The following is a 56,343-nucleotide window of genomic DNA, read 5'->3' as shown; positions in this document are numbered from 1 at the left end:
CAGGTTGTCGAAGAACCACTGGACCGGGCGATCGGTCGACGTGTCGGTGAACACGCCCGCGCGCAGCGGGAACGCCGGCGACAGCGGATACGCGGCGGGTGACGCGAGCCATTGCGGGTCGTACGCGAACGACCAGATGCCTTTGTCGTCGGTCAGCGTGCCCATGCGCACGCCGTTGGCGGACGCGATCAGCGTTCTAGCCGCCATGGCTGCTCCTGCGGCGTTGCGCGGCCTTCAGCGCGGCGGCTTCGGATATCTCGACCGACGACTCGGCGTACAGGTGCACGCCGAGCTCGGCCAGCAGCAGCATGACCTTGCCGATTTGCGCGGTCGGCTTGCCGGCTTCCACCTGACTGATGAATTTCGGCGACAGGCCGGTCGCGTTGGCGAGTTCGTCCCGCGTGAACCCCTGCTGGATCCGCGCGGAGCGAATGAGGTGGGCGAGCGCGCCGATCGTGTCGACGGACCGGGACTCCGACATGACGTTCTCCGTGCTTCGTATCTGAGCGGGAACAGTATCGCATAACTCGGCAGATCCGGCGCTGATTCGTATTCGTACGGGAACGAACAGATGCTTCCGAGGCCGGGGTACGGCATTTCGTACCCAATCGGGAACAGATTGTCTGGAAACGGCCGTTGAGAGCCGTCCGCGTATCTGATCGGATACGGAGCGCGGGGCGCCCAGCGCCTTTGCATGTGCGTCCGCCCAGCCACGCCAGGGGAAAGCGCCCGGCGGATGTTCGCGGGCGGCGGTCGGTTCGTCGCCGTCCGCGGCCGGCGTGGCGACGCACGATCATTCCGCGGACGAGCGCCGAACACCTTCACCACCGTGGCACGGTGCGCGCCGCACGCCCTTTCTACAATTCCGTCCGACGTACTACAGGCGCCGCCGCACCCGAAAAGCAGGCCCGGTCCTTGCGCCGGGCAGGCGTCGGCGGCGGCGTTCGCGCCCCGCCACATGACGATTTGCACGGGAGGCGCGCATGGAACCGATGCCGGTCGTACTGCAGTGGCACGACGTTCTCGTCAGGATCGCGCTGGCGCTCGTCGCGGGCGGGCTGATCGGCCTCGATCGCAGCGAATCCGGCAAGACGGCCGGGCTGCGAACGACGATCCTCGTCTGTCTCGCCGCATGCCTGTCGATGCTGCAGGTCAATGCGCTGCTGCTGCAGGCGGGCAAGCCGGAGGGCGCGTTTTCGGTGCTGGACCTGATGCGGCTGCCGCTCGGCATCCTGACCGGCATGGGCTTCATCGGCGGCGGCGCGATCCTTCATCGCGATGGCCTCGTATCCGGCGTCACCACGGCCGCGACGCTGTGGTTCGTCACCGTCATCGGGCTGTGCGTCGGCGGCGGCCAGTTGTCACTCGGCGCGCTCGGGCTGGTGCTCGCCTTGCTCGTCGTCTGGCCGCTGCGGCTGGTCGAGCAGCGCTTGCGGCGCGTCCGGACCGCGCTGGTCACGATCGAATATCCGCCGGGCTCGGTTGCGCGCGAACAACTGATCGCGAAATTGTGCGGGGCGGGATTCACGTGCCGAACGAAAAGCTTTTGCGAAACGGCTGCACGCACGGTGCGCGATGAAGAACTGTTCGTGCAGTGGCGCGAAGCGGCCAGCGCCGACGTGATGCTGAAGCAGTTGATGCGGATCGTCGAATCCGCTGGCCTGACGTCGGTCCGTTGCTCGACGGAGAACTGACGTGCGCGGCCGCTGGAACGCGCGATGCTCGTGCAGCAGGCCGCCGTGGGCGGCTTACCGAGGAGCGAAACATGACATGTGTATCGGAGGTGATGACACGCGACGCCGCGACCATCGGCCCGACGCAGAGCCTGCGCGAGGCGGCCCGGCTGATGAGCGAGTTGAACGTCGGCGCGCTGCCCGTTTGCGATGGCACGCGGCTGATCGGGATGCTGACGGATCGCGACATCGTCGTGCGCGCGGTGTCGATGGGCGTGCCGCCGAACGAGTCGATCGAGGGCGTCGTCAGCGGACCCGCGAACTGGTGTTATGAGGACGACGACATTTCAGTGGTGCAAAAGAAGATGGAGGATGCGCAGATTCGCCGCGTGCCGGTGGTCGACCGGCAGAAGCGGCTGGTCGGCATCGTCGCGCTGGGCGATCTGGCGACGGCCGCGGACGGCGCGATGTCGTCGACGCTCGGCGCGGTGTCGGCGCCGGCGCGCCCGGATCGGTGAAGTGCCATGACAGACACGGAGAACGACATGAACGAAGACAGGGAAACGCAGGTCCGCGAGCGTGCGTATCGGCTGTGGCAGGCAGACGGCGCGCCGGACGGCCGGGCCGACGAATACTGGCAGCGGGCCGAGCAGCAGCTCGATGCCGAGGGTGGCAGCGCGGACGGGCGCGTCGGGCAGACGGCCGATTCGCCGGTCGATCAGTCCGCGAAGCGCCGCATTCCGGGCGACCCGCTGCAGGACGTCGATGCGGTGCCGACCGGCGAGGTCGCGCATGAAAGGCGGCGTACGCGGTGAAGCGCGGGTAAGGCAGAGCCGGAAGGAGGACGACGATGACGGCGCATGCAGGCGAAAAGGCGGAAAAGACCGGGGACTTTCGATGCGAGAAATGCAATCGGTCGACGCACGTGCAGGCGGGGCACCCGATCCCGAAGTGCCCGCATTGCGGCAACGGCACGTACGGCGAGCGAACGCGCGAACCCGGCAACAAGCGGTAAGGTGATGCGGGCCGCGCACTTCGCTTCGCGCGACGCGCAGACCAGCAACGCGCGCCGCGGCGACGTGCGTGCTAACCGTCCTCGCCCACTTCGGCCGGGTCCGGCAAGTCGGGCAGGTCGTCGTGACGGTCGTCGCGCTCCGGCGGTGGAATGTCCGGCGTGTCGGTCATATCGTCGTCGTTCGGTGTCGCGTTTGTCGCGTGCGTCGGGATCATGATCGTCCTCCTCGGTGTCGACAGGGCACCGGCGCGCAGCCGGCATGTCGCTATCGAGCATCGCGCGTGCCACGCGGATTGCCGCTCCTGCATCGGATGATGCGTCGCTTGTAATTTCTTCAGCGGATTCACCCGCTGGCCGTGCGGCGAGGCGGCCCGATAACGGCATGTCGCTTGCTGGAAGCGTTGCAGGCTGCCGCACCGCCCGCCGTCGCGTGGTGCGGCGCAGTCAGCATCCGGACAGGGAGAACGTCATGACGCAGGACACCCAACGACAGCACACCGCGTCGCCCGACGCGGCACGCGAGACGACCGACGCGCCGGACCGGCGCAAGCCGGCCCCCGATGGCGAATCGACCGCGCGCCGCGGCCATGCGCCCGGTGGCGGCGAACTCGACACGATTCCGGACGACCAGGCGCGCAAAGTCGTGCCCGACGATCCGCGCCAGACCGAGGTGCGCGATCCGGCCGGCAAGCCGTGGCCCGACGAGCACGACGCGCCGGACGATTCGGGCAATCGGCCGCGGCCGCTGTAGCGGCGACGCCGGCCGAATCGTCGCGTCCCGCTCCATTCCGCCATCCACGCACCGGAGTCCACCATGTCATCAGACGAAGTTTCCGAATCCCGTCGCAAATGGGTGCAGGGCACGACGGCCGGACTGGTCGCCAGCGTCGCCCTGCCGACGATCGCGCAGACGGGCGGCGGCCCGGCCGATGCCGGGGATACGGCGCCGCGCGATCCGCGCACCCTCTATCCCCATGCGCCGTTTCCGCAGCAGCACCAGCCGTGGCCGGGCCTCGTGGGCCGCATGACGCCTCGGCCGGATCATGGCGAGCGCAGCTATCGCGGCAGCGGCCGGCTCGACGGCCGCAAGGCGCTGATCACCGGCGGCGATTCGGGCATCGGCCGCGCGGTGGCGATCGCCTGTGCCAGAGAAGGCGCGGACGTCGCGATCGTCTATCTGCCCGACGAAGAGCCCGATGCGCGCGAAGTCGTGGACCTGATCCGCAGCGCGGGGCGCAAGGCGGTGCCACTGCCGGTCGACATCCGCAGCGAAGGCGCGTGCAACGGCCTCGTCGAGCGGGCGGTCGCCGCGCTCGGCGGGCTCGACATCCTCGTGAACAACGCGGCTCGCCAGCAGAGTCACGAATCGATCCTCGACATCAGCACCGAACAGTTCGACTGGACGCTGCGCACCAACCTGTACGCGATGTTCTGGATCACGCGGGCCGCCATTGCGCACATGCCGCCCGGTTCGGCGATCGTCAACACGACGTCGGTCAATGCGTACGACCCGTCCGCGAACCTGCTGGACTATGCGATGACGAAAGCGGCGATCGCGAATTTCACGAAGGGGCTCGCGAAGCAGATGATCCAGCGCGGCATCCGCGTCAACGGTGTCGCGCCGGGGCCGTTCTGGACGCCGTTGCAGGTCAGCGGCGGACAGACGACGCACAACGTCGAGACGTTCGGCGAGCAGGTGCCGATGGGGCGGCCGGGACAACCGGCGGAAATCGCGTCGATCTACGTCGAGTTGCTGTCGTCGCGCTCGAGCTACGTGACCGGGCAGATCTATGGCGCGTCGGGTGGTGCGGGGCAGCCTTAGTCGGCTCGCGGTGCAGGCCGACGCGGGATGAACCCGGGCGGAGTCTGCGGTCATCGGCACCGGTTGCACGATCCCCCGATCGGCGCCGTATGCGCGAGCAGCGATCTTTATCACCGCAGCAGATAAACGTATCCGAATCGCTTCGTTGACGCACGTTGGCGCGGCCTCGTAGATTCGCGTTTTGACCGAATCAAGGGCCGTGCCGTGACGACTACCGCCATCCGCGACGCCGCAACGCTTTCCGCCGGGCATCCCGCCTCGCGGCCGGACGGCGCGGCGCAGCATTTCGACATCGTGCCGTTCGACGCGCCGCTCGGTGCCGAGGTGATCGGCGTCGACCTGTCGCAACCGCTCCACGCCGACGATTTCGCGCGCATCCATCGTGCGCATCTCGATCACCACGTGCTGGTGTTTCGCGACCAGCGCATCACGCCGGACGAGCACATCGCATTCAGCCGCCGCTTCGGGCCGCTGCAGATTCACGTGCTGCACCAGTTCGCGCTGGCCGGCCACCCGGAAGTGCTGATCGTGTCGAACATCGTCGAGAACGGCAAACCGGTCGGGCTCGGCGACGCCGGCCATTTCTGGCACTCCGACCTGTCTTACAAGGAAAAGCCGAGCCTCGGCTCGCTGCTGCACGCGCAGGAATTGCCGGCGGAAGGCGGCGACACGCTGTTCGCGAACATGCACCTCGCGTGGGACACGCTGCCGGCCCACTTGCGCCGCGCGGTCGAAGGGCGGCGCGCCGAGCATACGTATCTCGCGCGCTATGCGGAGCTGCAGGCGCGCAGCCCGTGGCGTCCCAACCTGTCGCCCGAACAGATCGCGCAGGTCGCGGCAGTCGTTCATCCCGTCGTGCGCACGCATCCGGAAACCGGCCGCAAGGCGCTGTTCGTCAGCGAGCATTTCACGACGCGCATCGTCGGGCTGCCCGACGACGAAAGCCGTGCGCTGCTCGACGAACTGTTCGCGCACAGCGTGCGCGCCGAGCACCTGTATCGGCACGCGTGGCGCGACCACGATCTGGTGTTCTGGGACAACCGTTCGCTGATGCATCTGGCCGCCGGCACGCCCGACCACCTGCGCCGCAAGCTGTACCGCACGACGATCGAAGGCGACGCGCCTTTCTGAGCCGCGCGCCGCGTCCTTCATTTCCGCCCGTTCCTGACCGGAGTTCCGATGTCGTTTTCGTTCTTGCCGGCGCGCCGCGCGCTGGCGGCCACGCTCACCGCCGCGCTCGCCTTCGCGGGTGCGGTGATCCCGCAAGCCGCGCACGCGGAGGGCCGCATCCGTATCGCCGAGCAGTTCGGCGTCGTCTACCTGATGTTGAACGTCGCGCGCGACCAGCAACTGATCGAGAAGGAAGGGCGCAAGGCCGGCCTCGACATCAAGGTCGACTGGGTGCGGCTGTCGGGCGGCGCGGCCGTGAACGACGCGCTGCTGTCCGGCGCGGTGGATGTCGCGGGCGCGGGCGTCGGCCCGCTCCTGACCGTGTGGGATCGCACGCGCGGCCGGCAGAACGTGAAGGGTGTCGCGTCGCTCGGCAATTTCCCGTACTACCTCGTGAGCAGCAACCCGAACGTGAAGACGATCGCCGATCTGAGCGCGAAGGATCGCATCGCGGTGCCGGCGGTTGGCGTGTCGGTGCAGTCGCGCGTGCTGCAGTACGCGGCCGCGAAGCAGTGGGGCGACAAGCAGTTCGACAAGCTCGACTCACTCACGCAGGCGATTCCGCATCCCGACGCGACGGCCGCGATTCTGGCGAACAGCAACGTGATCACCGGCCACTTCGGCAATCCGCCGTTCCAGGAGCAGGAGCTCGCCGGCAACCCGAACGCGCACATCGTGCTGAATTCGTATGACGTGCTCGGTGGCCCGAGCTCCGCGACAGTGCTGTACGCGACCGAGAAATTCCGCGACGACAACCCGAAGACGTATCGCGCGTTCGTCGCCGCGCTGGCCGACGCCGCACGGCAGATCGCGGCCGACCCCGAGCGCGCTGCCGATACCTACATTCGCGTGAACGGGTCGAAGATCGATCGCGCGCTGCTGCTGAAGATCCTGCGCAATCCGCAGGTGCAGTTCAAGACCGCGCCGCAGAACACGCTGCCGCTCGCGCAGTTCATGCATCGCACCGGGGCGATCCGCAACGAGCCGAAGTCGTGGCGCGACTACTTCTTCGACGATCCCGCGACGGCCGGCGGCAGTTGAACGGCGCCGATGCAGCGGCGCCGCGATCGACGCTTATGCGTCGGCGCGGTTTCGATATGCGCAATCGATGGTTGGTCCGCACGGTGCCCGGCCGTATGTTGATGCTTTCCCCGCAAGAGATTCGATCGTGAACGCCACTTCTCCCCGAACCTGGTTGCCGCCGTATGCGGCACGTGGCGGCGTGTCGCCGGCCGCGTCCGCCGTGCCCGATACATGTGCGGACGCTCGCCCGGCCGCGAGCGCCGCACCGGCCGGCACGCACAGCGAACGCCTGCTGGCGATCGGCCAGGTCAGCCTCGAATACCGCAGCGGCACGCGGATCGTTCGCGCGACGCATCAGGTGAGCTTCGACGTATACGGCAGCGACCGCTTCGTGCTGCTCGGCCCGTCGGGATGCGGGAAGTCGACGCTGCTGAAGGCGATCGCCGGCTTCATCGAGCCCGTGTCGGGTTCGATCGCGCTCGATGGCCAGCCCGTGCGCGGGCCGGGCCCCGACCGCATCGTCGTGTTCCAGGAATTCGACCAGTTGCCGCCGTGGAAGACGGTCGTCGAGAACGTCGCGTTTCCGTTGCGCGCCGCCGCGAAGCTGTCGCGCGCCGAGGCACGCGAGCGCGCGCTGCACTATCTCGACAAGGTCGGGCTGAGCACGTTTGCCGATGCGTATCCGCACACGCTGTCGGGCGGCATGAAACAGCGCGTCGCGATCGCGCGGGCGCTGGCGATGCAGCCGCGCGTGCTGCTGATGGACGAACCGTTCGCCGCGCTCGACGCGCTCACGCGCCGCAAGATGCAGGAGGAACTGCTGCGGCTGTGGGACGAATTCCGCTTCACGCTGCTGTTCGTCACGCACTCGATCGAGGAGGCGCTCGTGGTGGGCAACCGGATTCTGCTGCTGTCGCCGCATCCGGGCCGCGTGCGCGCGGAGCTCAACAGTCACGAACATTCGCTCGCGAACGTCGACACCGGCGACTTCCGCGACAACGTCGCGCGGATCCACCGCCTGCTGTTCGACACCGACACATCCCGGGCACCCACGACGGAGGACGCCGCATCATGAGTACGATCGATCCGGTCCTGCCGCCGCTGCCGCCCGTGCGCGCCGAATACACGCGCACGCTCGACACGCCGCCCGATGCCGAGCGTGCGACGCCGGCGCCGTTGCTGCGCCGCGTCGCCGGCGCCGCGTGGTTTCGCCGCGGCGTCATCGCGCTCGTGTTGATCGCCGCATGGGAGATCGTCGCGCGCATCGTCGCGAACGATCTGCTCGTCCCCACCTTCGGCGCGACGCTGGCCGCGTTCGTGCAAGGCATCGAGTCGGGCGAACTACTGGTCAAGACCGGCATCTCGATGTCCGTGCTGCTGCGCGGCTATGCGCTGGGCGTCCTGCTCGCGTTCGCGCTGACTTCGCTCGCGGTATCCACGCGCATCGGCCGCGATCTGCTGACGATGCTCACGTCGATGTTCAATCCGCTGCCGTCCATCGCGTTGCTGCCGATCGCGCTGCTGTGGTTCGGGCTCGGCACCGGCAGCCTGCTGTTCGTGCTCGTGCACGCGGTGCTGTGGCCGCTCGCGCTCAGCATGTATACCGGCTTCGCCGGCGTGCCCGCCACGCTGAAAATGGCCGGGCGCAATTACGGGCTCACGGGCCTGCGCCAGATCGCGCTGATCCTCGTGCCGGCCGCGCTGCCGTCGATCCTGTCGGGGCTGCGCGTCGGCTGGGCGTTCGCGTGGCGCACGCTGATCGCCGCCGAGCTCGTGTTCGGTGCGAGCGCGGGGCAGGGCGGGCTCGGCTGGTACATCTTCCAGAACCGCAACGAGCTGTATACGGACCGCGTGTTCGCGGGGCTTGCGGCCGTCATCGTGATCGGGCTGCTGGTCGAGAACCTCGTATTCGATACGCTCGAACGCGCGACCGTGCGGCGTTGGGGCATTCAGCACTGACGCGTCCGTTCGCGATCAATCCCGGCGCGGGCATAACGTAAGCTGAAATCGGTTTTTCACGCGCGGCAGGTGCGTCTCTATACTTTGCGGACGCCGTGTAACGGACGCCGTGTAACGGACGCCGTGTAACGGACGCCGTGTAACGGACGCCGTGTCGCGCGTTGCCGCGACGCTCCCCATCTCCCCAAACAAGGACCTGCCGAATGACTGCCCGTGACGCCGTCGATCCGCGTGAAGCATTGCGCGACGCGCTTGCCGCGCTGCCCGATCTCGCGACCGCGATCGGGCACGATGCCGCACAGCGCGAGGCGCGTCGCGAGTTGCCGTTCGAAGGCTTCGCGATCTTCCGGCGCTCGGCGCTGGGCGCGCTGCGGATTCCGGTCGCGCGCGGCGGCCTGGGCGGCACGCTGGTCGACCTGTTCGATACGATCGCGACGCTGGCGGCCGCCGATTCGAATCTCGCGCACGCGCTGCGCATCCACTACGACCAGACCGAGACGCTGCGGCTGTCGCCTCGCACCGCATTCAACGACGTGCAGCTCGAGCGCGTGCTGGCCGGTGCGATCTTCGGCGGCGCCTCGACCGAGCGCGGCACGTCGCGCCCGGGCGAGAACACGACCGTGCTGCGCCGCGACGGCGATCACCATCGCGTGACGGGCCGCAAATACTATTCGACGGGCACCGCGTTCGCCGATTTCGCGCGCATCAACGTGGAGAACGAGCAGGGCGACGCGCTCGCCGTGATCATTCCCGTGGCGCGCGACGGCCTGCAGGTGCTCGACGATTGGGACGGCATGGGCCAGCGCATGACCGCGAGCGGCAGCCTGCTGCTGAACGACGTGCAGGTGTTCGCGGACGAAGTGGCTCCGCGCGACGGATCGACGCTCGTCGGCCGTCATTGCGGCGCGCTGCGGCAACTTCATCTCGTCGCGACGGGCGCGGGCATCGTGCGCAACGTGGTGGCCGACGCGCGCCGCTACGTGCTCGCGCACGGCCGTCCCGCGCTGCACAGCCCCGCGCCGACCGCGCGCGACGATCATTTCGTCCAGCAGATCGTCGGCGAGCTGTCCGCGCACAGCCACGCGATCGATGCGCTCGTGCGAGAAAACGCGCGCGCGCTCGACCGCTCCGCCGACGCGATCGAAGCGGGCGCAGCCGATGCGGATGCGCTCGTGCTCGACAGCGCGCTTGCCACTGCCCGCACGCAACTGATCGTCAGCAAGCTCGCGCTGCATGCGGCCGAGCGGCTGTTCGAAGTGGGCGGCGCGTCGGCGACGGCGCGCACGCACAACTTCGATCGCCACTGGCGCAACCTGCGCACGATCTTCAGCCACAACCCGCTGCTACACAAGGCGCGTGTGGTCGGCGATTACGAATTGAACGGCGTGACGACGCACCTGACCGAAGGGCGCGTGTTCTGACGACGGCCACCGCTGGCTATGGCGGTGCCGGCGCGCCGCGTTTCAAATCGGGCTTCAACGCCGCAAGCCGGCCTCGCGCAGCAGCGGCAGCACGCGCTCGCCGAAGAAGTCGAGATCGGGCTTGAAGTCGTAGAAACTCAACTGGATACCGTCGATGCCGGCGCGGTGCAGCCGCACGATGGTATCGGCGACTTCGTCGGGCGAGCCGGTGATCGAGATGTTGCCGCCGATCGCGCGTGCGGCGGCCTGCGCACGCAGCTCGAAACCGCCGCGCCACGCGTGCGCGTCGCTGTCGAAGCGGTGGAAGCTGCCATCGTCCGCATGGGCGACGATCGCGTCGCGGTACGCGCGCGCTTCGGCCGCCGTCTCGCGGCAGATCACGAGCGGATTGAGCAGCGTGCGGATCGTGCGGCCGCGCGCGGCGGCGGCCGCCTTCACGCGCGCGGTGTGCGCGGGCAGCGCGTCGATCGCGCGTTCGGCGTCGGGGCCGGCCGGGCTCGTGACGAACACGATGTCCGAATAGCGCGCGGCGAACGCGATGCCCGCGTCGGAGCCAGTCGCGTTGATCAGCAGCGGGCGGCCATAGCGCGGCTTCGGCGTCACGAATGCGCCGCCCAGCCGCCAGCTCGACAGTTCCGGCGTGTAGCTGAAATTATCCGGTTGCGCCCACAACTGCTGGACCGCGTCGAGGAATTCCGCGGCCATCTCGTAGCGCCGGTCGTGTTCGATCCGGTTCCAGCCGAACATCTCGTGCTCGATCGCGCGGTGGCCGGTCACCACGTTGATGCCCCAGCGTCCGCGCGAGATGTGGTCGAGCGTCGCGGTGAACTTCGCGAAATGGAGCGGATGCCACGGCCCGTAGAGCACGTGGCTCGTCGCGACGAGGATGATCCGCTCGGTGCGCGCGGTCAGCGCGGCGAGCGTCATGAACGAGTCGAGCGCCTGACCGTCGAACACGCCGCCGTAGCCGCCTTTCGGCAGCCACTGCGACAGCGCGAACACAAGATCGAAGCCGAGCGCTTCGGCGCGCGCCACGAGATCGGCGTTGTAGTCGAACGTCCAGTCCGTTGTGCGTGGCAGCGTCGATGCGCTCCATCCGCCGGCCTGGATCGGCAGGAACAGCCCGAGCATCAACGGCTGCTCGAGCGTGCGCGACACGGGGCTGTCGGGGAAATCCGCCGGCGAACGCACGTCGACGAACGGCGACGGCGCGAGCGGGGCGGTGACGGAGGAATCGCTCATCACGGGGTCCTTGCTGAAAGGTGGGGCGCGACGCACGCGGGTGCGCGGCTCGATGCGGCGGCAAGCGGTGCGGGACGCGTCATAGCTTGCCCGGCCTCGGATCGGGCACGAAGCCGTCGCGGTTCGGCATCCGCACGCGCGGCAGCGTGCGCGCGTCGAGCCGGGCGTCGCCGGGCACGATGCCGTTCAGGTGGAGAACGTACGCGGTGACCGCATAGACGTCGTCCGCGCTCAGCGATTGCGGCGCGTTGTACGGCATCGCCCGGCGAATGTAGTCGAACAGCGTCGTCGCGTAGGGCCAGTAGCTGCCGACCGTCTTTCTGGGCTTCGCGCTCGCGAGCGAGCCGATGCCGCCGACGAGCGGATCGCCGACGCCGCCTTCGCCGCCGGCGCCGTGACACATCGCGCATTTGTCGGCGAACACATGGCCGCCGCGTACGACCGTGCCCGCGCCGGGCGGCAGGCCGCTGCCGTCCGGCGCGACGTCGATGTCCCACGCGGCGAACGCCGCGCGATCGACCGGCTGCCCGAGGCCGAAGCCGGCGCCGAACGCGCCCGACGTCATCATGCAGGCCGCCAGCAGGCAAGCGAGCGGCTTACGCATTGCGCACCTCGCCGTCCGTGCCGACACGCCAGTTCTGGATGCCGTTGTAGTGGTACTGCGAGTTCAGGCCGCGCGCGGCGATGAGCGCGTCGCGGGTCGGCTGCACGTAGCCGGTCTCGTCGGTCGCGCGGCTTTGCAGGTCGGCCGGCTCGCCGCGCCACACCCAGTCGGCCTCGAAGCGCGTCAGCGCGCGGTCGCGTACGTCGCCGGCGAGCCGCGCGGGGCGCCACGTGCGGCCGCCATCGGTCGACACGTCGACGGCGCGAATCCGGCCGCGGCCCGACCACGCGTAGCCGCCGATCGTGTAATAGCCGTGCGCGGCGAGCCGATGGCCGGCCGACGGCCGCGTGATCACCGACTTCGCGTCCATCTCGAACACGAACTGCCGCGCGCAGCCGTCGGGCAGCAGGTTCGTGTATTTCGACGTTTCCTCGCGGGTCATCTCCGGCGCACGCACCAGCTTCAGCCGTCGCAGCCACTTGATGTTCGTGTTGCCTTCGAATCCCGGCACGATCAGCCGCACCGGGTAGCCGTTCTCCGGGCGCAGCCGTTCGCCGTTCTGCGCATAGACGACCAGCGCGCGCTCGAGGATTCGGTCGAGCGGCAGGCTGCGCGTCATCGCCGCGCCGTCCGCGCCTTCGGCGAGCAGCCAGCGTGCGTCGGGATCGATGCCCGTTTCGTCGAGCAGCGTCGACAGCCGGACGCCGGTCCATTCGCAGCACGACAGCAACCCGTGCGTGAACTGAACGGGCAGCCCGCTCGGGCCGTTCCATTCGCTGCCGGTGTTGCCCGAGCATTCGAGGAAGTGGATCCGCGATTCGGACGGGAAGCGCAGCAGGTCGTCGAGCGTGAAGACGCTCGTAGACGAGCCCGTTCGGCGTGATGTCGCCGAACAGGTCGGCGAGCGGCGTCATCGACGAGCCGGAACCGGGTAGCGCAGGGGGGCGGGCGCTGCGACGGATCACGTCGCGCTCGTGCTGACCCGGCACGCCGTACGGTGGCGACAGCAGCGGTGCGCCGGGAGCGCGCGTCCACGGCGGCACGTCGAGCGGCGGGCTCGCGAGCGCGCCGCCGGCAGGCAGCATCGCGGCCGCCCAGCCGCCGGCGAGCTGACGCAGCGCCGCGCGTCGGCCGGCGCGCGGCGCACGGGGAGGGAAACGGGAATCGGTCATGGTCGAACGCGTGTCGCACGCGGGAGCCGCGCGCAGGGAAACGATCATTTTCGGCAACCGGGCGCGGCGCGGCAAACAACGATTCCCGCTTTGCTTATCGTGACGATTGCGCCGCGCCCGATGCGCATGCCGTCAGAACTTCACGCGCAGCCCGCTGACGAATGCAAGCTGACGATTCGTCGACGATGCGCTGCCGATGTTCGAGATCGCCGCGATCTTGCGATAGCCGCCGGAGGTCGAGGTGCTCGCATCGCCGGCCGCGAGCTGGTAGATGCCCGACACGTAGATATCGGTGCGCTTCGACAGCGCATAGTCGAACCCGAGTGTGAACTGGTGCCAGCGCGGTTTCAGCGTCTGGCCGCTCGTGCCCGGCAGGCCGCTCGCGCGCCCGTCGGTAAACGTATAGACACCGATCAGCGTGGCCGCCGGCGTGAGCTGGTAGCGCGCGTTCACGTCGTAGTTGTTGAACTTGCGCGACGAGCCGTCGAGATAGTCGAGCTGCGTGTGGCTCCACGCGAAGCCGAGCGTCGTGCGGCCAAGCGCGTAGTTCGCGCCCACCGCGCCGATCTGCTGCTTCAGTACGCCGCCGTTCAGCCCGTAGAAGAACGCGCCGCTGTAGTCGTTGCCGGTGGTCGAGGTCGCACCGCCCACCGCGCCGCTCGTATTCGACGCCGCATTCGGATGATTGAACCGCACATAGCCGCCACCGAACGACAGCGGCCCGTTCACGTAGTTCGCCGATGCGCCCCACGCGTTGTTGTTCGAGAACCCGGTGCCTGCCCCGCCATTGGCCTGGTTGCTGAACGCATAGAGCAGGTCGGCCGTGAAGCCGGCGATCGTGTCGCTGCGGAACTTCACCGCGTTGTTCAGCCGGAAGCTCTGGTTCAGGTTGTCGTTGTCGCCCACGTGCGTGGCCGGCGACCAGAAACCCGGCCCCGAGTACGGCGCGACGAGATCGGTGATCGGCTCGTACTGACGGCCGAACGTCAGCGTGCCGAGGCCTTTCTTGCCGAGGCCCACGTACGCTGAGCGGCCGAACAGGCGGCCGCCCTGGCCGAGTCCGCCGTCGCTCGGGCGGAACCCGCTTTCGAGCGTGAACACCGCCTGCACGCCGCCGCCGAGATCTTCCGCGCCTTTCAGGCCCCAGCGGCTGCCGCTCAGCTTGCCGCTCGTCTGCTGGATGTTGCTCGCGCCGCCCTGGTTGTTCGTATACGCGATGCCGGCGTCGACCACGCCGTACAGCGTCACCGAACTCTGCGCATGCGCGCCGACCGAACCGATCGAAACCAAACCCAGTACCACCGTTTTCTTGATCATGACCATCCTCTGTTTTTATCAGTACGTTTGTGAGGATCACGATGCTATTGACGATGGACGCGCCGATGAACGGCCGATCCGTGGTTTGTAATTCGCTGCGCGGCCGATTTGTAATGTGCGCTGCCGTCGGCCCGACAGGTGCGCCGCGATCGCGTCCGGCGCGCCTGCTGCGGCGAACGCATCGCGCCGACCGCGAACGTCGCTCGCCGGAAATGCACGTATGCGGTCATATCGATCGATGAAATCATTCGATGTGCGCAATACCCGTCGTTTGCACGGCGATGCGTTTACGCAACGGCCGCTAGGCGGCGACCGGACGATGCGCTATGCGCGTTCGCATATCGATTTCGCAAAACGTTGGTAGGACCGTGCGGGGCGCAACGGTAGAGTCTGGCATCCGGCCGCGGGCCAGCATGCCTCGTGAGCGGCAACGCGCTCGGCATGCGCGCTTGCCGATTGGGCCGATCAACGACAAAGGAGCCGTTTGACATGAGTCGCGATGTACTGTTTCTGCTGGAACCGGGCTTTGCCGATCCGAAGCATCCGGGCCAGCGCTTCGTCTGTCCGCATGGACTGCCGATCGAGGGGCTGCTGGCGAGCGCGCCCGATCTCGCGGCGCGCGTCGACGTGAAGCGCATCGGCTTCGAGCGGCCGCGGCCTGCGGTGATCGACGCGCTCGACGACGCGCACCAGGGCCTGCCGGTGCTCGTGCTGGGCCGCGACCGGCCCGCGCCGGACGATGCGCAGACGCTCGGCGACGTGCGCTTCGTCACCGACGCGCGCCGCATCCTCGAACTGCTGGCCGAGCGCCACGGCTTTCCGGCGCTGCATTGACGCGGCGGTTTCGCTTTCCATCCTATTCCATCCGATCGACAGGAGCATCCGATGTCGTCAATGTCGGCAGTACGTCGCCGCCTGCTGCTTGCCGGCGCCGCAGTGGCGGCGCATCCATTGGCCGCGTTCGCCGCGCCGGCCGCCGACGCCGATCTGGCCGGCACGACGTTGCGCGTCGCGACCTACAAGGGCGGCTGGCGCGCACTGCTGCAGGCAGCCGGGCTCGGCGACACGCCGTACCGGATCGACTGGCGCGAGCTGAACAACGGCGTGCTGCATATCGAGGCGCTCAACGCGGACGCGCTCGATATCGGTTCGGGTAGCGAAATTCCCGCCGTGTTCGCCGCGCGCCAGAAAGCCAATGTGAGATTCATCTCGCGTGTGCGCGAAGACCTGAACAACCAGGTCACGCTCGCGCGCAAGGACACGCCGATTCGTGGCATCGCCGATCTGAAGGGCAAGCGCGTCGGCTACGTACGCGCGACGACCTCGCACTATTTCCTGTATCGACAACTGGCCGAAGCCGGCCTGACCTTCGACGATATCCAGCCGATCAACCTGTCTCCGACCGACGGGTTGTCCGCGTACGATCGCGGCGACATCGACGCGTGGGCGATCTATGGCTACAACGGCCAGCTCGCGCGCAATCGCTACGGCGCCCGCGTGCTGAAAACGGGGAAGGGCTATCTGTCGGGCAATTTTCCGGTGTACGCGAATCCGCGCACGCTCGACGACGCGCGCCGCCGCGCGGCAACGGGCGATCTGCTGCTGCGGTTCCGGCGTGCGTATGCGTGGGCGAACGGGCATTTCCGCGACTACGCCATCGCGCAGAATCGCGAGACGCGCGTGCCGGTTGCCGACCTCGTCACGATGTTCGACCAGCGCAGCGAGGACTACGCGCTGCTGCCGGTGACGCCCGACGTGGTCGCCCAGCACCAGCAGGTCGCGGACGTGTTTGCCCGCATCGGCGTGCTGGACGGGCCGGCCCATGTCGCGCCGTTGTGGGACACGTCGTTCAATCCGCTGGTCGCGGCGGGGTGATGCGAAACCCGCGGCGCCACCGGCCGCCTGTGCGTACAGGCGGCCGGTTGGCATGTTCCCGTCATTCACTCGAGCGCCGCGTGACGATGACCGAATCGCTTTCCTCCGAAGCAAGGCCCGCCACGCGCCGTCCGGCGATCGGCGCGTTCACCCGCACGCCGTCAGTTCACCCCGACCGCGCTCCACGCGCGCGCGACCGTCGCGCTTTCGGCCGAGTTCACGCCATACAGGTCATTCGCCGCCTGGATCGACGCACGCCGCGCGTTCGGGTAGCTCGAGTTGGCGTTCAGGTACACGGTCAGCGTCCGGTACCAGATCTTGCCGGCCTTGTCGCGGCCCAACCCGCTGAAGGTCGTGTCGCCGTTGCAGACCAGTTGTGTCCTCGACAGGCCGGTGTCGGTGGACGGCACCGTCGGCCCTTCCGACAGCAGGTAGAAGAAGCGGTTGCCGACACCCGACGTGAAATGCGGATCGTGGCGCGGATTCGACCACGAGAAGCCGCCGGACGGATAGCAGCTGTACGACCGGCCGTCGAGATCCTGCTTGTACATTTTCCGCAGGCCGCCGCTCACCACGCGCGCCCCGATCACGTAGTTGCCGGGATCGTTCGGATTGTTCGCATAGAACTTCACGAGCGTGCCGAAGATGTCGGACGTCGCCTCGTTCAGGCCGCCCGCGTCGCCCGAATAGTTCAGGTTGGCGGTGGCCTCGGTCACGCCGTGGCTCATTTCGTGCCCGGCAACGTCGACCGACACCACGGGTTTCGGCAGGCGCGTGCCCGGCTCGCCATCGCCGTATGCCATCACGCGCGACGACAGCCATGCCGCGTTCGCGCCGGTCGTGCCGCTGCCGGTATTGAACACCACGTGGGCGTAGCTTTTCACGCCGCGGCCGTCGTTGAAGATGCCGTTGCGGTTGTGCGTGGTCTTGTAGTAGTCCCAAGTCAACGCGAGCCCGTAGTCGATGTCTGCCGCGACGGTCTGCCGGTCGGTGGTCGTATTGTTGCCCCACACGTTCGTGCTGCTCGTGAAGATCGGCAGGTCGGTCGCCTGTTCGACTTCGTCCGAGCTCAGCCCGCGGCCATCGTAGACGGAACCGCCGCCGCGGCCCGGGTCGAGCATCCGGTACGCGTTCGTGCCGGTCTGGTCCGTCGTGAGCGTCAGGTTGCCGTAGTACAGCGAGCGTCCGGTGCCGGTCGCGGCGGCGGTCTTGATCAGGTCCTGTGCGTCGAGCACGGTGCCGGTGCGCGCATCGACGTAGTACAGCACGGCGTCGCCGTGCGTGTCGGTCGCCTTGCCGTAGACGCGTACCGCATAGGCCAGCGTCGGCGTGACGTCGCGTGCGAACACGACGAGTTCCGGGTCGTCGACGCGGCGCACGTCCGAGTTGAAGCGCGCGGCCGCGATGTGCCTGGCCCGCGTCGCGCCTACGTCGGGTGCGTTGCGCACCACGGCGCGGTTCCCGACCTTGCCGATCGTGCCGGCGAGATTGATCGGTGCGAGCTGGGTCACGCTCGCCTGCTTCAGTTGCCCGTTGCTCGAATGGACGACCACGTCGCCGCCTATCACGGGCAGGCCCGCATGGAAGCGATCGAAGCGCACGTGCTCGGTGCCGTCGGGATCGACGATCACGTCACGTACCTGGAACTGATCGCCATCGGTCGGTGCGGTTGCTTGCGGCCCCGCGAACTTCAACGTGCGTGCCGTGCCGCCGGTAGCGACACTGAAGGCGGCCGGGTTCTGCTGGATCAGTTGCAGGGCCTTGTCGACCGCGGCCGGCGGGTCGCCGGCCTGGGCAAAAGCGCTGAGACTCGCGATGGTAATCGCGGTGATGGGCAGCAGTCGAGACAGTTTCTTCATGTAATTCCCCAGGTTATGAATGGGTTTGTTCGAGGAATGCATCAAGTGATGACTTTTAAACAAGACATGTCGCGAACAGCAGGGGGATGCTAGGAGGTCGTTTTTATAATTACAAGATATTTTCTTTATTATTGATTTTTCATTTCGCTGCCGTTAATCAAGTAGGTATTTGGTGAGGAATTTTAAATGATTATGTCGGGTGCGGCGGGAATATTGGAGGCGGCCCACTGCAGTGGATAACGTCGAAACTTTGTGATATCCGGGCGAGGCAGGGTGTGATCAGATGAAGTACCCGGAACCCCGCGCGTGGCGTTTGCGCGGTTGGCCGTCGGTGCATCAAAAACGACCTATTTAGAGAGAGGCCGGCGGGGAGGGGACTGCGATTTCCGGGCGCGGGGTCGGAGGCTCGTGCAACTGCCCCGGCCCCTAACCCGGCCCGGCCGGCCGACGTCCGCCCCCTGCCGGGCTTGCGGCCTCACAGGAATGCCCGAGACCGCCCCAACGGCCGGCGGCGCCAGCGGCCTGCTATCGCGTCGGGGGGAAGCAGATAGCACATTTTGCTATCATTCACCCGTTTGGTGATATCAATTTCTGATATCACCCACCCATGAAAACGAAACGCGCCCGCAAGCTGACCGCGATCTATACGAAGCCAACCTTCGGCGGCATCGTGTGCGCGGATATCGAAGCTTTGGCTGTCGCGCTGGGCGGCAGCATTCACGCAAGCGCCGGGTCGCGCATCGCCTTCAAGCTGAACGGGGGGCGCCGATACCTGCATCGCCCGCATCCACGTGGCAAAGCGCTATCAGGTGGAGGATGCGCGCGACTGGTTCAACGAATAGCAGATAAAGCCATGACAAACGCAATGACGTATAACGGCTATTACGCTCGCGTCGATTTCGACGGCCGCGACAATATTTTTGTCGGGCATGTGCTCGGCGTCGCCGACAAGATCAGTTTTCACGGTGAGACGGTCGCCGAGCTGACGCAGGATTTTCATGCGGCCGTCGACCACTATCTCGAAGAATGCGCACGCATGGGGCGATCACCGCAAAAGCCTGCGTCTGGAAAGCTGATGCTGCGACTCAATCCTGAGACACACGCGGCCGTAGGCGTCGCGGCGGCCGTTGCAGGGGAGAGCGTGAATCAATGGTCGGAAGAGGTATTAGGGCGCGCCGCGCGCGAAGTGCTCGAACGTGCTGCACACGCCTGATAGAGGTTGTTGGAAATATGACGTATCGGGTCGATGGCTCTCGCGCGATCTGATGGTCGAAATCAGCGTCACGCAATCTCATTATCGACGACAAAATCGCGCGGCAGATCGACGAGCGCGGGTGGACGGATAAAGAGGTTCAGGCGACCGTTGACGATGGCCCTGCAGGGACGACGATGGACAATCGGGGGGCATCGAAGACTCCGGATGGTATTCCCAGAAATGACCCGGCGACTGTGTATGGGTCACCGGATGGTTATGTCATAGTAAATGACATAACCGGAGAAGTTGTCCAGGTGAGCGGGAAGAATGATCCAACATGGATTCACGATGGTCGGATCAAATGGAAATGAACACAATGAATATCGATCATCACCGCGTATACGATTCATCGAATGATTTTTTCTCCCTTGCTGGCAGTATTGTGATGAAACTCACGGCAGAAGCGGCAATCGCTGTTTGCGAGCAAGCAGCCGAACATGGTGTGGTTGTCGCTCGAATCGAAGGTGGAATCTGGCGTAACCCCGGATTCGAAGCGAGAGTCGATTGTATTTGGGATGGCGCTGATCCTCCCATTGACCTGGACACTGCCCAACGAAATAACAAAAGGGCAGTCGAGTTCATTCGGTCGGAGAGTCCTCCCCATGACGTTTTCTTGGTGACGACCCCGCCGATGACAGGCTGGAGACCAAGACGGCACGCCGATCCTTGACAACCCATGTTGTTCCTACTCGACGCTACCCCTAGATAAAACATTGCAGAAAGCTCTGTCAGGACTCGCTCTCTTTGAGTGGACTCGCGTCCGGTCGCAAGATTCGAACGCGAGGACGCTTGATCAGCAGCATGTCGTGCAGTCGGTTTTATTTAATTTTACATAATGCTGTTTATCAATTTAAAAGAGTCGAATCCCAAACCAGCCAGAGACCGCATCACCGCCGAGAAGGTATGCATATTGCACCGCAGCCTCGTCTTTCCCGACCAAAACAGGAGAACCGATGAGCGATCCCACCGCAAACTCCGGGACGGCTGCAAAAGCAATACCGTCCCCACGAGACCCCCATCTTCGCGCGCTGGCGAACTGTATCCGCTTCCTCACCATGGACGCAGTACAGAAAGCCAACAGCGGCCATCCTGGTGCGCCAATGGGGCTGGCCGACGTCGCGACGGTCCTGTTCAAGGAGTTCATGCAATTCGATGCATCGGCGCCCCACTGGATCGATCGCGACCGGTTGATCCTTTCCAACGGACACGCGTCGATGCTGCTCTACAGCCTTCTCTATCTCACCGGCTATGCCGACATGACCATTGACGAGCTGAAGCGGTTCCGGCAAGTCGGCAGCAAGACGCCGGGTCATCCGGAGTACTCGCACGCCGACGGAATCGAACTGACTACCGGTCCCCTCGGACAAGGCATCGCGGAATCCGTCGGCATGGCATTGGCCGAGCGTGTGATGAATGCGCACTTCGGCGACGATCTCGTCGATCACTACACATACGTATTTCTCGGTGACGGTTGCCTGATGGAAGGCATCAGCCACGAGGCCATTTCGTTGGCCGGCCACCTCCGGTTGGGCAGACTGATCGCGTTTTGGGACAACAATTCGATTTCCATCGACGGCGCAACTCAGCTCGCGGTCTCGGACAACGAGATCGAGCGCTTTCACTCGGCGGGATGGCACGTCCTGGAAATCGATGGTCACGACACGGATGCGATCCGGAACGCTATCGCTACCGCCCGCGCAACGCCTGACCGACCGACCCTGATCGCATGCAGGACGATCATCGGGTTCGGCTTTCCGACGAAGGCTGGAACCGAGAAAGCCCATAGCGATGCCCCGGGCGAGGATGAAATCGCGGGCGCACGCCAAGCCCTCGATTGGCATTCACCGCCGTTTGAAATCCCGGATGACTTGCTGAAAGCATGGCGGGAGATCGGCGCGCGCGGCCGCAAGACGAGACTCGCGTGGGACGAGCGTGTCCGCCGGGCGCCGCAGGCGCTACGCACCGAATTCGACCGGCGCAATGCCGGAAACCTTCCGGATAACTGGCAGGCGGCGATCGCGGCGGCCCGGCAGGCATTTATTGCCAGTGGCAGTGCAATGGCCACCCGCAAGGCCAGCGGTGCGGTGCTCGATCATCTCGTCGACGCGATTCCGGAATTGCTGGGCGGCTCCGCGGATCTGACGCAGTCCAACAATACGAGGACGAAGAACCAGATCGCGATCGAGCCCGGCCGGTTCAAAGGTTCATACCTCCACTACGGCGTGCGCGAACACGGCATGGCCGCGGCCATGAACGGCATCGCGCTTCATGGAGGCCTCATTCCGTACGGTGGCACCTTCCTGTGTTTTTCGGACTACTGCCGTCCGGCGATCCGGTTGAGCGCGATGATGCGGGTGCGATCCATCTTCGTGATGACGCACGATTCCATCGGTCTCGGAGAAGATGGCCCCACTCATCAACCCGTCGAACACCTTGCCGCCCTTCGGGCCATTCCCCAACTCGCCGTCTATCGGCCGGCCGATCCGGTCGAAACGGCAGAGTGTTGGGAACTGATTCTCGAACAGCCCCGCCGGGCTGCACTCCTCGCATTGTCGCGCCAGCCGGTGCCGCTTCTGCGCAACGAGCCTGGAAACGAAAACAAGTCGGCGCGGGGCGCCTATGTCTTGCGGGAGGCCGATGGCGGGCCGCGCCAACTCACGCTGCTCGCGACAGGTTCGGAGGTCGACCTCGCCGTCCAGGCGCGCGACATCCTGCAACAGGAAGGAGTGCCGACAGCCGTTGTATCGATGCCGTGCCGCCTGCTCTTCGAGGAACAGCCACGCGACTATCAACGGGCCGTGCTCGGCACTTCTCCCGCGAGAGTCGCGGTCGAGGCGGCGGTCGAACTGGGATGGGAGCGGTACATCGGTCCGCAAGGCCGGTTCGTCGGAATGCACGGCTTTGGCGAATCCGGGAAAATCAAGGACGTGTACGACAAGTTCGACATTACGGTCGACGCGGTTGTTCGCGCGGCGCATCAGGCGTTATCCGAAGCGTGACATTGCCGCGATCCGCCTGAGATGCGATGACTTCGCAGGGCGCGTAGACATGCCTGGAGAAGTGGGCGGCCTCCATTTTCGGTGGATCCTCGCGTAGCGTTAGAATAGCGCCCCTTCTCATGGGAGACGACAATGTCCTGGTTCGTTTATGAAGTGCCCGAGTACCATGAAGACGCCGCGCGCATCGAACCCTTCAGCGACCTGCGTAGCCGCGTGCTGAAAGCCGGTGGCCCGGCCATGGCAGACGACCTGGAAAGCGTTCGCGAAAACGCCGCGGCGACGGCGGACACGCCGGAGCGCCCGCTGCGTACGCCGGAAAATCCGCAAGTCTTTCCGATTCCTTACGCCGACTCGATGATTCTGGTCGGATTCATCTTCGATCTGAAACGCGAATTCCGGCAACTGGTCGTGTCGCCCGTGGAAATGCCCTGGCTGAAAGACGCGTAAAGCGTGGCTCCGGCATGACGTCGTACACGACGCCTCGTTCACGGATCGTCGTGACGAGACTGTCCGGATCGGCAAAGCGCGCAGCTCCGCCAGCATCGCGATCTGACTGCCGCCCCCACGTACGAGCTTTATCTGCACTGGCATCCGCGCTTTCATCACGAGCCGGCCAACCGCTGGATCCGCGACGCGATGAGCGAACTCGTCAAGGGGCCGATGCAGCACGCGCCGTTGCCGAATACGAAGCGGATGCGGACGACGGGGGCGCAATAGCCCGCGCGGTGGCGGCGGGCCGCGGTGATCGCCGTGCGGCTCGCGCCGCGTGGCCGGAAAGGAGCAGGCGCGACCCGACCTCCACGATGGACGCAATCGCCGGCAGCAGTCCCTGGCCCAGCGGCGTCAATTTTCGGCGACAACGAATGGGGCCGTACCGCTCGGGTCGGGATCCGCATGCGCGTGGCCCGCGCCTTGCTCACTGCTAGGTGCGCAACATTCCCCGTTGCGACAAGGAGCGCAAAATGACACGTCAACAGCAACAGCCGGACAAACAGGACGGCGACGCGAAACCTGCCCAGAAACCCGATGACGGGCAGTCGACCTTCGAAACCGATATTTCAGAAACCGGCGAAGACGGTACCACGGTGCGTCAGGCCGAGGTTCGCGAGGACGATCTCTCCGAAGTGAAGCCGCCGTCGGGCCCGGCGCGTTGAGCGCACGAAACCGGCGCGACGGCGTAGCCACGCCGCCGCGTCTATTCGCATGCGTTGCAAATTCCGCCTTCTTCCTCTCCGTGCCCGCTCTCTCCACCAGCCGCCGATGCGCGGCAGCAAGCCGGCTACGCGCCGCGTGACCGACTACCTGCGGATCGCGTGCGCCCCCCTCTTGAAATTCGCTCGACGCATCCTATTTTAGGTATCGCTCAAGGCAGTCGCGGTTTACGCGCTGCGTGTTTCGATTTGTTAGTCAGCGACCCTCATCGCGGATGGACGAACTGGAGCGCGTGGTCCGGTTCATCCCCCCGCAGGGGTACAACAGGAGCGAGTCATGAGCGATATCTTCTTCCCCTCCGATCTGCTGGCGGAATTCGACCGCCTGCAACAGCAGATGGCCGGCATGTTCACGGGTTTTCCGGCCAGCCTGCGCGCCCCGCGGCCCGGTGCGTTTCCACCGGTCAATATCGGCAGCACCGACGATACGGTCGAGATCGTCGCGTTCGCGCCGGGTCTCGACCCCGCGAAGATCGACATCTCGGTCGATCGCCGGCTGCTGACGATCAGCGGCGAGCGCACGCCCCCGGACGGCGCCACGACCGACGACGAGCGGCGCGTCTACGCGAACGAGCGGTTCATGGGCGCGTTCCGCCGCGTGGTCGAACTGCCGCCGCATGCGGACCCCGACAAGATCGAGGCCCACTATACGAACGGCTGCCTGACGATCACCGTCGGCAAGTCGGAAGCATCGAAGCCGCGGGCGATTACCGTCCAGTAAACAACAGCGCAACGTCACGAACGCATGACGGAGGACATCATGAGTGACACCAACACGACTGAATTGACGACCCGTTCGGCCGATACCGGGACGGCCGTGACGAGCCGCGAACCGGCTCGGCGCGACACGCCGCGCACGCGGATTGCGCCAGCCGTCGACATCGTCGAGGATACGCACGGCATCACGTTGTACGCGGACTTGCCGGGCGTGCCGCGCGAAAAGCTCGACGTCCGCGTGCATGACGGCAGCCTTGCGATCGAAGCGGAGGCCGTCGTTCCGACGCCACCGGGGCTGCGCCTGCAGCACGGCGAAGTGCAGCATCCGCACTTCTCGCGCGCCTTTACGCTCAGCCCGGACTTCGACGTGTCGCGCATCGACGCGCAACTGCGCGACGGCGTGCTGAAACTGAGCATCCCGCGGCGCGAAGAAGCGAAGCCGAGGCGCATCCAGGTGACGGCGGCATAAGCGGACGCGCCGGCCGCGTTTCATCGACCGGCGCGACCCGCGACGCTTGCCGGCATCCCGCGCTTGCGCTTGCGGCATGAAGTGCTGGCGCCCCGCTTTCGCGGCGGCGCCAGCGCGTCGTCACACCTGTCGAATTTTCCTGCAGGAGGCACCCGATGCATACCAACAGGACGCTCGAACATGGCGGATATGAGGTCCGGGCCGTGGTGACCGACACGGAGACGGGCCGCTACTCGGCGGCGGCGATCCTCACGGATCGCGACGGGGAAACCCGGACGCTCGGCGTCGACGGCGACTTCGCCGATACCCGCGAAGCATGCGACCAGGCGCTCGAACTCGCGGTCGCGTGGATCCAGCGACGGTCCGTCGTGTCGGACCGGTATGTCAGACGTAATCGAGCCGGGTCAAGGAGCGATTCGGATCGCGAACGGCGCACGCGACGCCAGGACGGTCGGCCGATCATCCGAGCCACGACCTGATAGTCGCTCGCATCGCGCCGACCGAGATCCCGTACCGCTCGTGCAACGTCGGCAACGCGCCCGCCGCGAGATACGCATCCGGCAGGGCGATCTGCCGAAACGGCACTGTAACGCCGGCCCCGAGCAGCGTGGTCGCCACCGCTTCGCCAAGCCCGCCGATCGCCGTATGGTTCTCCGCGACGATGACCATGCGCCCTTTGCGCGCGGCCTCGCGGACGATGGTCGCCGTGTCGAGCGGCTTGATCGTCGGTACGTGCAGCACGGCGACGTCGACGCGGTCGGCTTCGAGCGCCTTCGCGACCTCGAGCGCACGCATCGTCATGATGCCGGACGAGATCATCAGAACGTCGTTGCCGTCGCGCAGCAGCTTGGCCTTGCCGAGTTCGAAACGGTAATCGTATTCGTCGAGCACGGCCGGCACGTTGCCGCGCAGCAGACGGGCATACACCGGCCCGTTGTGCGCGGCGATGGCCGGCACCATCTGCTCGATGTCCAGCGCGTCGCACGGATCGATCACGGTCATGTTCGGCATCGCGCGCATCAGCGCGAGATCCTCGGCGGCCTGGTGGCTCGGCCCGTAGCCGGTCGTGAGCCCCGGCAGCGCGCAGACGAGCTTCACATCGAGATTGTCCTCGGCAATCGCCTGATGAATGAAGTCGTACGCGCGGCGCGTCGCAAACACCGCATAGGTCGTGACGAACGGCTGCGCGCCTTCGTGCGCAAATCCCGCGGCGGCGCCCATCAGCAATTGCTCCGCCATGCCCATCTGGTAGTAACGCTCGGGAAATGCCTTCGCGAAGACGTGCAGGTCGGTGTACTTGCCGAGATCGGCCGTCATGCCGATCACGTTGCCGTTCGTGCGTGCGAGTTCGGTCAGCGCATGGCCGAACGGCGCGGCGCGGGTCGCCTGCCCTTCCGCCGCGATGGAGGCGATCATCGCCGAGGTCTTCAGGCGCGGCTTGTTGTCGACGGTGCTCATGCGTGTCTCCCTGCTTCGAGTGCGTCGAGCGCGAGTTGCCACTCGTGCGCATCGACCCGGATGAAATGGCTTTTCTCGCGTGCTTCGAGGAACGGCACGCCGCACCCCATCCTCGTGTCGCAGACGATGATGCGCGGCTGCGGCGCGTGATGCCGGCGCGCGTGGTCGAACGCGCGCTTGACCGCATCGATGTCGTTGCCGTCCACGCGTTGCACGTACCAGCCGAACGCCTCGAGCTTGTCGACCAGCGGCTCGAACGCCATGATCTGGGTCGACGGGCCGTCGGCTTGCTGGTTGTTCACGTCGACGATCGCGATCAGGTTGTCGAGCTTCCAGTGCGCGGCCGACATCAGCCCTTCCCAGATCGCGCCTTCGTCGAGCTCGCCGTCCGAGAACAGCGTATAGACGAACGCATCCGAGCCGTTGCGCTTCAGGCCGAGACAACGGCCGACCGCGATCGTCAGCCCCTGCCCGAGCGAGCCCCCGGACATTTCCATGCCGGGCGTGTAGCTCGCCATGCCGGACATCGGCAGGCGACTGTCGTCGCTGCCATAGGTTTCGAGTTCAGCGGCCGGCAGGATGCCGGCTTCGAACAGCGCCGCGTACAGCGCGATCGCGTAGTGCCCGTTCGACAGCAGGAAGCGGTCGCGCCCTTCCCATTCGGGATCGTCGGCGCGATAGCGCATCGCGCCGAAATACGCGACGGCCAGCACGTCGGCGATGTCGAGCGCCTGGCCGACATAGCCCTGCCCCTGCACTTCGCCCATCAGCACGGCGTTTCTTCGGATGCGGTACGCGCGCTCGGCGAGCGTGACCGGTTCATGAATGGTTTCGGTATCCATCGATATCTCCATGTGGGAAGGAATACGAATCGAATCAGCGGTTGACGGATCGGGGCACGAGGAACACCAGCAGCGCGCCGGCCGTGATCGCGATGGAGATGAACACGAGTCCCGCGGTCGACTTGCCGGTCAGGTCGTTCAGCCAGCCGACGATCGCCGGCGAGAAGAAACCCGCGAGGTTGGCAAAGCAGTTGACCGCGGCGATGCCGGCTGCCGCCGACATCCCGCTCAGCAACGCGGTGGGCAGCGACCAGAACTGCGACGACGACGCGAGGATGCCGGCGGACGCGATACTCAGGCACACGATCGACGCGCCGACGCTACCGAGCATCGGCAACGTCGCGAAGCCCGCCGCCGCGACCAGCATCGGCACCGCGAGATGGAAACGGCGCTCGCGGCGGCGATCCGCGCTGATGCCGATCAGCGGCAGCGCGACGATTGCGCAGGCATACGGAATCGCGGTCAATAGGCCGACCCACAGCGGATCGGCCACGCCCGCCTTGCGGATGATCGTCGGCAGCCAGAACGTGAGGCCGTATTGCCCGAGCACGACACAGAAGTAGATCGCCGCCATCAGCCAGAGGCGACGGTCCGCGACGAACGTACGGATCGATGCATGGGCGGTGGTGTGCGCGGCGTCGGCCGATACGTTGCGTGCGAGCAAGGCCTTTTCGGCGTCGGTCAGCCATGTCGCGCCGGCGATGCCGTCGTCGAGATACAGCAGGATCGCGAAGCCCAGCACGAACGACGGCAGCGCCTCGAGCAGGAACAACCACTTCCAGCCGGCCAGCGACATCGCGCCGTGCAGCGCGTGCATGATCGCGCCCGACAGCGGCCCGCCGACGATCCCGGCGAGCGGAATCGCCATGAAGAACAGCGACAGCGCCTTCGCGCGCCGCGCGGACGGGAACCAGTACGTGAGGTACAGGATCACGCCCGGCGCAAAGCCCGCTTCGGCGACGCCGAGCAGAAACCGCAGCGCGTAGAACGCGGTGGGCGACTTGACGAACACGAAGCTCGCCGAGATCACCGCCCACGTCAGCATGATGCGCGCGAGCCAGCGGCGCGCGCCGACGCGATGCAGGATCAGGTTGCTCGGCACCTCGAACACGAAATAGCCGAGGAAGAAGATGCCCGCGCCCATGCCGTAGACGGCCTCGCTGAAACGCAGGTCGTTGAGCATCTGCAGTTTCGCGAACCCGACGTTGACGCGGTCGAGATACGCGCCGAGGTAGCACAACATCAGGAACGGGATCAGCCTGCGCGCCACCTTCGCGTATGTGGCGGTCTCGAAGGTCTGCGCGTCGTCCCGTTGCAGCGTCTCGCCCTGAACCGGCGATGCGGGGTACTTTGCTCTCATGTCTGTCTCCTGCCATGGCCCCGGGTTGTCCCGGGTGCATGATGGTCGGCGCCGCTTGTCGGGCGGCGCCGTTCTCAGTGAATCAGCATCCCGCCATTGACGTCGAGCGTGACGCCCGTCAGGTAGCTCGACAGGTCGCTCAGCAGGAACAGGCACGCATTGGCGACATCGGCGGCATCGCCGAGCCGGCCGAGCGGAATGCCCTTGATGATGTCCTCGCGCATGTCGGGCGTCAGCTTGTCGCCGGTGATGTCGGTCTGGATCAGGCCGGGCGCGATCGAATTGACGCGGATCCGGTCGGCGCCGAATTCGCGCGCCATCGCCTTCGCGAGGCCGAGCACGCCGGCCTTGGCGGCGCTGTAGTGCGGCCCGCCGAAAATGCCGCCGCCGCGTTGCGCGGAGACCGACGACATGCAGACGATGCTGCCGCCGCGCTGCGCCTTCATCGTGGGCAGCACCGCTTGCGACATGTACAGCGTGCCGCGCAGGTTCACGTCGACGATCGCATCGAAGTCGCGCGCCGAGATATCCAGCGTGCGCACGGGCTGCGTGATGCCGGCGTTGTTCACGAGGCCGTCGATGCGGCCGAAGTGCTCCAGCGCCGCGTGGGCGGCCGCCACGCATGCGTCGCGGTCGGTGACGTCGCATGCGAGGCCGAGATGGTCGCGGCCGAGTTCGGCGGCGGCCGCTTCCGCGTCTTCGCGGCGAAGGTCGAGGATCGCCACGCGTGCGCCCTGCGCGGCCAGCGCGCGGGCCGTGGCCTTGCCGATACCGCGTGGCGACGCGGCGCCGGTCACGATGATGGCCTGGTTGTCGAGCAACATCGCTTGTCTCCTGTGTTGATGTGTTGTCCGGAGTGTCGGCTCACCGGGCACCCGCATCAACGCGGAAACGTTCAGCCATAGTTGAGAAAATTTCAGATATCGGCCGGCTGCCGATGCTGCACCGCAACATCGGGGGGGCGCCGCCGGACGTGTCGTTCAATCCGCCCGCTCGTGAGCGGCGACCTCCCGCTCGATCCACGCGAGGAAGCGCTTCACGCGCGGCAGTTCCGCGTTCTGCCGCGGGTACACGAGATGATGCGCGCCGACTTCGACCGCGTGGGCCGCGCCGAAGACCGGCACCAGCAGCCCTTCGCGGATCTTCACCGACGCGAGCATCAGGCTTTCGAGCGCGATGCCGAGGCCGAGCGCGGCGGTTTCGAGCGACATGTATGAACGGTCGAACGAAAAATCGAAGGTCTTCTGGGCCGCAAGCGGGACGCCGGTCCGCCCGAACCACTGTTTCCACTGGACCAGCGGCGTTTCGGAATAGATCAGACGATGCGCGAGCAGGTCTTCCGGCGCCTTCACCGAATGCCGTTCGAGATAGCGCGGCGACGCGAGCGGCGCGATGAATTCGCCGCGCACGGTCCGGACCTCGAGATTGTCCCAGTTGCCGTAGCCGTGCCGGACGTCGATGTCGTAGAAGCCGTTCGAGAACGACACGTTTTCGTATGAGCACGCGAGGTTCAGCTGGATATCGCCGTTCGCCTCCTGGAACGACGACAGTCGCGGCAGCAGCCACATCAGGCCGAAGCTCGGGCTCGAATGCACGCGCAGGATATCGACTTCCGTGCGGCTCGACGCGCGCTCGGTCGCGCGGCTCAGGTCGGCCAGCGAGCCGGTGACGTCGGCCAGATAGCGCTCGCCGGTCGGCGTGAGGACGAGGCCGCGTCCGGCGCGCTGAAACAGCGGCTGACCGATCTGCGATTCGAGGTTGCTGAGCTGATGGCTCACGGCGGACGCGGTCAGGCCGAGCTCTTCCGCCGCGCGGTTGACGCTTTTGGTCCGGGCGACGCTTTCGAACGCGATGATGGCCTTGAGCGGTGGAATGCGCATGCTGGAATCCGTTGAAGAGAGCGGCTCGCCCGAGTGGCCGGCGCCGCGCCGAAGCATTGCCCGGCCAAAAGCGATACGGTACATCAGGAAGCGGCGCGGAACGATCGATTCGCGGCGCGGCCCTCGGCATCGTGACCGGCCCGGCGGCACCCCGCGCCGCGCGATCGCCGCCGCACGGACGACGCCGCACGCATGATGCCGGCGGAATCATGCAAAATGCTGCGCATCCTGAGTGGCGGAGATTCACCCGTGAGCATCAACTTCGATTTGACGGACTTGCAGGCGTTTCGCGCGGTGGTGGAAACGGGCAGTTTCCGCAAGGCCGCCGATGCGGTCAACCTTTCCCAGCCTGCGTTGAGCCGCCGGATCGACAAGCTCGAAGACGCGCTCGGCGTGCGGCTCTTCGAGCGCACCACGCGCCGCGTCGCGCTCACCACCGTCGGCCGCGTGTTCGCGCAGAGCGCCGAACAACTGCTCGACGATCTCGACGCCGCGCTGCTCGGCATCCGCGACGTGTCGTCGAGCCGCCTGGGCCATGTGACGATCGCCTGCGTGCCGTCGGTCGCCTACTACTTCCTGCCGCCCATCATCGCCCGCTATCATCAGCGCTTTCCGCGCATCCGGGTGAAACTGCTCGACGCCAGCGCGAACGACGTGCTGGGCGCCGTCATCAGCGGCGAGGCGGATTTCGGCGTGAGCTTTCTCGGCAGCCAGGAGGCCGAGATCGAGTTCAAGGTGTTGCTCCAGGAACGGTTCGTCGCCGCCTGTCGTCGCGACCACCCGCTCGCGCGCCGGAAGCGCGTGACCTGGACCGAACTCTACGAGCACGATTACGTGTCGGTGGACAAGACTTCCGGTAACCGCCTGCTGCTCGACCAGGCGCTGGCGGCCGTCGCGCCGCGTAAGCCGAGCGTGTGCGAGGCGCGCCACGTCACGACCCTGCTCGGCCTGATCGAGGCGGGGCTCGGCGTCGCCGCGGTGCCGTCGATGGCGATGCCGGGGCATGACCACCCTGTCCTCACGAGCGTGCCGCTCGTCGAGCCGGCGGTGAAACGGCGCGTGGGCATCGTCAAACGGCGCGGGCGCTCGCTGACGCCGGCCGCCGAGGCGTTTCACCGGATGATCGTCGACGCGAAGCGCGGCGGCGCCGCCGGCAACGGCACATCGGCATGACGACGACGGCACGCAAACGAAGGAAGACGGCATCGTGAGGTGGGCCCGGCTGTTCAAATCGCTCTACGTGCAGGTCCTGCTCGCGATGATGCTCGGCATCGGCATCGGTCACGCGTGGCCGGCCGCAGGCGCGATGTTCAAGCCGCTCAGCGACGCGTTCGTCGCGCTCGTGAAGATGACCATCGCCCCGATCGTCTTTTGCACGATCGTGTCGGGCATCACGTCGTTGTCGGACGGGCGGGCCATCGGCCGCACGATCGTGCGGGCGCTCGCCCTCTTCTATCTGTTGACGGCCGCCGCGCTCGCGTTCGGGCTCGCCGCCGCGTACGTGCTGCAACCGGGCGCCGGCATGCACATCGACGTTCATCATCTGGATGCGAGCATCCTGGCGCCGTATGCGAGGCATGCGGAGCCACGCAGCCTCGTGGCGTTCGCGCTCGGCGTGATTCCGGACACGATGCTCGGCGCATTCGCGACCGGCGAAGTGTTGCCGGTGCTGCTGCTGTCGCTGTTGTTCGGTTTCTCGCTGAATGCGCACCCGCGCGCCGCCCGGCCCGTTCTTGCGCTGATCGACGGCATCGCCCAGGTCGTCTTTCGCGTGCTGGCGATGATCATGCGGCTCGCGCCGCTCGGCGCATTCGGCGCGATGGCGTTCACGGTGGGCCGCTTCGGCATCGGCTCGGTCGGCTCGCTCGCGAAGCTGATGGTGTGCTTCTACGTGGCCTGCGTGCTGTTCGTCGCGCTGGTGCTCGCGCCGCTCGCGCGGCTGCACGGCTTCGCGCTGTGGCGGCTCCTGCGCTACCTGCGCGAGGAGTTGCTGATCGTCCTCGCGACCTCGTCCACGGAGCCGGTCCTGCCGCGCCTGATCGTCAAGCTGGAAGCGCTCGGCTGCGACAAGGGCGTGGTGGGGCTCGTGCTGCCGGCCGGCTATTCGTTCAATCTGGACGGTACCGCGATCTATCTGACGCTCGCGGCATTGTTCATCGCGCAGGCGTGCGACATCCCGCTTTCCGCGCCGCAGATCGCGACGATGCTCGCGATCATGCTGCTCACGTCCAAGGGAGCGGCCGGCGTGTCCGGCAGCGGGCTCGTGGCGCTGGTCGCGACGCTTGCCGTGATGCCCGACCTGCCCGTCGCCGGCGTCGCGCTGCTGGTCGGCATCGATCGCTTCATGTCGGAGGCGCGCGCGCTGACCAGCGTGATCAGCAATGCGTGCGCGGTGATTTTCGTGTCGTCGTGGGAAGGCGCGTGTGATCGTACGCGGCTGGTGCGGCGGCTCGCCGTGGCCGGGCCGGCGTCGGCGGACGCCGCCGATGAAGACGCTGCCGCCGCCAACGGCGGCGGTGACGGGAAGGCGGTCTGACGCCAAGCCTTGCCGTCGATCGGGCTCAATGTGCGGAAACGGAATCCAGGCCGGTCGCTTTCACGTCGGCCTGCACGTCGGGCGACGCAAGATAGTCGAGCAGCGCCTTCGCTTCCCGCGGGTGCTGCGCGCCGACCGGGATGCCTGCGGCGAAGCGCGTGACGGACTGCAGCGATTCGGGAATCTTGCCGACGAAGGTCGCGCCCTTGACGGGCAGCAGCTCGCTGACCTGCTGGAAGCCGATTTCGTAGTCGCCGTTCGCGACGACCGACGCCACCGGAATCCGCGGAATCATCTTCGCCTTCGACTTCACCTGCTCCTCGATGCCGAGCTTCCTGAACAGCTCGCGCTCGACGTACACGCCGCTCGCGCTGTCCGAATAGGCGATCGATTTCGCGTGCAGCAGCACCTGCTTGAGGCCGTCGGCGGTGCTGATGTCGGGTTTCGCCGCGCCGTCGCGCACGACCATGCCGATGCGCGAATCGGCCAGCTCGACGCGGGATTCGGGGATGACCTTGCCTTGCTTGATCAGGTCGTCCAGCGCGTAGCCGACCATGATCACGGCGTCGGCGGGCTCGCCGCGCGCGAGCCGGTTCGGAATCGCTTCGGGCGACTTGCCCATCGACGGGCCGAGCGCGGTCGCGAGCGTGTTGCCCGACGTGGACGCGAACCGGGGGCCGAGCACCTTGTAGGCGGCGGTGAAGCCGCCCGAGCTCATCACGTGCAGTTCGGCGGCCTGTACGTTGTGGACGTTGGCCGCCACCGCCGCGGTGGCGACGAGCGCGGTCGCGCAGAATTTCAGAAACGGATTTCTCATGGTCGTGGTCGTGCGGATTCGTGGGTACGAGTGAACGTTCCGGATGAGCGGGACGTCAATGCGCGGGCGTCAACGTCGCCGCGCGGCGACGATAGAGCGCGAACGTCGCGAGCAGCGCGCACACCGCGGCGAAGCTCATCCAGTAGCCCGGTGCGGCCTTGTCGCCCGTCATGTGAATGAGCCCGGTCGAAATGGCCGGCGTGAAGCCGCCGAACACGGCCGTCGCGAGGCTGTACGCGAGCGAGAAGCCCGCGACGCGCACCTGCACCGGCATCACTTCGGTGAGCGCGACGACCATCGCACCGTTATAGATGCCGTACATGAACGACAGCCAGAGCAGGACGAGCAGCATGTTCGCGAACGACGGCGCGTGAGCGAGGAACGACAGCGCCGGGTAGGCGGTCACGACGGCGAGCATCGTCATGCCGACCAGCAGCGGCCGGCGGCCGATCCGGTCGGACAGCGCCCCGCCGATCGGCAGCCACACGAAGTTCGACACGCCGACGCAGAGCGTCACGAGCAGGCTGTCGGCGGTGCTCAGATGCAGCACCGTCTTGCCGAAGGTCGGTGCATAGACGGTGATCAGGTAGAAGCTCGTGGTGGTCATCGCGACCAGCATCATGCCGGCGATCACGACGCCCCAGTTCTGGACCAGCGTGCCGAACACTTCCTTCATGCCCGGGCGATGCTTGCGCGCCTTGAATTCCCGGGTTTCCTCCAGGTTGCGGCGCAGCATGAAGATGAACGGCACGATCATGCAGCCGACGAAGAACGGCACGCGCCATCCCCAGGTGGCGATCTGCGTCGCGCTCAGCGACTGATTGAGCGCGAAGCCGAGGCCCGCGGCGACGACGATCGCCACCTGCTGGCTCGCCGATTGCCAGCTCGTGAAGAAGCCCTTGCGGCCCGGCGTCGCCAGCTCGGCGAGATAGACCGATACGCCGCCGAGTTCGGCGCCCGCGGAGAAGCCCTGCAGCAGCCGGCCGATCAGCACGAGCACGGGCGCGAGCAGGCCGATCGTCGCGTAGCCCGGCACGAACGCGATCAGGATGGTGCCGCTCGCCATGATGGACAGCGTGACGATCAGGCCCTTGCGGCGGCCGACCTCGTCGATGTACGCGCCCAGCACGATGGCGCCCAGCGGCCGCATCAGGAAGCCGGCGCCGAACACGGCGAAGGTCATCATCAACGACGCGAATTCGCTTTGCGCGGGAAAGAAGACGTTGGCGATCTGCGTGGCGTAGAAGCCGAACAGGAAGAAGTCGAACTGCTCGAGAAAATTGCCGGCCGTGACGCGAAAGATCGCGGCGGCCTTCGAACGTTCGGCCGGAAGGCTGGACGAGGGATGCATCGGGGTGTCTCCTGAAAATCCTGGAATACGCGGGAGGGGCGGGTCGATTGTCGTTTTCCGGCATGTTGGCGCGGTATTGATGAAACGATAAGTGCGATTTTCGGAATGATTGATGCGATATGGTTATCAATCGACCGGAATCTCCACCGCTCCGGGAGTGGCCGCACGCGCCGCCGCGTCTCGCGATGCCGCGGCCGTCCACCGGCGGCCATGTCGGCCTCGATTTTCCGTTACCCGTGCCGTTAACCCGGATTTGCCCGGCGCAATTGCAGCCGGCATCGGAAACCGCACGCGAGCATGCCCGCCTTCACTTCGATCGAGAAAATCGCCGACTGGGCCGGACGCCACCCGCTCGTCGTCGGCGCGTTGGGCACGCTGATGTCGCTCGCGGCGCTCGGGATCAGCGCGGTGACGCTGTGGGCCGCGCGCAGCGAAGTCGTCGTGCACGCGCACGAGACGTCGCGCAACGTCGCGGCCGTGCTCGCGAGCCAGATCGCGCGGACGGTCGAAACGTCGAACAACGCGCTGATCGCGCTGGCTGCCAATCTCGGCCAACCGGCCGTGCAGCGCATGGACGCGGGGTTGCGGCACGACCTGCTGTTCGAGCGCACCGCGGCGCAATACGTGACCGGCATGGGCGTGACCGACAGGCGCGGCCGGCTGATCGACGGGTGCTGCGGCGCGACCCGGCAGTGGGACTTCGGCGATCGCGACTACTTCAAGGTCCATCGCGATGCGGACAACGTCGGCCTCTACGTGTCCCAGCCCTATCGCGCACGCTCGCGCGGCGGCAAGGAGTCGATCGCGCTGTCGCGGCGCATCGAGCGGCCCGATCATGCGTTCGACGGGATCGCGGTCGTCGCGATCGATCTCGCTTACTTCGAGCAGCTCCTGTCCCGGCTCGACGTCGGCCCAAACGGGGTCAGCGCGATCGTGCGCGCGGACGGCACGATCCTCGCGAGAAACCCGTCATTGAACGACGGCCAGATGAACCTCCTGCGTCGCTCGAAATCGTTCAAGCGGATGGTGAACAGCGAATCGGGCTTCTATCCCGCCCGTTCGAGCATCGACGGCGTCGTGCGCCTGTATACGTACCAGCGGATACCGGGCACGCCGCTGATCGCGGTCGTCGCGCCGGCCGAACACGACGTGCTGGCCGGCATCCGTCGTCTATCGTGGACGGTCGGCGTGTCGGCCATCGTGATCAGCACGCTGTTCTGCGCGGTGGTCTGGCTGCTGGCGTTCGCATTGCGCGACAACCTGCGCAAGCAGACGCTGCTGACCGAGCTCACGCGGACCGATCCGCTCACGGGGCTGCACAATCGCCGCGCGCTCGATACCGCGCTGGCCGACGAATGGGAGCGGCTGCAACGGGGCGGCGACGGCAGTCTCTCGCTGCTGTTCATCGATGCCGATCACTTCAAGCAGTACAACGACCGGCATGGGCACGCAGTGGGTGACACCGCGCTGCGCTTTCTCGCCGAATGCATCCGCGCGCATACGCGGCGGCGCGGCGACCTCGCCGCGCGCTACGGCGGCGAGGAGTTCGTCGCGGTGTTGCCCGATACGGACGAAACCGGCGCGGCGCAGGTCGCGGAGGCGATTCGCCGCGAGGTGGAACGCAACCGGCTCGACGGGTTTGCGGATGCGGTGCCGCCCTTTACCGTCAGCATCGGCTGTGCGACCGGCCATCGCGCACGCCCCACAACCGTGCACGCGCTGTCGCATCAGGCGGACATGGCGCTCTATCGCGCGAAGCGCGAAGGCAGGAATCGTGTGTGCCGTGCGCAGGCGGAGCCGGTCGCGCAGCCGGCGTGAAAGCGCCGGTTCGATTCCGAAAGGGCGACGGCATCTGGCTCACGACATCGCGACGCGCGTGCGCTGCCGCGCCCGTTTCACTGCCCCGGTTCGATATACGCAGCCAGTTCTTCCGGCTTGCCTGAAGGAAACGCCTCCTTCAGGTGATCGAGAAACGCGGAAACGCGCGCGCTCAACAACCGTCTGGACGGATACAACGCCCACAGCGCGATATCGGGCCCCGGCACGTCGCCCCAACTGACGAGTGTGCCGGCCGCCAGGTCGCGGCTCACGAGCGACACCGGCAGGCACGCGGCGCCCAAGCCGAGGCGGACCGTATCGCGCACCATGCTCAGCGACGACAGCCGCGCCACGGGTTCGACCGGTATGCGCGCCGTACCGTCCGGGCCCGCGACCTCCCATGCCGCAGGGCCGTCGCTTGTGCCGCGAACCACGGCCGGTGCGGGCGCGTCGCCGCTCGGCCGCGCCAGCTCGGGCCGCGCGACGACGACCAGCCGGTCGCGCAGGAACACGCGCCCGATCAGGCTTTCGTCAGCGGCCGGGTTCACGCGGATCACGAGGTCGTAGCCCTCCTCGATCATGTCGACGGGCCGGTCTTCGGTCGTCACCTCCAGCCGGACGTCAGGGTATTTCAGCGCGAACGTCGCCACGAGCCGCCCCATCGCGAACTGGGAAAAGACCATCGGCGCGCTGATGCGCAGCCGGCCACGCGGCCGTTCGCTTCCCGCTGCAATGGCCGACGCGCTGTCGGCGAGTTCCGCGAGCAGCGCGCCTGTCCGCTCGTAGAGCGCGCGCCCTTCCTGCGTGAGTTTCACGCCGCGCGAGCCGCGCTCGAACAGACGCAGCGACAGACTGTTCTCCAGTTCCGCGACGCGGCGCGACAGCGTCGCTTTCGGGCGATCGGCCACCCGCGCGGCCTCCCCGAAGCTGCCATGGCGGGCGACGAGATTGAAATCGGCGAGTGCAAGCAGGTCCATGTGTTCCACCAGTGAGACGATACGTCTATTTATCACATCTTCCGGATCGCATGTGGATCACTTAACTTACGTGGGCAGTCAACCCTATCGTTATCTCAGGAGCGAACATCATGACCATTCTCGTTACCGGCGCCACCGGCCGCGTGGGCCGCCAGGTCGTCCATCAACTCGTCGATCGCGGCGCCGACGTGCGCGTGCTGGTGCGCGATCCGGCCAAGGCCGATTTTCCGGCGGCCGTGACCGTCATGCAGGGCGACATGCTCGACGTCGACGCGCTTCGTACGGCGCTCTCCGGCGTCCGCACGCTGTTCCTGCTCAACGGCGTGGCGGGCGACGAATTCACGCAGGCGCTGATCGCGCTGAACCTCGCCCGCGAAGCGGGTATCGAGCGCGTCGTCTATCTGTCGGTGCTCCACGCCGACCGCTTCGTGAACGTGCCGCACTTCGCGGTGAAGTCCGGCGCCGAGCGGATGATCGAGCGAATGGGCTTCAGCGCGACGATCCTGCGGCCTGCGTATTTCATGGACAACGAATCGATGGTCAAGGACGTGATCGTCGGCCACGGCGTCTACCCGATGCCGATCGGCGGCAAGGGCGTCGCGATGGTCGACGTGCGCGACATCGCGGAAGTCGCGGCGATCGAGCTGATCCGTCGCAACGACGCGCCGGGCAAGCTGCCGCTCGAGACCATCAACCTCGTCGGGCCCGACACGCTGACGGGCGAACAACTGGCATCGATCTGGTCGGACACGCTGGGCCGCGCCGTTGCCTATGGCGGCGACGATCCGACACCGTTCGAACGCAATCTGGCGCAGTTCATGCCGAAATGGATGGCGTACGAAATGCGGCTGATGGCCGAACGCTACGTCAGCGACGGGATGGTGCCGGAGGCCGGCGACGTCGAGCGGCTGACCGCGATCCTCGGCCGCCCGCTGAGGACGTATCGCGCCTTCGTGGCCGTGCTGCTGCGTTGAACGCGATGCCGCGCCTTCATGCTCCGTGCGGGAGTGCAGGCGGTCGCCAGGCGGTTGAACCGGCATCGCGCGCGACCGGTTCGCCGCGATCGCCGTGCCGCCGCCGGCGACGGCGATCGCTCAGCGGCAGCGCGGAACACGTACCGGATGGCCCGGCATTCGGATGTCGGGCAGCGAAGCGGCGGCGTCGATACAATCGGTTGTTCCCGCCTGCCGCCACGATCGCCTATCCGGCCGATGGCCTACAACATCGCCTGACTGACGAGCCCGTACAGTCCGTAGATCGGGTCGGCCGCGCCCTCGTGTGCCGCGGCCGGCGCGTTGCGAACCATCTTCGAACAGGTATCCACGTGCTTCAGTCCCTGTTCGCTCAACCAGTCCGGCAAACTGCTCCCGTCAGGCACATCGATGCGAACGAATTCACCGTCTCGTTTCGTCAGCCAATAGCCGATCAGCGCCTTCGCACGCGCATCGTCGCTCGAACGCGGCGCGACCACCGGACCGATCACGTCACCGCGACCGAAGCGCCGCAGCACCGAAAACCCGACGACCTCGCCGTCACGTTCGAGCACGACGCTTTCTCCCCGCTTCTGCAATGCGGACAACAGCGCCTCGCGCTCGAGGCCGGACGCACGCGTGGCGAGTTCGACCAGGCGCGGCCAGTCGGCCGGCGATCCGGCACGCAGCCGCTCGCCGTCGGGCACGACAACGGCGGCAGGCCGATCGACGTTCCCCTGATATTGGCCTAGCGACCCGCACACGGTGAACCCCAGTTTCTCGTAGAGCGGCCGACCGGCCGGCGTCGCGTGCAGAAACGTGATGCGCGGCCCGAGTTCGTCGAGCAGCGTTTCCATCAGTTTGCGGCCGATGCCTCGGCCCTGATGCGCGTCGGAGACGATCACATGCCCGATCGCCGCGCGATCCGCACCGTACTTCCAGCACATCGCCGTGCCGATGACCTCGCCGTTTTCCTCGGCCGCGAACGCGACCGACGTTTCCGCGGAAAACTGCCAGTCTTCCGCCCGGAACGGCCAGCGAAGCGCCATGGAAAGAGCATGGGCGGCGGGGACGTCCGCCGCTGTGAATCTGCGGTAGCGAAGCGCCGACGTCGCGCCGTGCTCCTTCACTTCATGTTCGTGGTTCATTCAGCAATCCTTTCAAATAGTGTCGTTGTGCGACACGGCACATCATATAAATGCACGGCGATGACATCGAAGCGGCTAAAAATTGCACGGCGCTCCCGGGCTGGCATGAGTGCACGACGATCAGGAAGCACGCCGTTCCCGGACCTGACGCCCGATCGACCCAAACTCAGCCGGTGTCAACGCCACTCCGACGCATCACGGCGATCGCGTGAAATAATGCTGCGCCAGCGCGACCCAGTACCGGACGCCGGCCGGAATGATGTCATCGTTGAAGTCGTATTTCGGATGATGCAGCGCCGGTGCGCTCGTGCCGTCCTGCGCATTGCCGATCAACACGTAAGCGCCCGGCCGCTCCTCCAGCATGAAGCCGAAGTCTTCGGACGTCATGTTCGGCGGCACGTTGGCGGACAGGCGTTCGTCGCCGAACGTATCGCGAATCACCGCTTCGCACAGCGCCGTCTCGGCCGGCGTGTTGACCGTCGCCGGGTAGTACTGGAAAAACTCCACGTCGACCTGCGCGCCGTAGGCGCCCGCGAGCCCTTCGCACGCGAGCCGGACGTCGCGCTGCAGCTTCTGCTGCAATGCCGACGACAGCGTGCGGATCGTGCCGCGCAGCTCGGCGGTGTCGGGAATCACGTTGTCCGTCGTGCCCGCATGGAACATGCACACGGAAATGACCGCCGGGTCGACGGGATCCTTGTGCCGCGCGGCAATGGTCTGACACTGCAGCACCATCGAGCATGCGAGCGGCACCGGATCGATGCCCAGATGCGGCTGCGCCGCGTGCGCGCCCTTGCCCGTCACCGTGATCCTGAAGCGCGAGCCCGCGGCCATGATCGGGCCCGTGCGCAACCCGAAATGCCCGGCCGGCAACCCGGGCCAGTTGTGCATGCCGAATACCGCTTCCGTCGGGTATTGCTCGAACAGGCCGTCGTCGATCATCCTGCGCGCGCCCGCGCCGCCCTCTTCGCCCGGCTGAAACACGAAATGGACGGTGCCCGGCAACTGCGGCAGCGTCTTCAGCACCCGTGCGGCGCCGAGCAGCATCACGGTATGACCGTCATGGCCGCACGCATGCATGATCCCGTGCGTGCACGACGCATGCGCGAAGTCGTTGGCTTCGTGAATCGGCAATGCGTCCAGATCGGCGCGCAGCACGATGCCGCGGCGCGGGTCCGCACCGGGCAGGCTCGCGACCACGCCCGTGCCGCCCAGCCCGCGCGATACCGCATAGCCGAGCGCCTCGAGCTCGCGGGCGACGACGTCGGCCGTCCGATGTTCTTCGAATCGCAACTCGGGATGCGCATGCAGGTCGCGGCGCAGCTTCGCCCAGTGCGCGTGATGCGTTTGCAGCGATGAGTCGGAGATGACGGGGTTGTCCAATTTCGGCACCTTCGGAATGTAACGGGCTTCCCACTGTACTGCCGGCGCGAATCGCGCGCAGCGGCTGCGTCAATCGTAAAAGCCGACGATCGACTTGACTTCCATATACTCCTCCATCCCTTCGATCCCGTACTCGCGGCCGTTGCCCGACTGCTTGTATCCGCCGAACGGTGCTTGAGGATCCCATGCCGGATAGTTCAGGTGCACCTGCCCCGCACGGATCCGTCCGGCCACCGCGCGCACCCGCTCCATGTCGGTGCCCTGCACGTGCGCGCCGAGCCCGTACACGGTGTCGTTCGCGATGGCGATCGCTTCGTCGACGGTGTCGTAAGGCAGGATCGCGAGGACCGGGCCGAAGATCTCCTGCTGCGCGATCGCCATGTCGGTGCGCACCTCCGAGAAAATCGTCGGCCGCGTATAGAAGCCCTTGTCGAAACCCGCGGGCCGGCCGGGGCCGCCGGCGATCAGCTTCGCGCGTTCGTCGATGCCCACGTCGATCATCTGCGCGACCCGTCCGAACTGCGCGCGATTGGCGAGCGGCCCGTGCGTCGTTGCCTCGTCGAACGGATCGCCGACAATGAGTGTTTGCGCGGTCGCGACGGCCAGCGCCTCGACCTCGCCGAGCGCGTCGCGCGGCACGATCATGCGGGTCGGCGCACTGCACGACTGGCCCATGTTCCGGAACGCGGCGGCGACGCCCGGCGGCACCGCGCGCTGCAAATCGGCATCCGGCAACACGAGGTTCGGCGACTTGCCGCCCAGCTCCTGCGCGACGCGCTTGACGGTCGGCGCGGCCGCCTGCGCGACGAGCACGCCGGCGCGCGTCGAACCGGTGATCGACACCATGTCGACTTCCGGATGCGACGAAAGCGCGGCGCCCACCGTTTCGCCGCTGCCGCTCACGAGGTTGAATACGCCGGCGGGCACGCCCGCGTCGGCAATCACTTCCGCGAACAGCAGCGCGCTGAGCGGCGACAGCTCGCTCGGCTTCAGCACCACCGTGCAGCCTGCGGCGAGCGCCGGCCCGACCTTCGCGGTGATCTGGTAGATCGGCCAGTTCCACGGCGTGATCAGCGCGCACACGCCGATCGGCTCGCGCGCGACCGCGGTCGTCCCGCGCCGCTCGACGAACGGGTAGCGCGCGAGGTTGTCGCGTGCGACGCGGATATGTTCAGCCGCGAGCGGCACATGCGCGCCGCGTGCGTAGCCGATCGGCGCGCCCATCTCCAGCGCGAGCGCCGTGGCGAACAGCTCGGCGCGCGCCAGCATCAACGCATGGATACGATCGAGCAGCGCCGCGCGTTCCTGCGGTGACGTCGCGGACCAGCGTTCGAACGCGCGGCGCGCGGCCTGCACCGCGCGGTCGGCGTCGCGCGCGCTGCCGAGCGGAATCTCGCACAGCGTGTCTTCAGTCGACGGGCTGACGACCGCGAACCGGTCGCTGCCGTCGGGCTGCACCCAATCGCCGTCGATGAAAAAGCGATCGAGCCTGCCAGCTTGCATCAGGTGAACAACTGGGGAATTCATTGCAGAGTGTCCTTGAGTCGATACCACGCGCCGACGAACGGCAAGAACCACGGTTTGCCGAAGTGGCCCGGAATCGCGGGCCAGTCGAAACCCTTCCACGGGTTCAGCTCCGCGCGTCCGTCCATGATCTCCGCCATCAGCGTGCCCATCAGCGTGGCCATGTGCGTGCCGTGGCCGCTATAGCCCATCGAGTAGTAAACGCCGTCGCGCTCGCCCGCGCGCGGCAGCCGGTTGGCCGTCATGTCGACCATTCCGCCCCAGCAGTAGTCGATGCGTACGTCGGCCAATTCGGGAAACACGGCGGCCATCTGCTGCCGCAGGATCGCCCCGCTCTTTGCGTCGGAATGCGGGTTCGACGCGGCAAACCGCGCGCGCCCGCCGAACAGGATCCGGTTGTCGGGCGTGACACGAAAGAAATTGACGAAGTTCTTCGTGTCGGTGACCATCCGCCGCGTCGGCAGCAAGCGGTCGAGCAGGTCGTTCGGCAACGGCTCGGTGACGATGATGAACGCGCCGACCGGCACGATCCGGCGGCGCACCCAGCCGAACGGCCCGACCTGCGAAATACCGCTCGCGAGCAGCACCTGGCGCGCGCGGATCTCGCCGAGCGGCGTGTGCACCGCGTAGGCGCCGCCTGCTTGCCGCTTCAGGCCGAGCACCGGCGCGTGCTCGAGAATATGCGCGCCGCGGGTTTGCGCGGCGCTCGCCAGCCCGCGCACGTAACGGCCGACATGCATCCCGGCACTCTTGCCGAAAAGCAGCCCGCCGTGATAACGGTTCGAACCGATCTCGTCGCGGAGTTCGGCCTTCGTGACCATGCGCGTGTCGGGATCCACGCTTGCCGCGAGCAGCGCCTGGCTGCGCACGAGCTTGTCGTAGTGCTCGGGTTTCGCCGCGAGCTTCAGCTTGCCGCGGCGCGCGAAATCGCAATCGATCGACTCCTCCCTGACCAGCCGTTCGACCGTGTCGACGCCCGCGTCGAACGCTAGATAGAGCCGGTTGGCCAGCTCCGTGCCGATGCGCTGCGACAGCGACGCGTAATCCTGCGCGAAGCCGTTGTTGCACATGCCGCCGTTGCGTCCCGATGCCGCCTGCCCGACGGTGCCCGCCTCGCAGACGATCACGCGCGCGCCTTTTTTGGCCAGCGCCAGCGCGGCGGCCGAACCGGTGATGCCGCCGCCCACCACCACCACGTCGCAACTTCCGCCGGGCAACGCCGGCGAGCGGCTCACGAATGGCTCCGACGTATCGAGCCAGTAGGAACTGAAACGCATCTGGAACTCCCAAGCTGTCGCATCGCATCACACGCGCGCTGACGAGCCGGCGAACGTTCGCCGCCCCGACCGGTCGCGCGTGCGATCCGGACCGGCGCGACGGCCTTGTACTAGAAATCCGCGACCTTGCCCCACGCGGACTCGCTGAACCGGCCGGGCCGGTACGGCGTCGGGTCCACGAACGGCTGCGCGCCGGACGCGAGATCGGCAATCAGGTGCCCGGCGCCCGGCCCGATCCCGAAGCCGTGCCCCGAAAAGCCCGCCGCGAGGATCAGCCCCGGCACGCCCGGCACTTCGCCGATGCCCGGCACGCCGTCCGGCGTGCTGTCGACGAAGCCGGCCCACGCATGCGTGATCGTCGCTTCGCGCAGTTCCGGCAGCAGTTCGGCCGCGCGGCGGTAGGTTTCGGCGACCGTCGGCATGTCGGGCTTCGGGTCGAGAATGCGCACCGCTTCCATCGGCGTCGGCGCATCGAGGCGCCAGCGCTTCAACGTTTCATGGCCGCCGCGCACGCCTTCGAGACCGCCCGGCAGCAGGTTGCGCCAGCGCTTCGCGAACATCGGCACGAATTGCGGCGCGAAACGCAGGAACTGCGGCGTCGGGTCCACGCGCGCGCGGCCGCTGATCGCCAGCGCGTAGCGCCCGTCACTGCGACGCGTCACCGACACGCCGGACGTGTACATCGCATCCGGCAGCGGCGTTTCGACGGGGGACACGCTCAGGATCGACTGACGGATCGACGCCTGCGGAAACCGGATGCCAAGCTGACGGCAGAACGACGACGCCCATGCGCCGCCGGCCATCACGGCCGTCCTCGTCCTGATGACGCCGGCCTCGGTGACGACGCCGGCCACGCGGCCGCCCTCGAGCTCGATGCCGCGCGCCGCGCAGTACTGATGGACACTGCCGCCCAGCTTCATCAGCGCGGCGGCTACGGCCGGCGCGGCCTTGCCCGGGTCGGCCGTGCCGTCGGTCGGCGAGAACACGCCGCCCTTCCACTGCCGCCCGGTCGCCCGTCCGCGCTCGGCGGCCTGCTTGCTGTCGAGCATGTACGTGGTCACACCCGCGGTCTTCGCGAATTCGCCCCAACTGGCCCAGCGGGACAGCTCGGCCTCGTCGTTGCTGAGATACAGCAGCCCGCAGCGATGAAAGCCCGTGTCTTCTCCGGATTCGGCGGCGAACCGTTCCCACAGATCGATGCTCTTGCTCGCCATCGGCAACTCGCGCGCATCGCGGTTCTGCTGCCGGCACCAGCCCCAGTTGCGGCTCGATTGTTCGGCGCCGATGCGCCCTTTCTCGACGAGCGCGACCGACAGCCCGCGGCGGGCCAGATAGTAGGCGGTGAAGACGCCGATGATGCCGCCGCCGATCACGACGACGTCGGCCACGGCCGGCGGCGTGGACAAGGTTTCGATATGGCGCAGCGGAGGGGACATGCTCAGTCTCGTTCGGTGGAGGGTTTGACGTTCTGCATCACGTAGAACTTCGCCACGCGTTCGCTGCTTTCCCACCCGATCGACGCGCCGCGCGGCACGAACAGCGCATCGCCGGCGCCGAGCGACAGCACGCTGCCGTCGGGCGCCGCGAACCGTACGCCGCCGTCCAGCAGGAACATGAACTCGTTCGCGCGATGCGGCCGCACGATCCGGTGATAGGGCGTCGAATCCCACGTGCCCGCGCAGTATTCGGCGCCGTCGTCGGTGAACACGTTGTCGCTGCGGCATTGCGGCGCGGGGCTCAGCAGCACCTCGGCCGGCAGCGTGGCGGACGGCTTGAAGTCCGCGTCGGCGCGCAACTCGAAGAGGCCGCGTTTCGTCGGTGTCTCGCACGCTGCCGCGCAGAACGTCAGCAGCACCGGCGATTGCGCGGCGATGCGCAGCGCCGTGCCGCCGCCGATGACGGCGCCTTGCCCCGGGCCGAGCACCAGCGGAGCCGCCCCGGCCGCTTCGAGCGTCAGCTCGCCCTGGACGACGACGAGGGTTTCGATGTGCGGAAAGCTCGACACGTCCAGCTCGCCGACGAAGCCGATGCGTCCCGCGGCCATCGCGTCGGGGCCTTCCCACGCGATCTCGCGATGCGACGCGAACGGATCGTTCGCGCCGAACGGCTGCCGGCGAAACGCGGTGGAAGAAGGTGCGCCGTCGGCACGGTGCAACACGAAAGCTGCGGTCATTTCTGCTCCTGTGCAATGCGTGGCGGTCTGGTTCAACGCCGTCACGCGATATCGGAAATCGTCGTTCGCCGGCTCTTCTGCCGGAAAATCCTCAGCCAGGCATGTCGTCCATGCCTGGGCTTACGCCGCGTGACACGACGCATCGCGGCGTTCGCTGCGCAGGCGCGCCGATGGCGTTCGCACCGGCGCGCCGCCCATTCGGGCGACCACGTAATCGCGCGGCGTGATCCCGAGCACGCGCCGGAAATGCCGGCACAGATGGCTCTGGTCGAAGAAGCCGACGTCGGTCGCGACGACCGACGGCGCGAGACCGGCGCGCAACAGGTCCTGCGCTCGGCGTACCCGCACGAGACACAGATACCGGTGCGGCGACAGCCCGGTTTCGCTGCGAAAGCGCGCGGTGAAACGCGATACGCTCAACCCGGCCACGGCCGCGAGCGTGTCCAGGTTCAGCGGCTGCGCGAACGACGCGTCGATCGTGCGCAGCACGTCGTCGATCGCCGGCGAGACCGGCCGGGCGACACGAGGCGAGCCAATGAATTGCACTGTCATATCGAATTCTCCCGGCGCTCGCCTCAATGCAGGAAATCCTGCATCCGGTAATACGCGCCGACGAGCGGCAGGAACCACGCGTGCCCGAAATGGCCGGGTATCGCCGGCCAGTCGAGTTCGCGCCACGGATTCGACGCGGCCGCGCCATACAGCACGTCGGCCATCACGCGGCCCATGTGCACCGACATCTGCACGCCGTGGCCGCTGTAGCCCATCGAGTAATAAAGCCCGTCATGCTGGCCCGCGCGCGGCAGCCGGTCGGCGGTGATGTCGACGAGCCCGCCCCAGCAGTAGTCGAGCCGCACGCCGGCCAGCTCGGGGAAATAGCCGGCCATGCCGGCACGCAGGATGTCGCCGCTCTTCGCATCGGAGCGCGGGCTCGACATCGCGAAACGCGCGCGGCCGCCGAACAGCAGCCGGTTGTCGGGCGTCACACGGAAGTAGTTGCCGATCTGGCGCGACGTCACGTACGCGCGACGGTGCGGAAACAGCCGGTTCAACTGCGCGTCGGGCAGCGGTTCGGTCACGACGATGAAGCTGCCGACCGGCGCGATGCGCCGCCGGAACCACGCAAACGGCCCGTGCTGCGATGCGCCGGTCGCGACCAGCACACGGTCGGCGACGATCGTGCCGCGGGCGCAGGTTATCCGGTGGCGCTCGCCGTCGAGCCGCTCGATCTGCGTGACGGCCGCATGCTCGTACACGCGTGCGCCCGCCCGCACGGCCGCCTGTGCGAGGCCGACGCCGAACTTGCCCATATGCATTTGCGCGCCGTTGCGCTGCAGGAGCCCGCCGTAGAAACCTTCGGACGCGATTTCATCACGGATCCGCGACGGCTCGATCAGTTCGATGTCCGGATCGACATCGCGCCGCAACGCATCGAACGTCTTCGCGAGCCCCGCGAAATGCTGCGGTTTCGCGGCGAGCTTCAGCTTGCCGGCGCGCCGGAAATCGCAGTCGATCGCCTGTTCGGTCACGATCGTCTCGACGCTCTTCACCGCGCTTTCGTACGCGAGATAAAACTGCTTTGCCTGCGCGGCGCCGATGCGCGCGGCCAGCGACGCGTAATCCTGCGCGACGCCCGTATTGCACTGGCCGCCATTGCGGCCGGACGCTTCGCCGGCGACCTGCGCGGCTTCGAGCACGACCACCGAGACGCCGCGCTGCGCGAGCGCGAGCGCTGCCGACAAGCCGGTGAAACCGCCGCCGATCACGACGACGTCGGCCCGCCCCTCGACAGGGCCAACGCTTGCGTCGCGAAACGCGGGGCGGGTATCCAGCCAGTACGATTCCAGTTTCATCGGATCCTTCACGAGCATTCCGGCGACAACGATCGGCGACCGTTCAATGAGAATCATTTAATCACCGTCAAAAACCGCAGTTGCCGCGTATTCGCGCGCGGCACGCGTACAAATTGCCGTTTTGCACGACCGCCGCGGCAGACTATGCGGCGGGCCGTTCACCGCACCGCGCGATGAACGGTTCGCGCGCCACGCACTACAACTGCACCGGCGTGACACCCGCGGGAATCGGCTCTGCCTGGAAGCGCGCGAGATCTTCCTCGCTGCGATGGCACAGCACCTGCGCGCCGTTGCCGAGCGTGCGCAGCGACGGCGCCGTCCGGTTGCACACGCCGTCCACGCGCATCGCGCAGCGCGACAGGAACGGACACAGCTCGGCCTCGTTCTCGCGCTCGCCGATCGGCACCAGCGGCCGGTGGCAACGCTCGGCCGCATCGTCGAGCCAGCCCGCGCGCAGCTCCGGCGCGGACGACACCAGCAAGTGCGAATACGGGTGATAAGGCGGCGCGCACAGCGCGTCGCGGCTGCCCGTCTCCACGCGGTGGCCCGCATACAGCACGACGATGTCGTCGCTGATCGCGCGCACCTTCGCGATGTCGTGCGTGATGAACACGTACGACACGCCGAGCTTCGCCTGCAGGTCGCGCAACAGATCGATGATCGCGGCGCCGACGACGGTGTCGAGCGCGGACGTGACCTCGTCGCACAGGATCAGGTCGGGCTCGGCCGCGAGCGCGCGCGCGAGGTTCACGCGCTGCTTCTGGCCACCCGACAGCTCGCCGGTACGCCGCGACGCGACCGCAGGCGGCAGCCGCACGAGTTCGAGCAACTCCGCGACGCGCTGGCGTGCGCGCGCGCCCTTGATCCCGTGATAGAACGCGAGCGGCCGCGCGAGCGTGCGCTCGACGGTATGCACCGGATTGAGCGCGGTATCGGCGTTCTGGAACACGATCTGCACGCGGCGATGCTGCTCCTTCGTCCGTTTGCCGATATCGCGGGCGAGCGGCTCGCCGTCGAGCAGGATCGCGCCGCCGGTCGCCGGCACGAGGCCCGCGATCACCTTCGCGAGCGTCGTCTTGCCGGAGCCCGATTCGCCGATCACGCCGACCGTCTGCCCGCGCCCGATGCGCAGGTCGACTTCATGCAGGATCACCTTCGCGGGCCAGCCGTTCGCGGCGCGGCCGCCGTAGCCGGCGATCGCGCCGCGCACGTCGAGCAGCGGCGCCGGCGCGGCCGGCGCTTGCGCCTGCGCGTCGCGTCCGGCATCGTTCGGCGTGACCGCCGCGATCAGGCTCTGCGTGTACGGGTGCGCCGGCGCATGCAGGATCTGTTCGGTCGCGCCCGCCTCGCGGATCACGCCATCGCTCAGCACGACGATCCGGTCGGCCATCTGCGCGACCACGGCCAGGTCGTGCGACACGTACACCGCACTCATCCCGTAGCGCCGGATCACGTTCTTGAACGCCTGCAGCACGTCGATCTGCGTGGTCACGTCGAGCGCGGTGGTCGGCTCGTCGAGGATCACCAGCTCCGGATCCGTGATCAGCGCCATCGCGGCCATCAGCCGCTGCAACTGTCCGCCCGATACCTGGTGCGGATAGCGCTTGCCGATCGTCTCCGGCTCCGGCAGCGCGAGCGCGCGAAACAGCTCGATCGCCTTCGCCTGCGCGTCGCGCTTCGTCATCGTCCCGTGGATCAGCGCGCTCTCGATCACCTGATCGAGAATCGTGCGCGACGGGTTGAACGCGGCGGCCGCGCTCTGCGCGATATACGCGACCTTGCGGCCGCGCAGCGCGGTCAGCGCCGGTCCGGAAAGCGTGCACACGTCGGTGCCGTCGAGCTTGACCGAGCCGCCGGCGATCCGGCATCCGGCGCGCGCGTGGCCCATCAGCGACAGCGCGATCGTCGTCTTGCCGGAGCCCGATTCGCCGATCAGCGCGAGCACCTCGCCGCGCCCGATGTCGAAGTCGACGCCGTGGACGATCGTCGTTTCCTCGCCACCCGGCCGGCCGCCGACCACGCGCAGCCCGCGCACCTCGACGAGCGGGTTCGATTCGTGTCGCATCAGTGTCCTCCGGCGGCGCCGGCCGCGCCCTTGCGGCGGCCGCGATGCGGCAGGCCGTCGATCATCAGGTTGACGCCCACCGTCAGGATCGCGATCGCGACCGCGGGCATGATCGCGACGGCCGAGCCGTCGCCGAGGCTCGCGATGTTCTCGCGCACGAGCGAGCCGAGGTCCGCATACGGCGGCTGCACGCCGAGCCCGAGAAAGCTCAGGCCGCTCAGCAGCAGCACGACGAACGTGAAGCGCAGGCCGGTGTCCGCGAGCATCGGGTGGATCATGTTCGGCAGCATTTCCACGCACGCGATGTACAGCGCGCTTTCGCCGCGCGCCCTGGCCACCTGCACGAATTCGAGCGTGCTGATGTTGACGGCCAGCGCGCGCGCGATCCGGTACGAGCCCGGCATGTAGCTGACCGCGGCGGTAAGGATCAGCAGCGGCAGCGACGAGCCGAACGCGGCGACGAACATCAGCGCGAACATCTTCGACGGAATCGACGTGAGCGCGTCGAGCAGCCGGCTCATCGTCTCGTCGACCGCGCGGCCCGACACGGTCGCGAGCAGCCCGAGCGTCGTGCCGGTCACCGCGGCGAGCAGCACCGCGGCCAGCGCGAGCAGCACGGTCAGCCGCGTGCCGTACAGGATCCGGCTCAGCATGTCGCGGCCGAGGAAGTCGGAGCCGAACGGCAGCTTCGCGCTGAACGGCGCGAACACGTCGGGCGTGACGATCGCGCCGACGTCATGCGGCGCAATCAGCGGCGCGAACAGCGCGACGAACAGCATCAGGCCGGCCATCGACAGGCCGACGCGGCCGCCGGTCGTCAAGGCGATGTGCGCGGCGCGGCGCTTGCGCGGCTGGTCGGGGGCAGGCGCGGCAGGCGGCAGGCCGCCCCGCCCCACGGGCGGATCGCCGGATGGCGGCAGCGCGCTGCTGCGTTGAACGGGTTCGATCGGTTGCATGGGCGGCATCTCGGAAGGAAGACGAAACACTCAGGTGCGCAGTCGCGGGTTCGACACGATCGAGCACAGGTCGGCGAACAGCACGAGCGTCAGGTAAGCGACGCAGAAAATCAGCGTGCACGCCTGGACCAACGGGAAATCGCGGTTGCTGACGGCGTCGACCATCAGGCTCGCGAGCCCCGGATAGTTGAAGATCGTCTCGACGACGATCACGCCGCCGAGCAGATACGACAGGCTCAGCGCGATCGCATTGGCGATCGGGCCGATCGCGTTCGGCAGCGCATGGCGCAGCACGACGCGCGCGGGACTCGCGCCTTTCAACACGGCCATCTCGACATACGACGCGCTCAGTTGCTCGATCACCGCGGCGCGCGTCATCCGCGCCATCTGTGCGATCACGACCGCGCACAGCGTGAGCACCGGCATCGCATACGCACGCAGGAAATCGTGCAGGCTTTCGATCGGGCCGCTGTACGACAGCGCGGACAGCCAGTGCAGCTTCACCGCGAACACGAGCACGGCGACCGTCGCGATCAGGAATTCCGGCGTCGCGACGAGCGACAGCGTGCCGAGGCTGATCACTCGGTCGACCACCGATTCGCGCTTGACGGCCGCGAGGATGCCGAGCAGCAGCGCGATCGGCACCGACACGGCGGTCGTGATCGCCGCCAGCGTGAGCGACTTCGGCAGGCGCCCGCCGATCAGCTCCGACACCGGCATGTCGCCGGACAGCGACCGGCCGAAATCGCCGTGCGCGAGCCCCGCGAGCCAGTGCGCGTAACGTACGTGCGCCGGCATGTCGAGACCGAACTGCTGGCGCAGCGCGGCGACCGTCTCCGGCGTCGCCGACTGGCCGAGCGCGGCCTGCGCGGCGTCGCCCGGCAGCAGGTTCGTGATCGTGAAGATGATCGCGGACACGATCAGCAGCGTCAGCGCGGTGACCGCGATGCGCCGGCCGATCAGCCCGATGAGGATTCGGTTCATGGTGCAGCACTCCCGAAAAAACCGCGCGTGGCCGGCGCGGTGGTCCGCACCGGCCGCGCGACGGCGGCCAGCCACAACGTCATGCGTTCCACCACACGTTCTCGGCGAACGTGAAGCCCATCATCGGCCCGGTAGGGATCGAGCCGAGGCCCGCGAGCCGCTTGTCGTAGCCGTCGAGGAAGCTGATGAACGCCGGAATGCCGACCCGGCCCTGCTGCGACACGATCACCTGCATGTCGCCGTACATCTGCTTGCGCTTCGCGTCGTCGGTTTCCGAGCGCGCGGCGAGCAGCAGCTGGTCGAACTTCGCGTTCTTCCAGCCCGACTCGTTCCACGGCGCATCCGACTTGAAGAACTGCGTGAACAGCACGTCGGCGCTCGAGCGCGGGTTGATGTTGCCGAACGTGAGCGGGTGCTTCATCCAGTGGTTCGACCAGTAGCCGTCGGGCGACGCACGGTTGACCTGCAGGTTCAGCCCGATCTTCTGGCCGACCTGCTGCAGCAGCACGGCCATTTCGATCGACCCGTTCGCGTCGGACGTCGCATAGATCGGCGGCAGCGTCGCGCCGAGCGCGCCCGCCTTCCGGAGCAGGAATTTCGCCTTGTCCGGATCGTGCGGCCGCTGCGGCAGCGACGCGTTGAAGTAGCGGTGCCCCGGCGGAATCGGCTGATCGTTGCCGATCACCGAGTAGCCGCGAAACACCGCCGAGCGGATCTGCTCGCGATCGAACAGGTACTTCATCCCTTCGACGAAATCGGGGTTCGCGACGATCGGGTTGTCGCTGCGCATGATCAGGTCGGTGTAGAGGCCCGACTTGGTTTCCTTCAGCGCGTAGCCCGGCGTCGACGCGACCCGCTGCGTCGAGCGCGGATCGATCGCGTTGATCAGGTGCACGTCGCCCGACAGCAGCGCGTTCAGGCGCGCGGCGCTGTCGCTGATGCCGATCAGCTCGATCTCGTCGAGATACGGCTTGCCCGGCTTGAAGTAGCTGTCGTTGCGCACGCCGACGGTCGATACACCCGGCTTGAACGACTTCAGCTTGTACGGGCCGCAGCCGATGCCGGTCGAGAAGTCGGTCGTGCCGTCCTTGACGATCACGAGCTGCGGCGTCGCGAGGATCACCGGCAGATCGGCGTTCGCGCTGGCGAGCGTCAACGTGACTTCGTCGGGGCCGGTCGCCTTCGCGTCCGCGAACTGTTCGGCAAGCGTCTTGACCTTCGACGCGGTGGCCGGGTTCTTGTGGCGCATCAGCGAAAACACCACGTCCGCCGGGCCGACCGGCTTGCCGTCGTGGAACGTGACGCCCTTGCGCAGCTTGATGATCCAGGTCTTCGCGTCGGTCGTCTGCAGCGATTCGGCGAGGTTCATCTGCGGCGTCAGGCTCGCATCGAGCTGCGTGAGGCCGCTGTAGAACATGAAGAAGCGCGTGTAGTCCGCGCCCGTCGAGCCCTTGGCCGGGTCGAGCGTATCGGCCGTCGAGCCGGCTTCGTTCGCGACCCGGATCTTGCCGCCACGCTTCGGCGCGGGCGCGGCGAATGCAGCGCCGGGAGTCATCAGCAGTCCGCCGGCGCCGGCGGCCATCATGCCGCTCGCCGCCATGACCTTCATCATGTCGCGGCGCGTGAAGCCGCCCTTGCCGTCATTGTCGATATCGTCGCTCATCCGAACTGCTCCTGACTGTGGGAAGTGGGTTCAAGGGTCCAGCGTGGTTGTTCAATCCGGCGTGCCCGCTTGCTGGTGGCGGGCGCGACGTCGTACACATGCAATTCATTTAAGCATCGCCAAAATGCGGTTTGTCGCGATTCGGGGCGCCCGCACGATACGAATCGACCGTTTTGGGCCACCCGCGCAGCATGAATTGCTGCGTGCGCGCACGTGTCGCCGTTGGCCCGGCGGCGTGTCGCGGCGGTTGCCGAACCCGTGTCGATGCAGGAAATCGTAAGGCCGCGGCCGCCGCAGATTGCGCCGACAAAATTGCCCGTTCGGCATCCGGCGCGCGTTTGGCTCACGCAAACCGCACGTTTGTGTCGTATGCGTGCGCGCAGGCCGACGACGGCTGAAACGCGCGGTGCATTGCGGCAGATCGCCGCATGCACGCGCGTCGGCGGTGGGGATCGCGACGGTGCGTCGCGCAGGAAAGTTCAGAAGAATGCCGCTCGATCGGAACGGCTTTGAGGGAAGACGGGAAGATGACGGGACTGCCCGGCAACCGGGCCCGTGCAGCCGTCAGGCGCCGCGCCCTCGTGCGGCGACGCGTGCGTCACCGGCAAGTCGGCCCGCACGTCGGGCGGGCGCCGGCGCGGCGCCCAGCATGCAGGAGGATGCGCCGGCCGCGGCCGGACGGCGCGAAGCCGTCACGCAGCGAGCCGGAATACCGATACGGCGGCCCGCAGGCGCGCCGCCTGCTCGTCCAGCGACGAGGCGGCGGCCGCCGCCTGCTCGACGAGCGCGGCGTTCTGCTGCGTGACTTCGTCCATTTGCGCGACCGCCCGCCCGATCTGTTCGATGCCGGTGCTTTGCTCGGCCGATGCCGCCGAAATCTCGCCCATGATGTCGGCCACCCGGTCGATCGAGCGGACGATCTCCGTCATGCGCTCACCGGCCGTCTCGACGAGCCGGCTGCCGCTGCCGGCCCGCTCGACCGACGCGTCGATCAATCCCTTGATGTCCTTCGCGGCCGCGGCGCTGCGTTGCGCGAGCGAGCGGACTTCCGATGCGACGACGGCGAACCCGCGCCCCTCCTCGCCGGCCCGCGCGGCTTCCACCGCGGCGTTGAGCGCGAGAATGTTGGTCTGGAACGCGATGCTTTCGATGACGACGGTAATGTCGGCGATCCGCACCGATCCGTCCGATATCTGCCGCATCGTTTCGACGACCGCCTGCACGGCGGCGCCGCCGAGTTCGGTCGCATCCTTCGCCTGGGCCACGAGCGCATTCGCCTGGCGTGCGTTGTCGGCATTCTGTTTGACCGTGGACGTGATCTGCTCCATGCTCGCGGCCGTTTCCTGCAGCGACGCGGCCTGCTGCTCCGTGCGCTGCGACAGATCCAGGTTGCCTTGCGCGATCTCGCCGGTGCCGGTGGCGATCGAGTGGGTCGTGGTCTGGATTTCGGCGATGGTGTCGGTCAGCCGCGCCTTCATGTCGCCCAGCGCGACGAGCAGGCTGCCGGGCGCGGCGTGCGCCGTATCGAACTGCACATCCAGTTCGCCGGCGGCGATGCGGGCGGCGATCTGCGTCGCATGCGCGGGCTCCCCGCCGAGCGTACGCCTGACGCTGCGCAGCACGCCCCATGCGATGGCCGCGAGCGCCGCGGCGATGACGAGCGCGACGGCGCCCAGCACCGTCGCGAGCCGGGTAAACGCCGCATTGATGTCGTCGTAGAAAAATCCCGTGCCGATCCACCAGTTCCAGTCGGGAATCGCGACCACGCCCTGCAGCTTCGGCTCCAGGTCCGCGTCGGGGCTGCGCTTGACCAGCACGTCGACGAGCGCGAAATGCGCCTGCGCCATCCCTGCGCGGTACGCCTCGCTGTCGGTCAGGCCGCTGGTCGTGCGGTTGCCTTTCGCGCGCGTGCCGATGAATTTCGCGTTCGGGTGCACAAGGTTGACGCCGTCGGACGTCGTGACCCAGAAGTAGCTCTTCGAATTCGCGTTGAGCGCCGACAATGCGGCCTTGGCCTGCTGCTGCGCCTGCTCCTGCGTGAGCGTGCCGTTCGTCTGCATCGCGCGATACGAATCGACCAGATGCTCGGCCTTGATCAGCAGAATGACGACCTCTTCGCGGCGGCTGTCGATCAGCGCGTCGCGCAGCGTATGCAGCGACAACGCGGCGAGCAGAACGACGCCGAGCAGCGCCGCGACGACGAGCATCAGCAGTTTCGTGGACAACTTCATGCGGGGGCCTCGCAATATTAACCGTTCGGTACATATATCGGCCCGGGCGGGCCGGCCTTGAACGATTCAATATCGGTAATTACCCTCGCTTCGTGCGCTGAACGAACGCGCGACGAGACGCGACGGGCCTCGGCGGCATCGCGGCCGCGTGCCGTCGCGCGTTCGATGGATCTGCCGGCGCCGGCGGCTTACAGCCCGAGCTGCGTCGCGAGATGGCCGATGTCCGACACTTCGTAATAGTTGTAGAACGGCGTGCCCGGCTCGTGGCCGCGG

General features: G+C 67.2%; 54 protein-coding genes and 2 pseudogenes (2 of these 56 running past the window's edge). 26 read left to right on the top strand and 30 right to left on the bottom strand.

What is annotated here, in order from left to right:
* Both LGM42_RS19965 and LGM42_RS19960 read right to left on the bottom strand, forming a co-directional pair.
* A protein-coding gene (locus LGM42_RS19965; RefSeq protein WP_226232990.1) for a HipA domain-containing protein crosses the window boundary here: on the bottom strand, positions 1-207 show its 5' portion. The gene continues 1,086 nt to the left of window position 1, outside the view; the window shows 207 of its 1,293 coding nt (coding positions 1-207); its start codon is at positions 205-207; its stop codon lies beyond the left edge, outside the window.
* Positions 197-481 carry a helix-turn-helix domain-containing protein gene (locus LGM42_RS19960; protein WP_226224341.1) on the bottom strand — a complete coding sequence of 95 codons (285 nt, stop codon included), beginning with the start codon at positions 479-481 and terminating at the stop codon, positions 197-199. Before LGM42_RS19960 ends, LGM42_RS19965 begins: the two co-directional genes overlap by 11 nt.
* Positions 482-983: 502 nt before the next feature.
* Between LGM42_RS19960 and LGM42_RS19955 the strand changes: the two genes are divergently transcribed.
* The 4 genes from LGM42_RS19955 (at position 984) to LGM42_RS19940 (ending at position 2,688) form a co-directional block, all read left to right on the top strand.
* Positions 984-1,694: an MgtC/SapB family protein gene (locus LGM42_RS19955; RefSeq protein ID WP_226232989.1), complete on the top strand. Its 711-nt coding sequence runs from the start codon at positions 984-986 to the stop codon at positions 1,692-1,694.
* Positions 1,695-1,765: 71 nt separating this feature from the next.
* Positions 1,766-2,191 carry a CBS domain-containing protein gene (locus tag LGM42_RS19950; RefSeq protein WP_059575150.1) on the top strand — a complete coding sequence of 142 codons (426 nt, stop codon included), beginning with the start codon at positions 1,766-1,768 and terminating at the stop codon, positions 2,189-2,191.
* Between the two features lie 27 nt (positions 2,192-2,218).
* Complete coding sequence (locus LGM42_RS19945) at positions 2,219-2,488, top strand: DUF2934 domain-containing protein (protein ID WP_180278296.1); 270 nt, start codon at positions 2,219-2,221, stop codon at positions 2,486-2,488.
* A 35-nt stretch (positions 2,489-2,523) separates the two neighbouring features.
* Positions 2,524-2,688: a zinc ribbon-containing protein gene (locus tag LGM42_RS19940; protein WP_226232988.1), complete on the top strand. Its 165-nt coding sequence runs from the start codon at positions 2,524-2,526 to the stop codon at positions 2,686-2,688.
* A gap of 71 nt (positions 2,689-2,759) precedes the next feature.
* On the opposite strand, the gene LGM42_RS19935 is transcribed toward LGM42_RS19940, so the two are convergent.
* Positions 2,760-2,903 (bottom strand): hypothetical protein, encoded by a 144-nt coding sequence (locus tag LGM42_RS19935; RefSeq protein ID WP_226232987.1) that lies wholly within the window; start codon positions 2,901-2,903, stop codon positions 2,760-2,762.
* A 254-nt stretch (positions 2,904-3,157) separates the two neighbouring features.
* On the opposite strand from LGM42_RS19935, the gene LGM42_RS19930 reads away from it, so the two are divergent.
* From LGM42_RS19930 to LGM42_RS19900, 7 genes are all read left to right on the top strand, one after another.
* Positions 3,158-3,439, top strand: a complete 282-nt coding sequence (locus LGM42_RS19930) for a hypothetical protein (protein WP_060310377.1) — start codon at positions 3,158-3,160, stop codon at positions 3,437-3,439.
* A 63-nt stretch (positions 3,440-3,502) separates the two neighbouring features.
* Positions 3,503-4,510 (top strand): SDR family oxidoreductase, encoded by a 1,008-nt coding sequence (locus LGM42_RS19925; protein ID WP_226232986.1) that lies wholly within the window; start codon positions 3,503-3,505, stop codon positions 4,508-4,510.
* 204 nt (positions 4,511-4,714) lie between these two features.
* Entirely contained in the window at positions 4,715-5,641 is a 927-nt protein-coding gene (locus LGM42_RS19920; RefSeq protein ID WP_060310375.1) for a TauD/TfdA dioxygenase family protein, read from the top strand.
* Between the two features lie 48 nt (positions 5,642-5,689).
* The gene (locus LGM42_RS19915) at positions 5,690-6,721 is read left to right on the top strand and encodes an ABC transporter substrate-binding protein (protein ID WP_060310374.1); all 1,032 of its coding nucleotides are present in this window, start codon (positions 5,690-5,692) and stop codon (positions 6,719-6,721) included.
* A gap of 67 nt (positions 6,722-6,788) precedes the next feature.
* The gene (locus LGM42_RS19910) at positions 6,789-7,778 is read left to right on the top strand and encodes an ABC transporter ATP-binding protein (RefSeq protein ID WP_226232985.1); all 990 of its coding nucleotides are present in this window, start codon (positions 6,789-6,791) and stop codon (positions 7,776-7,778) included.
* Positions 7,775-8,662: an ABC transporter permease gene (locus tag LGM42_RS19905; RefSeq protein WP_226232984.1), complete on the top strand. Its 888-nt coding sequence runs from the start codon at positions 7,775-7,777 to the stop codon at positions 8,660-8,662. Before LGM42_RS19910 ends, LGM42_RS19905 begins: the two co-directional genes overlap by 4 nt.
* 203 nt (positions 8,663-8,865) lie before the next feature.
* Positions 8,866-10,083, top strand: a complete 1,218-nt coding sequence (locus LGM42_RS19900) for an acyl-CoA dehydrogenase family protein (protein WP_059575166.1) — start codon at positions 8,866-8,868, stop codon at positions 10,081-10,083.
* A gap of 54 nt (positions 10,084-10,137) precedes the next feature.
* Here LGM42_RS19900 and LGM42_RS19895 read toward each other — a convergent pair whose 3' ends face one another.
* The 4 genes and pseudogenes from LGM42_RS19895 to LGM42_RS19880 form a co-directional block, all read right to left on the bottom strand.
* Positions 10,138-11,325 (bottom strand): LLM class flavin-dependent oxidoreductase, encoded by a 1,188-nt coding sequence (locus LGM42_RS19895; protein ID WP_226232983.1) that lies wholly within the window; start codon positions 11,323-11,325, stop codon positions 10,138-10,140.
* A gap of 79 nt (positions 11,326-11,404) precedes the next feature.
* Positions 11,405-11,929: a c-type cytochrome gene (locus LGM42_RS19890; protein ID WP_226232982.1), complete on the bottom strand. Its 525-nt coding sequence runs from the start codon at positions 11,927-11,929 to the stop codon at positions 11,405-11,407.
* Positions 11,922-13,101: pseudogene (gene soxC, locus LGM42_RS19885) on the bottom strand (sulfite dehydrogenase). The gene LGM42_RS19890 and the pseudogene soxC overlap by 8 nt, the downstream one beginning before the upstream one ends.
* Before the next feature lie 132 nt (positions 13,102-13,233).
* Positions 13,234-14,418, bottom strand: a complete 1,185-nt coding sequence (locus LGM42_RS19880) for a porin (RefSeq protein ID WP_060310531.1) — start codon at positions 14,416-14,418, stop codon at positions 13,234-13,236.
* Positions 14,419-14,907: 489 nt separating this feature from the next.
* Here LGM42_RS19880 and LGM42_RS19875 point away from each other — a divergent pair, with 489 nt between their 5' ends.
* Positions 14,908-15,252, top strand: coding sequence for a DUF3088 domain-containing protein (locus LGM42_RS19875; protein WP_226232981.1), 345 nt, complete (start codon positions 14,908-14,910; stop codon positions 15,250-15,252).
* 51 nt (positions 15,253-15,303) lie between these two features.
* Positions 15,304-16,293 (top strand): ABC transporter substrate-binding protein, encoded by a 990-nt coding sequence (locus LGM42_RS19870; RefSeq protein ID WP_059637416.1) that lies wholly within the window; start codon positions 15,304-15,306, stop codon positions 16,291-16,293.
* A gap of 161 nt (positions 16,294-16,454) precedes the next feature.
* On the opposite strand, the gene LGM42_RS19865 is transcribed toward LGM42_RS19870, so the two are convergent.
* A complete protein-coding gene (locus LGM42_RS19865) occupies positions 16,455-18,152 on the bottom strand; it encodes a M4 family metallopeptidase (protein WP_059575176.1) in 1,698 nt (565 codons plus the stop codon).
* A 607-nt stretch (positions 18,153-18,759) separates the two neighbouring features.
* Between LGM42_RS19865 and LGM42_RS19860 the strand changes: the two genes are divergently transcribed.
* The 9 genes and pseudogenes from LGM42_RS19860 to LGM42_RS19820 all read left to right on the top strand — a co-directional run.
* Positions 18,760-19,365, top strand: a complete 606-nt coding sequence (locus tag LGM42_RS19860) for a toxin-antitoxin system HicB family antitoxin (RefSeq protein ID WP_226232980.1) — start codon at positions 18,760-18,762, stop codon at positions 19,363-19,365.
* 80 nt (positions 19,366-19,445) lie between these two features.
* On the top strand, positions 19,446-19,718 hold the full coding sequence (locus LGM42_RS33365) for a colicin E5-related ribonuclease (RefSeq protein ID WP_081075338.1): 273 nt from the start codon (positions 19,446-19,448) through the stop codon (positions 19,716-19,718).
* The gene (locus LGM42_RS19850) at positions 19,685-20,077 is read left to right on the top strand and encodes a colicin immunity protein (RefSeq protein ID WP_226232979.1); all 393 of its coding nucleotides are present in this window, start codon (positions 19,685-19,687) and stop codon (positions 20,075-20,077) included. Before LGM42_RS33365 ends, LGM42_RS19850 begins: the two co-directional genes overlap by 34 nt.
* A 283-nt stretch (positions 20,078-20,360) precedes the next feature.
* Complete coding sequence (tkt, locus tag LGM42_RS19845) at positions 20,361-22,406, top strand: transketolase (RefSeq protein WP_226232978.1); 2,046 nt, start codon at positions 20,361-20,363, stop codon at positions 22,404-22,406.
* A 132-nt stretch (positions 22,407-22,538) separates the two neighbouring features.
* A complete protein-coding gene (locus LGM42_RS19840) occupies positions 22,539-22,853 on the top strand; it encodes a hypothetical protein (RefSeq protein ID WP_060011064.1) in 315 nt (104 codons plus the stop codon).
* A 515-nt stretch (positions 22,854-23,368) separates the two neighbouring features.
* The gene (locus LGM42_RS19835; RefSeq protein WP_059577987.1) at positions 23,369-23,560 is read left to right on the top strand and encodes a hypothetical protein; all 192 of its coding nucleotides are present in this window, start codon (positions 23,369-23,371) and stop codon (positions 23,558-23,560) included.
* Positions 23,561-23,894: 334 nt separating this feature from the next.
* Entirely contained in the window at positions 23,895-24,338 is a 444-nt protein-coding gene (locus tag LGM42_RS19830; protein ID WP_226232977.1) for an Hsp20/alpha crystallin family protein, read from the top strand.
* 39 nt (positions 24,339-24,377) lie between these two features.
* A complete protein-coding gene (locus tag LGM42_RS19825) occupies positions 24,378-24,803 on the top strand; it encodes an Hsp20/alpha crystallin family protein (RefSeq protein ID WP_060310530.1) in 426 nt (141 codons plus the stop codon).
* Positions 24,804-24,958: 155 nt separating this feature from the next.
* Positions 24,959-25,195: pseudogene (locus LGM42_RS19820) on the top strand (hypothetical protein); the annotation flags it as partial.
* Between the two features lie 67 nt (positions 25,196-25,262).
* On the opposite strand, the gene LGM42_RS19815 reads toward LGM42_RS19820, so the two are convergent.
* From LGM42_RS19815 to LGM42_RS19795, 5 genes are all read right to left on the bottom strand, one after another.
* Positions 25,263-26,261, bottom strand: coding sequence for a transketolase family protein (locus LGM42_RS19815; protein WP_060310363.1), 999 nt, complete (start codon positions 26,259-26,261; stop codon positions 25,263-25,265).
* A complete protein-coding gene (locus LGM42_RS19810; protein ID WP_226232976.1) occupies positions 26,258-27,103 on the bottom strand; it encodes a transketolase in 846 nt (281 codons plus the stop codon). The genes LGM42_RS19815 and LGM42_RS19810 overlap by 4 nt, the downstream gene beginning before the upstream one ends.
* A 34-nt stretch (positions 27,104-27,137) precedes the next feature.
* On the bottom strand, positions 27,138-28,463 hold the full coding sequence (locus tag LGM42_RS19805) for an MFS transporter (protein ID WP_226232975.1): 1,326 nt from the start codon (positions 28,461-28,463) through the stop codon (positions 27,138-27,140).
* 74 nt (positions 28,464-28,537) lie between these two features.
* Positions 28,538-29,287, bottom strand: a complete 750-nt coding sequence (locus tag LGM42_RS19800; protein WP_226232974.1) for an SDR family NAD(P)-dependent oxidoreductase — start codon at positions 29,285-29,287, stop codon at positions 28,538-28,540.
* Positions 29,288-29,443: 156 nt separating this feature from the next.
* On the bottom strand, positions 29,444-30,343 hold the full coding sequence (locus tag LGM42_RS19795; RefSeq protein ID WP_124860499.1) for a LysR substrate-binding domain-containing protein: 900 nt from the start codon (positions 30,341-30,343) through the stop codon (positions 29,444-29,446).
* Between the two features lie 249 nt (positions 30,344-30,592).
* On the opposite strand from LGM42_RS19795, the gene LGM42_RS19790 reads away from it, so the two are divergent.
* Together LGM42_RS19790 and dctA are read left to right on the top strand one after the other, a co-directional pair.
* A complete protein-coding gene (locus tag LGM42_RS19790; protein ID WP_226233001.1) occupies positions 30,593-31,516 on the top strand; it encodes a LysR family transcriptional regulator in 924 nt (307 codons plus the stop codon).
* A 34-nt stretch (positions 31,517-31,550) separates the two neighbouring features.
* Positions 31,551-32,879 carry a C4-dicarboxylate transporter DctA gene (gene dctA, locus LGM42_RS19785; protein WP_059637453.1) on the top strand — a complete coding sequence of 443 codons (1,329 nt, stop codon included), beginning with the start codon at positions 31,551-31,553 and terminating at the stop codon, positions 32,877-32,879.
* A 25-nt stretch (positions 32,880-32,904) separates the two neighbouring features.
* Here the strand turns inward: dctA and LGM42_RS19780 are convergent, their stop codons facing one another.
* Entirely contained in the window at positions 32,905-33,696 is a 792-nt protein-coding gene (locus LGM42_RS19780; protein WP_226232973.1) for a substrate-binding domain-containing protein, read from the bottom strand.
* A 55-nt stretch (positions 33,697-33,751) separates the two neighbouring features.
* Positions 33,752-35,047, bottom strand: coding sequence for an MFS transporter (locus LGM42_RS19775; RefSeq protein ID WP_226232972.1), 1,296 nt, complete (start codon positions 35,045-35,047; stop codon positions 33,752-33,754).
* A 297-nt stretch (positions 35,048-35,344) separates the two neighbouring features.
* Here LGM42_RS19775 and LGM42_RS19770 point away from each other — a divergent pair, with 297 nt between their 5' ends.
* Positions 35,345-36,865 (top strand): sensor domain-containing diguanylate cyclase, encoded by a 1,521-nt coding sequence (locus LGM42_RS19770; protein ID WP_226232971.1) that lies wholly within the window; start codon positions 35,345-35,347, stop codon positions 36,863-36,865.
* Positions 36,866-36,942: 77 nt separating this feature from the next.
* Here the strand turns inward: LGM42_RS19770 and LGM42_RS19765 are convergent, their stop codons facing one another.
* Positions 36,943-37,842 carry a LysR family transcriptional regulator gene (locus LGM42_RS19765; RefSeq protein WP_060967027.1) on the bottom strand — a complete coding sequence of 300 codons (900 nt, stop codon included), beginning with the start codon at positions 37,840-37,842 and terminating at the stop codon, positions 36,943-36,945.
* 110 nt (positions 37,843-37,952) lie between these two features.
* Between LGM42_RS19765 and LGM42_RS19760 the strand changes: the two genes are divergently transcribed.
* Positions 37,953-38,816, top strand: a complete 864-nt coding sequence (locus tag LGM42_RS19760; RefSeq protein WP_226232970.1) for an SDR family oxidoreductase — start codon at positions 37,953-37,955, stop codon at positions 38,814-38,816.
* A gap of 242 nt (positions 38,817-39,058) precedes the next feature.
* Here LGM42_RS19760 and LGM42_RS19755 read toward each other — a convergent pair whose 3' ends face one another.
* From LGM42_RS19755 to LGM42_RS19690, 14 genes are all read right to left on the bottom strand, one after another.
* A complete protein-coding gene (locus tag LGM42_RS19755; protein WP_226232969.1) occupies positions 39,059-39,961 on the bottom strand; it encodes a GNAT family N-acetyltransferase in 903 nt (300 codons plus the stop codon).
* A 195-nt stretch (positions 39,962-40,156) separates the two neighbouring features.
* Positions 40,157-41,344: a M20 aminoacylase family protein gene (locus LGM42_RS19750; RefSeq protein WP_226232968.1), complete on the bottom strand. Its 1,188-nt coding sequence runs from the start codon at positions 41,342-41,344 to the stop codon at positions 40,157-40,159.
* Positions 41,345-41,413: 69 nt separating this feature from the next.
* Complete coding sequence (locus tag LGM42_RS19745) at positions 41,414-42,871, bottom strand: aldehyde dehydrogenase family protein (protein WP_226232967.1); 1,458 nt, start codon at positions 42,869-42,871, stop codon at positions 41,414-41,416.
* Entirely contained in the window at positions 42,868-44,145 is a 1,278-nt protein-coding gene (locus LGM42_RS19740) for an NAD(P)/FAD-dependent oxidoreductase (RefSeq protein ID WP_226232966.1), read from the bottom strand. Before LGM42_RS19740 ends, LGM42_RS19745 begins: the two co-directional genes overlap by 4 nt.
* Before the next feature lie 110 nt (positions 44,146-44,255).
* On the bottom strand, positions 44,256-45,581 hold the full coding sequence (locus LGM42_RS19735) for an NAD(P)/FAD-dependent oxidoreductase (protein ID WP_226232965.1): 1,326 nt from the start codon (positions 45,579-45,581) through the stop codon (positions 44,256-44,258).
* A gap of 2 nt (positions 45,582-45,583) precedes the next feature.
* Entirely contained in the window at positions 45,584-46,318 is a 735-nt protein-coding gene (locus LGM42_RS19730; RefSeq protein WP_226232964.1) for a cupin domain-containing protein, read from the bottom strand.
* Between the two features lie 120 nt (positions 46,319-46,438).
* Positions 46,439-46,870 (bottom strand): helix-turn-helix domain-containing protein, encoded by a 432-nt coding sequence (locus tag LGM42_RS19725; protein WP_226232963.1) that lies wholly within the window; start codon positions 46,868-46,870, stop codon positions 46,439-46,441.
* 23 nt (positions 46,871-46,893) lie between these two features.
* Entirely contained in the window at positions 46,894-48,228 is a 1,335-nt protein-coding gene (locus tag LGM42_RS19720; RefSeq protein ID WP_226232962.1) for an NAD(P)/FAD-dependent oxidoreductase, read from the bottom strand.
* Between the two features lie 139 nt (positions 48,229-48,367).
* Entirely contained in the window at positions 48,368-50,236 is a 1,869-nt protein-coding gene (locus LGM42_RS19715) for an ABC transporter ATP-binding protein (RefSeq protein ID WP_060310345.1), read from the bottom strand.
* A complete protein-coding gene (locus LGM42_RS19710; protein ID WP_060310344.1) occupies positions 50,236-51,192 on the bottom strand; it encodes an ABC transporter permease in 957 nt (318 codons plus the stop codon). Before LGM42_RS19710 ends, LGM42_RS19715 begins: the two co-directional genes overlap by 1 nt.
* Before the next feature lie 30 nt (positions 51,193-51,222).
* Entirely contained in the window at positions 51,223-52,176 is a 954-nt protein-coding gene (locus LGM42_RS19705) for an ABC transporter permease (RefSeq protein WP_059577929.1), read from the bottom strand.
* A gap of 79 nt (positions 52,177-52,255) precedes the next feature.
* Entirely contained in the window at positions 52,256-53,839 is a 1,584-nt protein-coding gene (locus LGM42_RS19700) for an ABC transporter substrate-binding protein (protein ID WP_226232961.1), read from the bottom strand.
* 692 nt (positions 53,840-54,531) lie between these two features.
* A complete protein-coding gene (locus tag LGM42_RS19695; protein WP_226232960.1) occupies positions 54,532-56,070 on the bottom strand; it encodes a methyl-accepting chemotaxis protein in 1,539 nt (512 codons plus the stop codon).
* Between the two features lie 188 nt (positions 56,071-56,258).
* Positions 56,259-56,343 carry the final stretch of a haloacid dehalogenase type II gene (locus LGM42_RS19690; protein ID WP_104013400.1) on the bottom strand. Its footprint extends 584 nt past the window's final position, so the window shows 85 of its 669 coding nt (coding positions 585-669); its start codon lies beyond the right edge, outside the window — the gene reads right to left on this strand; its stop codon occupies positions 56,259-56,261.

It is taken from the genome of Burkholderia sp. AU39826 (genome assembly GCF_020419965.1).
Classification (GTDB): domain Bacteria; phylum Pseudomonadota; class Gammaproteobacteria; order Burkholderiales; family Burkholderiaceae; genus Burkholderia; species Burkholderia semiarida.
The sequence above is the reverse complement of the archived record's forward strand: the minus strand, read 5'-3'. Positions and strand labels throughout refer to the sequence as shown.

Excerpts from the sequence above, each read along its gene's own strand:
- LGM42_RS19905 (WP_226232984.1), top strand. The coding sequence starts at position 7,775 with ATGAGTACGATCGATCCGGTCCTGCCGCCGCTGCCGCCCGTGCGCGCC.
- LGM42_RS19740 (WP_226232966.1), bottom strand. The coding sequence starts at position 44,145 with ATGCGTTTCAGTTCCTACTGGCTCGATACGTCGGAGCCATTCGTGAGC.
- LGM42_RS19860 (WP_226232980.1), top strand. The coding sequence starts at position 18,760 with ATGAAAACGAAACGCGCCCGCAAGCTGACCGCGATCTATACGAAGCCA.
- LGM42_RS19900 (WP_059575166.1), top strand. The coding sequence starts at position 8,866 with ATGACTGCCCGTGACGCCGTCGATCCGCGTGAAGCATTGCGCGACGCG.
- LGM42_RS19840 (WP_060011064.1), top strand. The coding sequence starts at position 22,539 with ATGTCCTGGTTCGTTTATGAAGTGCCCGAGTACCATGAAGACGCCGCG.
- LGM42_RS19745 (WP_226232967.1), bottom strand. The coding sequence starts at position 42,871 with ATGAATTCCCCAGTTGTTCACCTGATGCAAGCTGGCAGGCTCGATCGC.
- LGM42_RS19825 (WP_060310530.1), top strand. The coding sequence starts at position 24,378 with ATGAGTGACACCAACACGACTGAATTGACGACCCGTTCGGCCGATACC.
- LGM42_RS19805 (WP_226232975.1), bottom strand. The coding sequence starts at position 28,463 with ATGAGAGCAAAGTACCCCGCATCGCCGGTTCAGGGCGAGACGCTGCAA.
- LGM42_RS19760 (WP_226232970.1), top strand. The coding sequence starts at position 37,953 with ATGACCATTCTCGTTACCGGCGCCACCGGCCGCGTGGGCCGCCAGGTC.
- LGM42_RS19955 (WP_226232989.1), top strand. The coding sequence starts at position 984 with ATGGAACCGATGCCGGTCGTACTGCAGTGGCACGACGTTCTCGTCAGG.
- LGM42_RS19870 (WP_059637416.1), top strand. The coding sequence starts at position 15,304 with ATGTCGTCAATGTCGGCAGTACGTCGCCGCCTGCTGCTTGCCGGCGCC.
- LGM42_RS19930 (WP_060310377.1), top strand. The coding sequence starts at position 3,158 with ATGACGCAGGACACCCAACGACAGCACACCGCGTCGCCCGACGCGGCA.
- LGM42_RS19715 (WP_060310345.1), bottom strand. The coding sequence starts at position 50,236 with ATGCGACACGAATCGAACCCGCTCGTCGAGGTGCGCGGGCTGCGCGTG.
- LGM42_RS19800 (WP_226232974.1), bottom strand. The coding sequence starts at position 29,287 with ATGTTGCTCGACAACCAGGCCATCATCGTGACCGGCGCCGCGTCGCCA.
- LGM42_RS19945 (WP_180278296.1), top strand. The coding sequence starts at position 2,219 with ATGAACGAAGACAGGGAAACGCAGGTCCGCGAGCGTGCGTATCGGCTG.
- LGM42_RS19835 (WP_059577987.1), top strand. The coding sequence starts at position 23,369 with ATGACACGTCAACAGCAACAGCCGGACAAACAGGACGGCGACGCGAAA.
- LGM42_RS19830 (WP_226232977.1), top strand. The coding sequence starts at position 23,895 with ATGAGCGATATCTTCTTCCCCTCCGATCTGCTGGCGGAATTCGACCGC.
- LGM42_RS19695 (WP_226232960.1), bottom strand. The coding sequence starts at position 56,070 with ATGAAGTTGTCCACGAAACTGCTGATGCTCGTCGTCGCGGCGCTGCTC.
- LGM42_RS19735 (WP_226232965.1), bottom strand. The coding sequence starts at position 45,581 with ATGTCCCCTCCGCTGCGCCATATCGAAACCTTGTCCACGCCGCCGGCC.
- LGM42_RS19880 (WP_060310531.1), bottom strand. The coding sequence starts at position 14,418 with ATGATCAAGAAAACGGTGGTACTGGGTTTGGTTTCGATCGGTTCGGTC.
- LGM42_RS19700 (WP_226232961.1), bottom strand. The coding sequence starts at position 53,839 with ATGAGCGACGATATCGACAATGACGGCAAGGGCGGCTTCACGCGCCGC.
- LGM42_RS19710 (WP_060310344.1), bottom strand. The coding sequence starts at position 51,192 with ATGCAACCGATCGAACCCGTTCAACGCAGCAGCGCGCTGCCGCCATCC.
- LGM42_RS19765 (WP_060967027.1), bottom strand. The coding sequence starts at position 37,842 with ATGGACCTGCTTGCACTCGCCGATTTCAATCTCGTCGCCCGCCATGGC.
- LGM42_RS19705 (WP_059577929.1), bottom strand. The coding sequence starts at position 52,176 with ATGAACCGAATCCTCATCGGGCTGATCGGCCGGCGCATCGCGGTCACC.
- LGM42_RS19940 (WP_226232988.1), top strand. The coding sequence starts at position 2,524 with ATGACGGCGCATGCAGGCGAAAAGGCGGAAAAGACCGGGGACTTTCGA.
- LGM42_RS19910 (WP_226232985.1), top strand. The coding sequence starts at position 6,789 with ATGGTTGGTCCGCACGGTGCCCGGCCGTATGTTGATGCTTTCCCCGCA.
- tkt (WP_226232978.1), top strand. The coding sequence starts at position 20,361 with ATGAGCGATCCCACCGCAAACTCCGGGACGGCTGCAAAAGCAATACCG.
- LGM42_RS19950 (WP_059575150.1), top strand. The coding sequence starts at position 1,766 with ATGACATGTGTATCGGAGGTGATGACACGCGACGCCGCGACCATCGGC.
- LGM42_RS19795 (WP_124860499.1), bottom strand. The coding sequence starts at position 30,343 with ATGCGCATTCCACCGCTCAAGGCCATCATCGCGTTCGAAAGCGTCGCC.
- LGM42_RS19915 (WP_060310374.1), top strand. The coding sequence starts at position 5,690 with ATGTCGTTTTCGTTCTTGCCGGCGCGCCGCGCGCTGGCGGCCACGCTC.
- LGM42_RS19895 (WP_226232983.1), bottom strand. The coding sequence starts at position 11,325 with ATGAGCGATTCCTCCGTCACCGCCCCGCTCGCGCCGTCGCCGTTCGTC.
- LGM42_RS19960 (WP_226224341.1), bottom strand. The coding sequence starts at position 481 with ATGTCGGAGTCCCGGTCCGTCGACACGATCGGCGCGCTCGCCCACCTC.
- LGM42_RS19775 (WP_226232972.1), bottom strand. The coding sequence starts at position 35,047 with ATGCATCCCTCGTCCAGCCTTCCGGCCGAACGTTCGAAGGCCGCCGCG.
- LGM42_RS19730 (WP_226232964.1), bottom strand. The coding sequence starts at position 46,318 with ATGACCGCAGCTTTCGTGTTGCACCGTGCCGACGGCGCACCTTCTTCC.
- LGM42_RS19770 (WP_226232971.1), top strand. The coding sequence starts at position 35,345 with ATGCCCGCCTTCACTTCGATCGAGAAAATCGCCGACTGGGCCGGACGC.
- LGM42_RS19810 (WP_226232976.1), bottom strand. The coding sequence starts at position 27,103 with ATGGATACCGAAACCATTCATGAACCGGTCACGCTCGCCGAGCGCGCG.
- LGM42_RS19875 (WP_226232981.1), top strand. The coding sequence starts at position 14,908 with ATGAGTCGCGATGTACTGTTTCTGCTGGAACCGGGCTTTGCCGATCCG.
- LGM42_RS19850 (WP_226232979.1), top strand. The coding sequence starts at position 19,685 with ATGGATTCACGATGGTCGGATCAAATGGAAATGAACACAATGAATATC.
- LGM42_RS19890 (WP_226232982.1), bottom strand. The coding sequence starts at position 11,929 with ATGCGTAAGCCGCTCGCTTGCCTGCTGGCGGCCTGCATGATGACGTCG.
- LGM42_RS19720 (WP_226232962.1), bottom strand. The coding sequence starts at position 48,228 with ATGATTCTCATTGAACGGTCGCCGATCGTTGTCGCCGGAATGCTCGTG.
- LGM42_RS19755 (WP_226232969.1), bottom strand. The coding sequence starts at position 39,961 with ATGAACCACGAACATGAAGTGAAGGAGCACGGCGCGACGTCGGCGCTT.
- LGM42_RS19815 (WP_060310363.1), bottom strand. The coding sequence starts at position 26,261 with ATGAGCACCGTCGACAACAAGCCGCGCCTGAAGACCTCGGCGATGATC.
- LGM42_RS19935 (WP_226232987.1), bottom strand. The coding sequence starts at position 2,903 with ATGATCCCGACGCACGCGACAAACGCGACACCGAACGACGACGATATG.
- LGM42_RS19780 (WP_226232973.1), bottom strand. The coding sequence starts at position 33,696 with ATGAGAAATCCGTTTCTGAAATTCTGCGCGACCGCGCTCGTCGCCACC.
- LGM42_RS19925 (WP_226232986.1), top strand. The coding sequence starts at position 3,503 with ATGTCATCAGACGAAGTTTCCGAATCCCGTCGCAAATGGGTGCAGGGC.
- LGM42_RS19865 (WP_059575176.1), bottom strand. The coding sequence starts at position 18,152 with ATGAAGAAACTGTCTCGACTGCTGCCCATCACCGCGATTACCATCGCG.
- LGM42_RS19725 (WP_226232963.1), bottom strand. The coding sequence starts at position 46,870 with ATGACAGTGCAATTCATTGGCTCGCCTCGTGTCGCCCGGCCGGTCTCG.